The following is a 54,524-nucleotide window of genomic DNA, read 5'->3' on the forward strand; positions in this document are numbered from 1 at the left end:
AACGAGAACGACACCATCATCGACTCCAACGGCCAGCCGATGCGGCTGGAGCTCGGCCTGCCCGGCGACGCCAACCGCGCGAACGCGGCCGTGGCCGTGGCCACCGCCGCCGCCTACGGCATCCACCCCAAGCAGTCGCTGCCGCGGCTGCGCGAGATCCGCTCGGTGGCCGGGCGCTACACCTCCGTTGTCACCGACGGCGTCGAGGTGCGGCTGCTGCTCGCCAAGAACCCGGCCGGGTGGCTGGAGTCGTTCGCGGTGCTCAGCCAGCCGCACGTGCCGGTGATCCTGTCCGTCAACGCGCAGATCCCCGACGGTAAGGACACCTCCTGGCTCTGGGACGTCGACTACACCGTGCTGCGCGGGCGGCGGGTCTTCGTCATGGGCGAGCGCCGTACCGACCTGGCGCTCCGGCTGGAGACCGACGGGGTCCCGTTCCAGGTCGCCGACACGGTCGCCGACGTCGTCAGCCACGTCAAGGCGGAGCAGTCCGGCATCACGCAGATCGACGTCATCGCCAACTACACGGCCTTCCAGCAGATCCGCGCGGCCTACGGCCGCGTGCAGTAGGAGGGGGGACCCCATGAGCGACTCCAGCAGCGCCCTGCGCCTCGTCTGGATCTATCCCGACCTGCTCAGCACCTACGGCGACAAGGGCAACGTGCTCGTGCTGCGCCGCCGCGCGGAGCTGCGCGGCATCCCGGTGGAGGAGGTGCACGTCCACTCCAGTGACCCGGTCCCGGCCGAGGGCGACATCTACCTGCTGGGCGGTGGTGAGGACCGGCCGCAGATCCTCGCGGCGGACCGGCTGCGCTCCGACGGCGGGTTGAAGCGGGCGGCGGAGCGCGGCGCCTGCGTCTTCGCGGTCTGCGCCGGCTACCAGATCATCGGCGAGAGCTACGGTGACGACGACGATAACCCGCTGCCGGGCGTGGGCATCCTGGACATCCGCAGCGGGCGCGGCCAGGTACGCGGGGTCGGCGAGATCGTGGCCGACGTCGATCCGTCCTTGGGTGTCGGGCGTATCACCGGTTTCGAGAACCACCAGGGCCGGACCGCGATCGGGTCGTCGGCTATGCCGCTGTCCCGTGTGGCCAGGGGCGTCGGTAACGACGACGGCCAGACCGAGGGCGCCGTCCAGGGCCAGATTCTTGGCACTTACCTGCACGGTCCCGCGCTGCCGCGCAACCCGGAGCTCGCCGATCTGCTGCTGCGCTGGCGCGTCGGGGAGATCCCGCCGCTGGAGCCGTCGTGGGGCGAGCGCCTGCACGAGGAGCGGCTCGCGGCCGTCCTGTAAGGACCCCGCCGCTGCGGCGTCGCGCACGTCCCCGCCTCCGCCGGGGGGTCGGCGGAGGCGGACGGGCCCGGGGCAGGCACAGTGCTGGGCAGAGACGGAGCGGGGGCAGAGACAGAGAAGCGCTGAAGGGCGGTGCCCCCTGTCATGGGGGTCACCGCCCTTCAGCGTTGCGGCATCCTCGGCGGGGCGCGCGTGTCCAGGCGTGCTACAGGAGGATCAGCAGGGCGGCCAGCAGGATCAGTGCGATGGGCAGCAGGCCGAACCCGAGCAGCTCCTTGTGCCAGTCGGCGTTGATCATCTCCTGCTCGGTGTGGGTGGAGATGATCACCGGGTCCTCTTCGGTGCCCTCGATCACCATGTCGCCGTCCTCGTTGCGGCGCGCCAGACCGCCGACGAACAGCTCCTGCCCGGGGCGGATGACCCACTCCTTGTAGGTGCAGCCGGGGGTGAGGCCGGCGGGGCCGATGACCGTGGTGCTGGTGCACTTGTCCTTGCCCACGGCGGCCAGCTGTGCGGGAGAGAGGATGTCGGCCGGCGGCTCCTCGCTCGCGACGAACTGGTCGACGGCGACCTCGGCATCGTCGACCTCGGCCCAGTCGGGCGCGCAGAGCACGCTTCCGGTCGCGTCCGTCAGCCGGAACGGCTCATGGGAGTGGAGCCCGAACAGTCGCTCGACCTCAAGGCGGTCTCCCGGTCCCCGCTCTTCCCGGTAGTGGTGGTGGGTGACCTCCACGCGGAACCAGACACACGGTGTCTGCGAGTAGGGGGAGGTCAGCAGGCCTCCCGGCCCCTCGGCGGCGGTCGCGTTGATCTCGGCCCGTGACGGCAGCCGTTCGCATGCCTGCAGACCACCCGCCGTGTAGTCGGGGGTCAACTCAAGCCGCCGACGGTGCCGGTGCGCCCGCATGGCGCGCAGCCACAGGAAGGCACTGAAGCCGACCAGAGCTAGCGCGATCAGCTGGAGTGTTGGCGCTACTTCATCCACGGTGTCGTCCTCGTGAACCGATGCGAGTCAATGATTATTCTGGCAGGTCAAGGGGCATTGCCCGATGCCGAATCCATCTGTATCCCGAGGCGAATCCACGGGGCAATGATTTCGGGTGTTCAGGTTTCGCTAATAGAGGCCCTGGGTAGTCCAGTTCGACGTGCTCTTCGGGTGCGCGGAAGGCCTACGGCTGATGGTGTTCCGTGCACACATCAGACGCGGAACACATCGCCCCGGTTCCCCGTGGTGGCAAAGAGCACACACATATAAGGATAGGGCCGGTCGTGTGACCGGCCCCGTCGTCGTGTCCGATTGTGGCCGCGTGTTTCCGCGCTCGTCATCCGGCCGGTTGTCAGGCCGGGCGGCGCCTGAGGCTGATCTGGGCGTTGGCGCCGGTGTCCGGGTCGACGACGACCTCCTGCCCGGCCGCGATGCCGTCCACGACGAACTCGGCGTCGACGGGAACATTGCGCTTGACCAGACCGAGCGCGATCGGACCGAGGTCGTGGTGCCGGGCGGAGGAGCCGACGGCACCGACGGCGCGGCCGTTGAGTTCGAGCGACGCGCCCCGCTCGGGCAGGCGCTCGGCGGTGCCGTCCAGGTGCAGCATCACCAGGCGCCGCGGCGGGCGCCCCAGGTTGTGTACCCGCGCGACCGTCTCCTGGCCCGGGTAGCAGCCCTTCTCCAGGTGGACGGCGCGGCCGATCCAGTTCATCTCGTGGGGGATGCTGCGGTGGTCGGTGTCCAGGCCGAGGCGGGGGCGGTGCTCGGCGATGCGCCGGGCCTCATAGGCCCACATCCCCACCGGGCGGACCCCGGCGGCGGTGAGCGCCTCGGCGACGGGCACGAGGGCGTCGGCCGGAAGGAAGAGGTCGGTCTCGTCCTCGGCGCGGCGCACGGGAACGTCCCGCAGTTGGTCGGCGACGGCCTCCAGCGCCTTCTCCCGGTCGGGGCCGGCCAGCGTGAGGACGCGGCAGCGGTCACCGAGGTCGTCGACCTCCACGCGGAGCATGAACCGCATGGAGTCCAGGAACTCCGCGAGGTCGGCGGCGGCGCCGGGCTCGGTGTGCGCCCAGACGGCCGTGCCGTCCTCGACGATCGACAGGTGGAACCGGATGTGGCCCTTGGTGTCCATCACCAGGGCCTCGGTGGCGGTGCCCGGCGCGATGCCGTCCAGGAACTGGCTGGTGAGGCTGTGCAGCCAGCTCAGGCGGTCGGGGCCGGTCACGCGGACGACGCCGCGGTTGCCGCGGTCGATCCATCCGGCGGTGTCCTCCAGCGCGCGGCCCTCGTGGGCGGGTTCCCCGTAGTGGGCGGCGACGTCGGCGTCCGGGGGCTCGGCGGCGACGGCCCCGGGGCGCGTCAACAGCGGCGAAGTCATACTTCGAGCCTACGCGGTCCCGGTGCCCCGATCCGCGTCCTGTACGCCCGTCGCGGCGCGGCAGCGGTGGCACTGGCCCATCACCGTCAGGTGGCGGGCGTCGGCCTCGAAGTCGAGGTCGTGGCGGAGCCGCTCGACCAGCGGGTCGGCCAGATCGAGCGCGGTGTCGGTGACCTCGCCGCAGCCCCGGCACACCACGTGCAGGTGGTCGGCCTCCTCCGCGAGGTGGTAGGAGGGCGCGCCCGCACCGAGGTGGGTGTGCGTGATCAGTCCGACCTTTTCCAGCAGGTCGAGGGTCCGGTAGACGGTCGAGAGGTTGAGCCCGCTGGCGGTCTTCTGCACCCGGGTGCAGATGGCGTCGGGGGTGGCGTGCTCCAGCTCCCGGACGGCTTCGAGGACCAGCTGCCGCTGCGGCGTCACGCGGTAGCCGCGAGTGCGCAGCTCTTCACGCCAAGTGAGGTGCGACATGGTTTCGAGTCTAAGCGGTCGCGGGGTGATACCCGCCACGCCCGGGTCGGGCGTCAAGGTCGTGAAAAAACATTTGCCGCACGGGCGGCAGCGGACATAACGTCAGACCCACGCAGGAAAGGAGGTGGTCCTAACAGTGAATGCTTTGAGGACTTGCGAGGTGTCCGCCCGCTAGGGCGACACGAGTCATCGGATCGCTCTGGCGAATCCACAGTGGACACCCGGATCCCCGGGCAGCCGGATCTTGTCCTGCCGGCCCCGCCGCCCAGCGGAGGGAAGCGCCCGGGGATCTGTCATGCCCGCATGATCCGCGGCCGCCGGGGCGACACGGCCCCGACCCCCGGTCAGCTCCGCGGGGCCGCCTGCTTGAGCTGGGCGGACATGTAGGAGCGCAGCTCTTGGCCGTGCGCGGCCATGTCCCAGGCGTATCCCAGGGTCTCGCGGTTGTCGCCGAACAGCCCGTAGAGCCGGTGCCCGGCGGTGACGTGCTTGCCCGTTTCGGTGCGCAGCACCACGTCAGTCGACATCTCCACGCGGTGGGCGAAGATGTTGCCCAGGTAGAGCTCGGTGAAGCCCTCGGGGTGCGAGATCAGCACCTCCAGGTGGATGGTCGGAGCTTCGCCGGTGGGCTCCGTCCCCTCCTCCGCCTCCGACGGGCGAATCCGCCAGAAGCCGGACTCGGAGGTCACGAAGTCGCCGAGGGAGCCGTCTTGGTTGATCCGCCAGACGCGGCTGCGGTAGTTCAGGTAGGGCTCTCCGTCGTGCGTGAACTCGATCTCCTGGCCGAACTGGAACTCGTCCATGTCCGTGTAGCCGGCGACGCCGACACCTTCCCAGCGACCGATCAGGAACGACAGCTTCTCAAGATCGGGGTGCACCTCAGGCTGCATAATGTCCGAGGGTAGCCGCGGTGCGGGAGTGGCCTGTGCACTTTTCTCGTGCTGGTCTCGCCCGCCCCGGCACGCTCGTCCGAATACCGGTGGCTGTTTTGTCCGTTGCTGGTGAGCATGTGGCGTGCCCCCGCCGGCCGACGCCGAGGCGCTTCGGCGGGACCGTACCGTGCCAGTGACGCCGGCCCCCGGGAACTCGGTGTCACGCGACGTGTGCGACGTGCCAGGACATGCCGCGTCTTCCCTCGAACCGCGTGTTATCAATCTGTAATTTACGGTTCTGTCGTCCGCGTCGGGTATCAACGTTGAGCGCTCCCGACCTGGGAAATCGGCCGCGATCAGGGGCCGTGGCGGGGTTCCGCCGCTACATCCGTTCCCGCGGAACCTGGTAAAGAAGATGCCAATGCCACGACGATGTGTGGACGGCGAGTCACAGAAAAGAGGCGGCCCGTGTTGCTGGCGATCGGGGTAGTGCTGCTGCTCGGCGCTGCGATCCTGGCACCCCTGGCCATCCGGGCGGTGCGCAGATGGTCTCTGCACCGGGGCATCGCCGAGGTGCGCCCCCGGGCGCTGGCCACGTGTGCCGGGCGGCAGGTCAGCGTTTCCGGAACCGCCGTACCCGGCCCTAAGGGTGTCATCGAGTCGGGGCTGGCCAGCGCTGAGTGCGTCTGGCACGGCCACGAGGTGCTGCGGCACTACTGGGCTCTCACCCGCAGCCCCGAAACCGCCGATCACGACCGGGAGCGCGCCTCGGACTCCATCGCCGACTACGGTTCCTCCGACCTGTTCGGCATCGTCGGCCCCGGCGGCTCCACCGGCGGGTCCCCGGTCCTGATCGATCCCGAGGACGCCGCGCTGTCCGGCGCCCACATGTGCCTGCAACGCGTCGTCGGCCGTCCGCAGCCCGGTGTTCCCGCCCAGGCCGACGACCTCTTGCCCCGGGTCAAGGGGAAGATCTCCGGTCTCTTCCGCGGCGAGACCATCGAGTTCGAGTACCGCGAGTGGGTGCTGCGCCCCGGCGACCCGATCGTCGTCCACGGGCGCCTGGAGATGCGCGACGGGCGCCCGGTGATTACCGCGCCACTCGACGGCCGGCTCCGCATCGAGCAGGGCGGCGACCGCCCGGAGGCCCCGTCCGCGCACCGTGCCACGGACGCGCTGCTGCTCAGCGGCAGTGCGGTAGTGACCGCCTGCACCGGTGTGCTGCTGGTATTCGCCGGAGCCTGAGGCGCCACGGACGGCCGTCGCGAGGGGTACGCTCCACCGGCGGTCTCCCACGGCTACGCTGGCCCCATGAGTCGCTCATTGGTGATCAAGGCCACGTCCGGTGAGGATGCCCCGGAACGGTGCAATCAGGCGTTCACGGTCGCCGCCGCGGCGGTGGCCAGTGGTGTCGAGGTGTCGCTGTGGCTCACCGGTGAGGCCAGCTGGCTCGCCGTCCCCGGCCGGGCCGAGTCCTTCTCTCTGCCGCACGCGGCGCCGCTCAGCGACCTGCTCCAGGGCGTCCTGGCCGCCGGACAGGTCACCGTCTGCACCCAGTGCGCCGCCCGCCGGGGCCTCACCGAGGACGACCTGATCGACGGCGTGCGCATCGCGGGCGCCCCGACCTTCGTCGAGGAGGCCACCGCCGACGGCGTGCAGGCACTGGTGTACTAGTACTCGACGGCCGGCGACAGGCGGGACCCGGGCCCGCGGCCCGCTGGGCGGTCTCGTCGGCGTCCGCGGTTTCCCGCGATGATCACGCGGATCGTCGGGGCACATCCGTGGGCCACATCCGCGGGGCGAACTGCTGGGCGAATCGGGCGCAATCACCGGCGTGCGCCGTGATCACCGCCGGGTGAGGGTCACCGGAAAAGCGAAAGGCCCGCGTCCCCAACGGGAGCGCGGGCCGTGGACAGCGGGGGCTTCGCTACTTCTTGCCCTGGTTCTTCACGGCCTCGATCGCGGCCTTGGCGGCCTCGGGGTCGAGGTACTCGCCGCCGGTCTTGCGCGGTGTGAAGTCGTCGTTGAGCTCGTAGACGAGGGGGATACCGGTCGGGATGTTGAGCCCGGCGATGGTCTCGTCGTCGATCCCGTCCAGGTGCTTGACCAGCGCGCGCAGCGAGTTGCCGTGCGCCGCGACCAGGACGGTGCGCCCGGCGGCCAGGTCCGGCACGATCTGGTCGTACCAGTAGGGGAGCATCCGGTCGACGACGTCGGCCAGGCACTCCGTGCGCGGCATCAGCTCGCTCGGGAGCTGGGCGTAGCGCCGGTCGCCCACCTGGGAGTAGGGGTCGTTGTCGGCGATCGGCGGCGGAGGGGTGTCGTAGGAGCGGCGCCACACCATGAACTGCTCGTCGCCGTACTCCTCGCGCGTCTGGGCCTTGTCCTTGCCCTGGAGCGCGCCGTAGTGGCGCTCGTTGAGCCGCCACGAGCGCCGCACCGGGAGCCAGTGCAGGTCGGCGGCCTCCAGGGCGAGGTTGGCCGTGCGGATCGCGCGCTTGAGCACTGACGTGTGCACGATGTCGGGGCGAAGGTCGGCCTCGTGCAGCAGCTTGCCGCCCCTGCGCGCCTCCTCCTCGCCCGTAGCGGAAAGGTCGACGTCCACCCAGCCGGTGAACAGTCCTTCGGCGTTCCAGACACTTTCGCCGTGTCGAAGTAGAACCAGTGTCCCCATGGTGGCCAGCCTAGCGAGTCGGTGCCCCCGCCCCGACCTCGCCTTCCGCTTGGAGCCTCTCCTCCGTTGATCTCGGCGGTATCGACCGAATTATGGTGATGGTGGCATTCGGTCGATACCGCCGAGATCAGCGGAAGTGGGGGGGTTACCCGGGGCCCGGGCTCTCGATCAGGTGCCGGAAGGCCTCCAGGTTGCGCAGGCTGTACCCGCTGCTCTCGCGCCAGGCCCACTCCTTGCGGATGGAGGACGCGAACCCGCGCTCCAGCGCCGCGTTGAAGTTCTCGTCGGAGTAGGTGAGCACGCAGCCCAGCAGCCGGTCCACCTCGTGCGGGGTGACGGCGGCCAGCGGCATCCGGCCGGTGATGTAGACGTCCCCGTTGTCATCGGCGGAGAAGGCCATGCCGTACATGTCCTCGTTCAACTGCAGCAACCAGCGGTAGAACCCGCCCTCGTTCTCGTCCGGCCGACGGCAGAAGAACGTCTTGACCAGGAGGCTGTGCTCCCCGACGTTCAGCCAGACCAGCGTCTTGAGCTTGCGCACGCCCGGCAGGGTGATCAGGAACGCTTCGGGGCGCGGACGCTCGAATTCGAGCTCCGCCTCTTTGACCGCGGTCTCGATCGCGGTGGTGGCGTCGGCCTGGTGCTGCGTCGGCATCGGTGTTCCTCGTGTGCGAGTCGGGGCGGGGCGCTGGTGGGCGGGCTACTGGCAGGCCGCGACGGGGAGCGGCTCGGTGATCAGGCTTCCACGGTAGACGTCCAGTAGCCCGTCCACCGTCGCCGACCAGCTCAGGGTGGCCGCGTGGCCCACACCCGCGGCGCCAAGGGCGTCGCGCCACGACCGCTCGGTGATCATGCGGTGCAGCGCCCGCGCGTAGTCGTCCGGGTCGTGCCCGTCGATGAGCACACCGGAGACCCCGTCGCGCACCGCGGTGGGGAGCCCGCCCACCCGCGCGGCGACAACGGGGGTCCCGCACGCCTCGGACTCCACGGCGACCAGGCCGAAGGACTCCGAGTGGGAGGGGACTACGGTGGCGGTCGCCGCGCGGTAATAGTCGGCCAGCTCGGCGCGTGAGCGCGGCGGTTCCATCCGCACCACGTCGGCGATCCCCAGCGACTGGGCGAGTTCGGCCAGCCGCTGCGGCTCGGTGACATCGGCGCCGGACTGGCCGCCGACGACGGCCACCACGAGTCGGTCGCGCAGCGCGGGGTCGCGCCTGAGGAGCGCCGCCGCCGCGCGCAGCAGCACGTCGGGTGCCTTTAGGCGCTGGACGCGGCCGACGAAAAGCAGCAGCTCGGCGTCGGGCGGAAGTCCGATTCGGCGCAGCGCGTCCGTACGGGAGCCGGGAGCGAACATGTCCAGGTCGACGCCGGGCGGCACGGTGCTGACCCGGCTCGGGTCGGCGTCGTAGTGGACCATGAGCTGGGCGGCCTCGTCGGCGGTGTTGGCGACGAGGTGGTCGGACTGTCGGACCAGCTGGTCCTCGCCGCGTATCCGCGCGTCCGGCTCGGCGGTGTCGCCCTGCGCCAGCGCCATGTTCTTGACGCGGGCGAGTGTGTGCATCGACTGCACCATCGGCACTCCCCACCGGTGTGCGGCGGCGAGCCCGGCGCGGCCGGACAGCCAGTAGTGCCCGTGAACCAGGTCGTAGTGGCCCGGTGCGTTGCGGGCCTCGGTTTGCAGCACGCCGAAGATGAACGGACACAGATAGTGGGAGAGCGCCTGCTTGTCCAGCGCGCCGAAGGGCCCGGCGGGGATGTGCCGGACGGTGACCCCGGGCACCATCTCGACCGTGGGCGGCTGGTCGGGGCGGGTGGCGCGGGTGAAGACGTCGACGGCGATGCCGCGGTCGGCGAGGCGCTTGGCGACCTCGACCACGTAGACGTTCATTCCGCCCGCGTCGCCGGTCCCCGGCTGTTCGAGGGGGGAGGTGTGCAGGCTGATGGTCGCGACCCTGCGGGGAAGCCCCGGGTACTCGGGCTCCTCGGGTTCCGTCCCGGGTTCGGGCACACCACGAACGTCCGCGACCAATGTTTCCGTCCCCTCTTTCGGCTGCCGCGCGCTTCTCCTGCACACCCACAACACGGGAGACGGCGCGTCGTGTTCCCCGGTCGGGCCGCCACCGCGTGTGCGAAGCGCTACCTATGATGAACGCCGCGCGGTGCGGGGAGTGCGGCCGGGGTGGGGTAAAGGGTGGGGTGAGCCGGGGCGAAAACGGTCGCCGGCGCGGGTATGCCGGATGCGGGCGGCGACGGACCGTCGGCCGGGGTAGGCGGAGAGACGAACCCCACACCCGCGGCCCACCCTGGACTCGGCCACCGCCGCGAGCGGACGCGGGCGCGGTGACGGGTCAGTCGGCGCTGGACGTCGGGGCGACTCCGCGGTCGGGGGCGGCCCACTGCTCCACGAGGAAGTCCACGGCATCCGGGAAGGTCTTCTCCCAGGTATCGAAGTCGTGCTGGCCCACGGGGAAGGAGGTCCGCACGGTCATGTCGCGCTCGCGCAGCAGCTGTGCGAACCGCCGGGCCTCGCCGTGGATGCTGCCCTCCTGCAGCGGTGTGCGGTCGTCGGTGCCCTCGACGAGCATGAAGCGGATGTCGCGGACGCCCGGCTCGTCCAAGAGCTGGTCGGGGGCGTGGGCGTCGGGATTGTCGCCGAAGGTGCCGCTGGGGTCGTCGACCTTGTAGTACCCGGCCCAGCTGACGGCCTGGGAGTAGAGGTCGGGGTGGCGCAGCGGGAGCGCCGCCGCTCCGTAGCCGCCCATGGAGAACCCGCCGATGGCGCGCATGGCGCGGGGGCGCCGGTGGTCGCCCTCGACCGCCGCGATCGCCTTCTCGGTCACGAAGGTCTCGATCTTGAAGCTTCCGTCGACCGCGTCGCCCCACTCGGTGTCGGCGCCGCCGATCTCCTGCCCGAAGGGCGCGGCGATGACGAACTCCACGCCGCTGCGGCACATCTCCTCGTCCAGCAGCGGACCGACGTCGGCCTCCATGATCGTGCGGTGGGTGCTGGTGGAGCCGTGGAGAAGGTAGAGGACGGGCAGGTCGGCGCTGTCGGGGCCGGGCGGGCGGCGGACCCAGACGGGGCGACCCGGGGCTGGGGCGCCCGGGTCGGGGACGTGCAGGATCTCGTCGCTGCCGGGTTTCTCGCAGACGGCCACCTCACCGGGGCGTGAGCGCAGCGGCTCGGCGAGGTGGCGGGGCGTACTGCTCGGGTTCGCTCGGGGGGAAGGCGAGGCGTCCTGGGCGGCCGCCCCGGCGTGCTGTTCGGTGCCCTTGAACGCGGCGAGCGCGGCTGCGAGCGCTACGACCAGCGAGGCCGCCACCAGGAGCAGAGCCCTGCGGGAAACAGTCGTGAACACACCGAGATCCTAGGGGTGGGGACGGAGCCGATGCCGGTCCGCCTCGGGTGGGGGTGAGGGCGCGGAATCGCCGCCGTGTGCGCACGCCACGACATCGAAGGGTAGGCATAGAATTACCAAATGTAGTTGATGGCGGGTTTGCATGTGCCGGGATGGCGGGTTTTCTCCGTGTGTCACCGCCGATCCGTCGCATCCGACGCGCCGATTGCCTGCTCGAACGCCGCGTACGCGTCGGCGTCGAAGAGAACGAAACGCACCTCGCGCACGGACGTCGAGGTCTCCCGGACCGTCCGGACGGCGATACGCGCGGCGTCGTCCATCGGCCAGTGGTAGACGCCGGTCGAGACGGCGGGGAAGGCCACGCTGCGCGCCTTGAGCTCGTCGGCGACCCGCAGCGACTCCCGGAAGCAGGAGGAGAGCAGGTCGGAGCGGTCCTCGGTCGCGCTGTGCACGGGGCCGACCGTGTGGATGACCCACCGCGCGGGCAGCCGGCCCGCCGTGGTCGCCGCGGCCTGTCCGGTGGGCAGCCCTTTCCCGTAGGTCGAGGCCCGCAGCTGGCGGCACTCGGCGAGGATGTCCGGCCCGCCCTTCCGGTGGATCGCGCCGTCCACACCGCCGCCGCCGAGGAGGGACGAGTTCGCGGCGTTAACGATCGCGTCCACCCGCTGCTCGGTGATGTCGCCCTGAACCAGGTGGATATCCACCGTCGGCCTCCTTCGCCGTGCCTATTGCTGAGTTCCTGGCGTCGTCCGTGTCCGTATGTAGTCCATGTCCGTGTCCGCGCCGCGTTAACCAGGTGCCGGAGTGGCGCGCGAGGCCGCCGATGTGCGCGGGGACCGCCGCTGGGCAAGAGCTGGGCGAGAAAATACCGGCGGCATGTGGGCAGAGGTCAGGACAGGACGATGTAACCCCGGGGTGCGACGTGGTGTAGTACTACCGTCGGTAGACTTGAGGTATGAATCGGCTCGGAGATCTAGAACGTGCGGTGATGGATGTACTGTGGGCACAGGACGAGCCGTTGACAGTGCGTGAAGTGGGTCGGGCCCTCGCCGATCGCGACCTTGCCCACACCACCGTGATGACGGTACTCGACCGCCTCGCCAAGAAGGGGGTCGTCTCCCGGGACCGGCAGGGACGCGCGTGGTGCTACCGCCCGGCCGCCAGCCGGGAGAGCTACGTGTCCGAGCTCATGTACGACGCGCTTGGCGAGACCGGTGACCGCGATGCCGCCCTGGCGGCCTTCGTACGGTCCATGAGTGGTACGGAAGCCGAGGCGCTTCGCCGTGCCCTCGCCGAAGCGGATCTCGACGAGCCAAGGACGTAGCCGAATGGTCAGTGCCGCTCTGCTCACCGTGATCGCGGTCGGCTGTCTTATCGCGGCGGCACGCCTCCGGCAGGCCTCGTGGCCGGTCCGCGGCCCCTACGTCGCCGTTATCGCGTGGCAGGCGCTGGGCCTGGCCTGGGGCATCTCCACAATCGGCGCGCTGCTCGCGTTCGGTCTCGCGCCCTATGATCGCGGCGTCTTCGGGGGGCTGCTCTCCCTGCTCCAGGACGCCGCCTCGCACGACCTCTACCTGTCCGAGATCGCCGGGACCTCGTTCGGTTCCGCGCAGATCGCGGCCGTGGTCCTCGCGTTCGGCCTGACCCTCCTCCTCTTCTGCGGCCTGATGGCCTCGTTCGTGCAGGTGGTGCGTACCCGTCGGCGCCACCACCATCTGCTGGGCCTCGTCGCGCACGACGACCCCGACGTGCCCGGCGCCCGCATCCTCGACCATCCCGTAGCCGCCGCCTACTGCCTGCCCGGCGTCCTGCGCTCCCAGGTGGTCATCAGCGCGGGAGCGCTGCGCATGCTGGAGCGCGACGAACTCGCGGCGGTCATCGCCCACGAGCACGCCCACCTGCGCCAGCGCCACGACCTCGTGCTGCTCCCGTTCTCCTCGCTCAAGCGCGCGTTCCCGCACGTGAAGCTGGTGGAGACCTACTACAGTGCGGTCGCCCTGCTCATCGAGATGTGCGCCGACGACCAGGCGGGCCGCGAGCGCTCGCCCAAGGAGCTGGCGATGGCGCTGGTGCGCTTCGGCACCTCCGGCTCCGCGGCGGTCCCGGCGGGGGCGCTCGCTGCCGCTGTTGACCAGCCCGAAGTGGTCACGCGCGTCTCGCGCCTGCTGAACCCCGTCGGCGAGCTGTCGCTCCGCGCAACCATCGCGGTCCTGGGATCCGCGTCGATCCTGATGGTCACTACCCTGGGTCTGTGGCATCTGCCCATGTAGGGCTGGACACAGGCGGGGAACTTCCGCTGACACATCGGTCGCCGCTCGACCGCGGGCACGATCCGGCGGCGTTCGGCGTTGTGTGTGAGGAAAAGGCGGGTCCCGGTGCGGCCGGGGAAGCCCATCCTCACGTCAACTCGTCACGTCAACTCGTCACGTCAATGGTTCGGAGCGGCTCGTGCTCGGCAGTTCGATCGTGTTCGTCTGGCAGATCATCTATATCGCGATCTTCGTCACGACCCTGTACGCGTTCATCGAGGCACTGCGCGTTCCCGCGCAGGCCTATCCAGCGATGGACAAGCAGACCAAGGGCCTGTGGGTGGGACTTCTCGGTGTCGGACTGTTCGTCTCCCTGAGCGCCGCCCTGACCTCCTACGGGTTCTTCACGTTTTTGGCGCTCGTCGCCTCACTGATCTTCCTGCTCGACGTCCGCCCCGCGGTGCGCGGTATCGGCCGCAACGACGGGCCCTACGGGCCGTGGTAGCCGCTCGACCTCCGGCGCTCGCGCTACCTTCCTGACCGCCGCCAGCGCGGCCGCGGTGTAGGCGGGATCGCGGGTGTAGAAGGAGTGGCCGAGCACCGGCGGAGGGAGGGCCTCGCCCTCGTCGGGGTCGAAGTGGCGCGGGTCCGGGAGCGGTTCGGCGAACCCGACGAACTCCGTCGCGCCGTCCCCCGCGTCGCGCTCCACCTTGATCGGGCCGCCGATCGCGTCGGTGGCGCGCCACAGATTCCGCCAGTGTTCCACGCGGCCGTTCAGGTCGCCCAGCGCGCGTGGGCCGAAGTAGGCCGGGAAGTAGCGCGCGTACAGCCGGTACAGCGGTGATCCGTGGGTGAGCAGGACGACCAGCGGACGACACCGGCTGGGCAGCTGCCACGCTGCCGCCGCCGCCAGCACCGATCCCTGCGAGTGTCCGGAAAGCACCACGCCGATTCCCCGGCCGGTCTTCCCCGCGACCCGCGCCACTAGCTGCGGCACCGCGCGCTCCGCGTAGGACGGCGGTGCGAGAGGGTGGGCTGCGCGCGGCCAAAACGTACCGATGTCCCACAGCACACCGACCACCTGCCGCGTCGGCCGGTTCCGATACGCGCTGCTCCCGATCCCCACCAGCACGAAGAGGAACAGCCCGCCCAACCACGAGCCCACCGTCACCATGGTCGCGACCGCTCCCTGGATCCAGCCGGTCGCTCCCGAAACGGCCGTGAACGGGCCCTCCAGCGCCTCCGGGTCCACCGACAGCCGCCCCGTGAGCACCGAATACAGGGCCAGAACGATCAGCGCGATCACGGGCAGCAGGAACGCCGCGAAGACGGCGGGCAGTGTCTCGGTGATGCCGCCGTACGCCCGCGCCCTGGCCAGCTCGCGGGTCCGGCGCTCCCGCGGATCGCGCTGGTACAGGGCGGTCACGACCCCGATCTCGCGCCGGGTCCGCCCGCGCATCCAGATCCCCAGCGCCGCGGCCGCGACCAGCGCGATGATCACCTCCATGGTGAAGGCCAGCTGCAGCCAGGCGAAGGCGCTGGGAGCCCGCAGTTCGATGCAGTCGGTCGCCTGCGCCCCGGGGTAGTTGCACCCGCCCAGCATCCCGGCGGCCTGGTAGACCGCGGCCGCCGTGAGCACACCGCCGAGCAGGGTCCCGAGCGCGGCGGTGGCAGGACCGGCCATCCCGCGCAGGGCGATACCGCCGTGGGCCGACCCGCCCCAGTACAGCACGATGGCGCAGACCAGCAGCAGCACCCCCAGCGCGCACTGGGCCGCGAAGAGCACGTTCAGCCCGATGTCGAAGCCGGGCAACCGGCCGCTGGCCTCCCACCCCTGCCGCGGCAGCAGCACGTACAGCAGCGTGACCGCGAGCAGGACGAGGGCCAGGTCGCGCAGCACCCGGCAGAGAGTGTCGGCGTAGCCGTTCCACCGGGGGTCGGTCCCGGGGATGAGGACGCTCAGCGCGCTTCCGGTGAAGGTGAGGGCGACCAGGAGGGACAGCACCGTGCCCGCTACCGGGGAGTCGGCCGCCCGGTCGTAACCCAGGGCGGGTGCCAGCAGCAACGTGGTCACCGCGGCGATGGCCGCGGCGATGTGCGCCGAGCGGAGCCGCCCCATGGTCCGGCTGTTCTGCCAGAACTCCGGGTCGCTGAGCGGCGCCTTGGCGTGGGGGAGGGGACGGTGGGGAGGTTCCACGACCTCGTAGACGCTTTCGGTCCGCCGCGACAGCTGCCACAACACCGCGATCACCAGGAGTGGCAGGAGCGCGCCGATGGCCAGCGCCCATCCCGGCGTCGCCATCGGCGATCCGGGCGAGGAGAGGAAGTCGAGCACGGGGCGCAGCTGCGCGCACTTCTCGGAGTATCCGGAGCACTGCCACCCGACGAGGTCCATGCCCACCCCGGCCGCCGTCAGGGTGAGCAGCATGGTGAGGCTCAGCGCGAGCAGGCGCACCGCCGTCCCGTAGCCGGCGTCGGCGATCCGGCGCACCCGCCCGGGGCGGTCGCCGGGCCGCCCGGGGCGCATCCAGTAGGCGATGTTGACCAGCATGAACGGGAACAGGAGCAGCCACAGCGCCCGGGAAGCCCGGCCGGAGGTCAGGTTGCCCCAGGCGAAGATCTCGCGGGGGACATCGTCCTCCAGCTCGGTGTCGGGCTTGCGCCGCCACCGGAAGAACCCGGCCAGGCTGTCGCCGGAGACCCGCATTGCCGGTTCGACATCCAGGAGTTCTTCGGCTTCGCCGCCACTGACACCGTGGATTCGCAACTCCACCGCTCGCTCATCCGGCATATCCCGATTTTCACACGCAGAGCGGTAATTTCGTATGGCCTTAACCGGTTACTGCAGCAGGTTTTCATTCTCGGCGGCCCAGGTGTTGCAGGTGCCGGGGCTCTGCCCGTCCAGCCCCCGGCTGAGCCAGTAGCTGCTGTTGTCCGGCGTGCCGTGGGTGCGCTCGTCCTCCGGGCCGTTCGCCCGGTCGGCGGTGGCCCTGGCGTCGTCGAGCGCCACCGACCGGTCGGCGGCGGTGAGCGGGTAGGTGACCTCGACGGATCCGAGGAAGGCCCCGGCGAAGCAGTTGGCCTGCAGTTCGCTCTTGCGGGTCCAGCTGTTCTGGTCCTCGCGGCCGGTCTCCTGGCCGCGCCGCTCGTGGTAGTACTCCAGCAGACCCGACTCCCCCTGCACGTGGTGGCCGTACTCGTGGGCGATCAGGGAGGCGTAGACGACGCTGTCGTCGGCCTCGTTCCATTTCCGTACGACGTCCTCCACGCCGATGTAGATACCGGTGTCGGCGCGGCAGTAGAAGGCTCCGGCGGCCGAGGGGTAGTCGCGGCAGGGGCTGCGGCCCGGTTCCCGCCAGAAGACCCGCCGCGGCGGGTGGAACGGGATCCCGGCCCGGTCGAACTGGCGTTGCCAGGTGTCGTCGAGGCAGTCGGCCATGGCGTTGAGGAAGCCCTCGACGGAGTCGGGGTCGTGGATGTCGAGGGCGGGGGCGGGGCAGGGCAGCGGGGACAGCCGCCCGGTGTCGTAGAGCGGGTTGGCCACCAGGGCCGACTCGCCTGAGGGGCGCCGCGCGTCGGCCTCCTCGCCGCCGCTGTTGCCCGAATCCGGAGTCCCGCGCAGGTCGCCGGGGTCCGCGGGGGACGGTGGCGCGCTTGCGGCCCCGCTGTGTGCGGTCGGGTCGGGCCCCGGGCCGCCGGTGGTCGCGTTCCAGGCCAGGGCGGTCAGCGCGAGGATGAAGACGGTGAGAGCGGCGTAGAGCGCCAGGCGGCGCTGAGGCAGCAGCCATTCGCCGAGGCGCCCCAGAGCGCCTCGGCCGTGCGCGGAGGGCTCACCGAGAGCCGGTTCCACGCTCGTCCGCCGATCCAACCGGCCGCTGGGGCGCGCGCCGCTCCGCCGTCATTCGACCAGGTCCTCCCGGGCGATCCAGGTGTTGCATGCGGCCGGGTCCCCCCGGTCCATTCCGTGGGCGGTCCACATCCCCCCGTTCGCGGGGGAGCCGTGTGTTCGGTCGTCGGTGGTGGCGTCACCCCGACGCTCGGCGTCTTTGAGGATATTCGCCTGCGCGCGGTCGGTGATCGGGAACGTGTCGCCGATCGCACCCAGAAACGTCCCGCCCAGGCAGTTGGCCTGCAGTTCGCTGCGCCGGGTCAGCAGGTGGCGGTCCTGGGCTCTGTCCTTCCCGCCGCGCGCGCTGTGGAAGTAGCCGAGGATCCCCGCCTCGCCCTGCACGTGGTGCGCGTACTCGTGGCTGAGGAGGAAAGTATAGGCCTCGGGGTGCCGACTGTCGCCGGAGTTGCGCACGATGTCCTCGACGCCGAGGTAGAGCCCCTTGTTGGCCTGGCAGTAGAACGCGGCCGTGCCCTCGGCCGGGAAGTTGCCGCAGGGGCTCTGCCCCGAGGCGTACCAGTAGACCCGGGTGGGGCGCTCGAACGCCATGTCCGTCTCGGTGAACTCCTCGCTCCACGCCGCGTCGAGGCAGTCGGTGATCTCGTGGAGGAACGACGCCATGGACTCCGGGTCATCCGGTTCGAGCTCCGGAGCCGGGCAGGTGACCTCGGTGAGCTGTCCGCCCTTGTACAGCGGGTTATCGGTGAGGACGTCCGGTCCGCTGGCGGCCGCGCCGCTCGCGGCCGCGGCTCCCCCTCCGGCCGTGGGGCGCCCGGGGTCGGTGAACATCGCCGAGACACTCACGAAACCGGCCAGGCCGATGGCCGACAGGCCGGTCAGCAGGACCATCGTCACCGCGGGGTTCAGGCGCCGCCGTGTCCTGCGCGCGTAGTCCGGGAGCTCGTAGCGCCGCGCGTCGCGCGCCCGCACATCGGCCAGGCGCGTGTGGGCCCGGGACTGGGCCATGGCCGGTTCACCCCCCGTCGGCGGTTGGATTGGGCCGCCGGCGGTGCGCGCCGCGGCACCCGCCGGTCAGTTGGGGTCGGGCGGCCCCTTTGTGCCACGCCCGACCTGATCGATTATGACGTGTATGGCGGGCTTGTGCCCTCTCGTGCCCTCCCCGTCCCCGATCCGTGACCAGTCGGTAGCACGTCGACCAGGGTGAGGGGATAGGCTCTCACGCCATGTGGTGGGTTCGGATCATGCGCCCGGTGCTGGTGGCCGCGGCAGTGGTGGCAGTGGCGCCGCTCACCACCCTCCCCGCCGCCGCGTCCGAATCGCCCTCCGACACCCCTCCGACGCCGCAGGGGGCCGCGGCCTCAACCGCCCCGCCGAACCACGCCGTCGTCCCCTCCGAGCGCGGCGACCGCATCGTCAACGACATCTCCCTGCGCCTCGACGACAACGGCGTGCTGCACGCCAAGGAGACCATCTCCTTCGGCACCGCCGTGCCCGAGGAGTTCACCCGCACCTTCGTCACCCGCGAACCCTACGACGCCGACAACGACCGGCTCTTCGAGATCGACGGCGTCGCCGCCGAGGCCGCCGACGGGACCGCGGTCGACACCGCCACCGACGAGCACCGCGCCACCACCGACATCCGCCTGGACTCCGCCGGGGCCCAGACCATCGTCCTGCGCTACCGGGTGCGCGGCGCAATCGACGAGGTCGGTGACGGCGTGGAACTGGGGTGGACGGCTGTCGGCGGCTACAGCGCCCCCGTCGCCGAGACCAACGTGGTGGTCGACGCCCCGCTGCCGCCCGTCGCCCTGTCCTGCGCGGCCGGGGAACAGCGGAGCTCCATCTACTGCACCTCCTCCGACATGGGCGGCCACCAGGCGCTGGTCGCCCGTTTTCTCCAGGCCGACCTCGCCCCCGGGCAGCGCTTGGCCATCGCGGTCGGCTACCCCGCGGGAACCGCCCCAGGCGCCCCCATCCTGGAGCGGAGCTGGTCGCTGAGCTCCGCCTTCGCCATCACCCCCATGACCACGAGCATCTTCGGCGTGCTCCTGGTGGTCCTCGTGGGCGGCCTGGTCGCGCTGATCCGGATCCGCGGCCGCGACGAACGCGCCCTGCGCACCCACGCCGCGGCGGGCGACCACGCCCCGCTGGAGCCCGGCGCGGGGGACCCCGGCGGGATCCGCTTCCACCCGCCCGACGACGTCCACCCCGGGCAGATCGGCACCCTCGTCGACGACCAGGTGAACGTGGTCGACCTCACCGCCACCGTCGTCGACCTCGCCGTGCGCGGCCACCTCACCATCCGCGAACTGCCCCACGCGCAGTTCTCGCCCGTGGACTGGCGGCTGGAGCAGAACCCCTCCCCGTCCGGCGACACGCTGCTGCCCTACGAGCGCAAGCTGCTCGACGCCCTGTTCGACCAGTGGCACCAGATCAAACTCTCCGAGCTGGGGCGCAGCGGCTTCGCCGACCGGCTGGCCGACGTCCGCGAGGAGCTCTACCGCGACATGGTGCGGCTGAAGTGGTTCGCTAACCGGCCCAACGTGGAGCGCAACCGCTGGGCCACGGGCGGCATCGCGCTGACGGTCGCCGGCGTGGCCCTCACCGTGCTGCTGGCCGTCTTCACCAGCGCCGCGTTCACCGGGCTAGCCGTGATCATCGCGGGTGCCGCCGTCACCGTCGGCGCGCAGTACATGCCCGCCAAGACCGCGCTGGGCAGCACGGTCTACGCCCACACCCTGGGTTTCCGCGCCTACCTGCTGGGGGCCGACGCCGCCGACGTGCCCGAGGGCCAGCGGGTCCGGCTGTTCTCCCGCTACCTGCCCTACGCGATGATCTTCGACAACGTCGAGCGGTGGGCGGGCATCCTGGCATCCGCGGGCTCCGACGAGATGCAGGGCGACGCGCTGCCCTGGTATGTGGGGCCCGACGACTGGACCCTGGCGGACTTCGCCGACTCCATCAAGACGTTCACCCTGACCCTGGCGGGGGTCATCTCCAACGCCCGCCAGTTCCGCACCCTCGTATAGCGAGCAGAGAGAGCCACAGAAAGGCGGGAGCAGCAGTGCGTGCGGTTGTGCAACGCGTCGCCAACGCCGCGGTGACGGTCGAGGGCGCCGTCGTCGGCGAGATCACCCGGCCCGGCCTGCTGGCGCTTGTCGGCGTCACCCACACCGATACCGAGGCCGAGGCCCGCAAGCTCGCCGCGAAGCTGTGGAAGCTGCGGATCCTCGACGACGAGAAGTCCTGCTCCGACATCGGCGCCCCGCTGCTGGTGGTCAGCCAGTTCACGCTCTACGGCGACGCGCGCAAGGGGCGCCGCCCCACGTGGCAGGCGGCGGCGCCCGGCCCGGTGGCCGAGCCCCTGGTCGACGCCGCGGTCAAGGAGCTCCGCGATCTGGGGGCCGAGGCCGCGACGGGGGTGTTCGGCGCCAAGATGTCGGTGTCCCTCACCAACGAGGGCCCCTTCACCGTCATCGTCGAGGTCTGAGCACCCCATCCTCCGTTGATCTCGGCGGTATCGACCGAATCCCAACTGGAATTCGGTCGATACCGCCGAGATCAACGGAAGGGGCGGGTCAGCTCTCTGCGGCGGCGGGTTCGAACTTGTAGCCCAGGCCGCGGACGGTGACGATGAACTTCGGGTTGCCGGGGTCGTTCTCGATCTTCGCGCGCAGTCGCTTGACGTGCACGTCGAGGGTCTTGGTGTCGCCCACGTAGTCGGCGCCCCACACCCGGTCGATCAGCTGCATGCGGGTCAGCACCCGCCCCGCGTTGCGGAGCAGTACCTCCAGCAGCTCGAACTCCTTCAGTGGAAGCTGGATATTGTCGCCGCGCACCGTCACCACGTGCCGCTCCACGTCCATGCGGACCGGACCGACCTCCAGGGCGGTGGGCAGGGTCGTCTCGTCCTCACCCCGGCGGCGCAGCACCGCCCGGATGCGGGCCACGAGCTCACGCGAGGAGAACGGCTTGGTCACGTAGTCGTCGGCGCCCAGCTCAAGGCCTACGACCTTGTCGATCTCGCTGTCCTTGGCCGTGAGCATGATGACCGGCACGTTGGACTTCTGCCGCAGCGTTCGGCACACCTCGGTGCCGGGCAGGCCGGGCAGCATCAGGTCGAGGAGTACCAGGTCGGCCCCGGTCCGATCGAACGTGTCCAGCGCGACCGTCCCCGTCGCCGCCACCGCGACCTCGAAGCCCTCCTTGCGCAGCATGTACGACAGGGCATCGCTGTAGGATTCCTCGTCCTCAACGACAAGTACACGCGTCACTGTGCTGCCTCCCGATAGGTGGGTTCCCCCGAGCCCGTCCGCTCGCGGGTCTGCGGCCGGGGAAGACGCAGTGTGAACGTCGACCCCGAGCCCTCCTTGCTCCACACGGTCACTTCACCGCGGTGGTGGGTCATGATGTGTTTGACGATGGCCAGCCCCAAACCGGTCCCGCCGGTGGCGCGGCTGCGAGCAGCGTCCACGCGGTAGAACCGCTCGAAGATGCGCTCCAGGTCCTGGGGCGGGATGCCGATTCCCTGGTCGGCGACGCTGATCTCCACCGCCTTCTCGGTGACATCAGCGGAGACCGATACGCGTGTGCGCTCTGGACTATAGGCGACGGCGTTGGCCACGAGGTTGCGCATGGCCGTGACGAGCAGGCCCTCGTCGCCCATGACGGTGATGTCGTCGGTGCCGCTGGAGACGAGCTCGATCTCTTTGGCGTCGGCGGCCATGCGTACCGCGTCGAGCGCCTCCTCGACCACGGTGGCGACCTCCACCTTGCCGGGCTCGGTCATCGGTTCGGCGCCCTGGATCCGGGAGAGGGTGATCAGGTCCTGGATGACGCTGGTCAGTCGGGCGGCCTCCTGCTGCATGCGGCCGGTGAAGCGGCGCACGGCCTCGGGGTCGTCGCTGGCGTCGGCGACGGTCTCGGCGAGCAGGGACAGCGCGCCCACCGGGGTTTTCAGCTCATGGCTGATATTCGCCACGAAGTCGCGGCGGACCGCCTCGACACGGCGGCGTTCGGTCTGGTCCTCGGCGAGGACCAGGACCAGACCCGTGCCTCCGAGTGGGGCGACGCGGACGGCGAAGGAGGTAGCGTCGGGGCCGAACTTGCGAACCGCCACCTCGATCTCGGTCTCGCGGATGACCCCGTCGCGGCGTACGCGGCGGGCCAGCGCCAACAGGTCGCCGATGACGAGCTCCTCGCCGCGCACGATGCCGAAGGCGCGCGCGGCCGAGCTCGCCCGAAGCACACGGTCGGCGGGGTCGAGGACCACGGCGGACGAGGGCAGCGCGGCGAGCACCTCGGCGATGCCCGGTGGCAGTTCCGAGGTGAGCGGCGGCTCAGGGGCGCGGCTGCGGCCAGACTCGCTGATACGGAAGGCGAGCCCGGCGGCGAGGCCGATCACGAGCCCAACGATCCCCGCGATCGCGGCCAGCAGTTCTCCTTGCACATTTTCGATCGTAAGCGGGCGGATGCGGGCTTTACCCGAATGACCATGTGTTACAACCTAGATTCTGCGATTATTCACCGATCCTTCCGCAATGATTCAGCTACTACCTGGGACGATGTGAACCATGCGCGACACCTACCATGAGGAGCTCGACGCTCTTGGCAGCCGGCTCGTCGAGATGACACGGCTGGCCCGCCACGCCGTCGCGCGCGCGACGACGGCTCTGCTCGACGCCGACCTCACCGCCGCCCAGGAAGTCATCTCCGGAGACGACGAGCTCAACCGCCTCGACGACGAGATCGAGAAGAGCGCGTTCGATCTGATGGCCCGGCAGCAGCCCGTGGCCCAGGACCTCCGGACGATCATCACCTCGCTGCACATGGCGGGGGACCTGGAGCGGATGGGTGACCACGCGGTGCACATCGCGAAGATCGCGCGGCGCCGCCACCCCGACTCCGCCATCCCGGCCGAGCTGCGCTCGATCGTGCTGGAGATGGGGCACCAGGCCGAGCTGCTCGTCATCAAGGCCGGAGAGGTCGTGGGCAACCGCGACGTCGACACGGCGCTGGAGCTCGACGCCGACGACGACCGGATGGACCGGCTGCGCCGCAAGCTGCTGGAGCGGATTTTGCGTCCGGGCTGGCAGCACGGGGTCGAGGCGACGATGGACGTCACCCTGGCCGGACGGTTCTACGAGCGGTTCGGCGACCACGCCGTGCATGTGGCGGACAACCTCGTCTACATGGTCACCGGCGAGAAGCCGAAGGACTACGACCCGGAGGTCTAAGAGGAGAGGTCGAGGAGGAGAGTGGCGCGGATCGGGGACGGCCGGAGCCGCGGCCGCCCCGCCGTCAGTGGCGAAAATCACGTTTTTGGGGCGGCGCTCCTTGTCCCATCGGCGATCCAGGGCCGTGGTGGGGGTTCTCCGCGACTTTTTCCGACTCCGCCAGCGGCTGCGACCAGTTACTCTGGGTAGGTACTGCGGTCGGCGATGACCGGCGAGAACGTGTGGCCGGAACGGTTTCCCTGGGTGCCGGAAGCACCTCCGGCACACTTTGTCAAGACCTGAAAAGCGCCGCTGACCTGCGCGTACACAAACGGAATAGGTACGTTAAGTCACAGATTCATGGTACCCTTGTGGTAGCGGAAGGGGTACTTGTCACATGACTTTCAAGGTCGGCGACACCGTTGTCTACCCCCATCATGGGGCTGCTCGTATTGAGGCGATCGAGACTCGCACCATTAAGGGTGAGGATAGGACCTACCTGGTTCTGAGGGTCGACAAGGGTGATCTTACGGTACGCGTGCCTGCCGAGAACGCCCAGGATGTCGGTGTTCGTGACGTGGTAGGCCAAGAAGGCCTGGACCGGGTCTTCGAGGTGTTGCGCGCGCCGCACACCGAAGAGCCCACCAACTGGTCGCGGCGCTACAAGGCGAACCTGGAGAAGCTCGCCTCCGGGGACGTCAACAAGGTGGCCGAGGTCGTCCGCGACCTCTGGCGGCGCGATAGGGAACGCGGTCTCTCCGCCGGAGAGAAGCGAATGCTTGCGAAGGCCAGGCAGATACTGGTCAGCGAACTCGCTCTCGCGGAAAAGACCAACGAGGACAAGGCCGAAGCCCTCCTCGATGAAGTCCTCACCAATTAATAAAGGCCACGAAGAACCACTGCATTCATGCTGAAAATGCCTAGGGTGGGCGTCGGAACCGACGTCCACCCCTTTATGTCAGGACGCGTTCTTTTCCTCGCAGGTCTGGAATGGCCGGGCGAAGACGGTATGAGCGGTCATTCCGATGGGGATGTCGCAGCGCACGCCGCTTGTGACGCTCTGTTTTCAGCGACCGGCCTCGGTGACCTCGGCGCCCAGTTCGGGACATCCGACCCTCGCTGGAAGGGGGCCTCCGGAACCGCGCTGCTGGCGGAGTCGGCGGCGCGGGTCCGTGCCGCGGGCTTCGAGATCGGCAACGTCGCGGTGCAGGTCATCGGTAACCGGCCGAAGTTCGCGCCGCGCCGCCAGGAGGCGGAGAAGGTCCTCTCGGAGGCGGTGGGAGCTCCGGTCACGGTGTCGGCGACGACCACCGACGGCCTCGGCCTCACCGGCCGGGGCGAGGGGATCGCGGCCGTGGCCACGGCCCTGTGCGTGCCGCGGAACGAAGAGACCCGGCGCGAGTGACGAGAACGCCGGCGGTTGTGAGCGGGGGTCGGACCCTGGTCGCAGGTCCCACCCCCGCCGTCGTCGGCGCGGCCATCGAACCACCCCGCACGCCCTACGCGGCCCCGTACCCGCCCGGGGCGCGTCCTGACGGACGCGGCCGGCCGGACGCGGGTCACCCGGGGTGACCCGCGGTTGAACCCGGTCAGTCCTGCGGGGGCGTGGGTTCGCTGCGGACCGTGCGGGACGGTGGGTCCGACGGGAAGGGGAACGCGGCCATCGGCTGGCGACGCGGCCTGAGCACCATCGGCCGCTTCTCGATGGGGCCACCCTCCTCGGCCGCCGGGGCAGGAGCGTCCCGCGTCTCCTCGCGCACCGCATCCCGGGGCGCCTCCCCCCGCGCGCCCCCCTCATCGCCGTGGTCCGCACGGTCCGGCGCCTGGACCGCCGACACCGCGCTGGTGGTCCCCGCCGCGTGGGCGGGCGCGATCTCGGCCTCGTCGCTCGTGGGGTCGCCCGGGATGATGTCGTGGGGGAAGCTGTCGTCGGCCTCCGCTGCCGGGGCGGTACCCGCCAGGCCAGCCGAGCTCGCGTCGGCTGAGCCCCGCGCGAGGTCCACCGGATGGCCGCCGCTGGCCGCGACCTCCACCGCCTCCTTGATCGGATTTCCCGCGCCGGGAGTGCGCCTCGGCAGCTCGCCCGTGTCCCGACCGTCGTGCCGGTCCGCGGAGGCCTGGTCTTCGCCGGACGCGCCGCCGGTGCCCTTGCTCCGTTCGGCGCGCAGGTCCTCCCGGCGCCTTTCGGCCTCCCTGGCCTCCTCGGCCCTGCGGATCTCCTCGATCGCCTGCGCCTTGTCCGCCCACTCGTCGTCCTCGGCAGCGGGCGTGGGGGGAACCAGCGGCTCGGCGACCAGCTCGGGCTCCGCGCCCAGTTCGGCCCCAGCGGCCGAACCGCTCGCGGTAGCCGGCCCAGCCTCAGCAACCGGTTTCGCCGGTTCGCCGGGCTCGGCGGGCTTTGCGGTTTCGGCCTGCGGCGGCTCATCGGCGGTTTCCGCCGGGGCATCGACCGGCCGCAGGACGTGGACACCGGCGACCGGCGTGACGGTCACGTCGTCCTCCATTCCGGCGTCGGAGGCGGAGTCCGTGACGACGTCGGGGCTCTTGTCGGCGCCCGGGCTGCTCGCGCTCGCCCCCGTGGCGCCATCGTCGCTCTTCCTTCGCCTGGCCTCGGCGCGGGGCCACAGCAGAGCGGGCTCACGCCGCCGCTCCCCCGTCCGGGGGGTCGCCCTGGGTCTGTCGTCCTCGCTCTCTTCCCCCTCGCCGTCGTCGGCGTTGGCCTCCTCCGGGCGCTCGCGCGTCACGGCCTGCTTCGGGAACGGGTTGGTGATCTTGACATCGGGCGGTTCGGCCTCCGCCTTCGCCGCTTCCGCCGGGGGCTGTCCCGCCGGCTCGGGCGGTGGCTCGGGCACGTTGCGCCGGGGCGTCGGGGCCGGGCGGTCGGCGGTCTCGCCGCGCAGGTGCGTGTAGACCCACATGAACACGCGGAACGCGACGAGGAGGGCGAGCCAGGGTGTCGCGGCGACCGCGACGACGACCACACCCGTGGGCACCCTGGCCTCGGTGGCGTTCAGTGCGCTGGCTCCGGCCGCCAGCAGGATCAGGGCGAGGATGAGCGCGTCCGCCCACAGGCGGCGCGGCCGGGGAGCCGCGCGCAGCAGGTAGCTGGCCCCGAAGGCCATCAGGAGCAGGAGGGTGAAGCCCCCCGGGTACAGGTGGGCGTACCGCGGCTCGATGCCCCCCTGAAGCGCGAACTGGTAGATGCCGTTGTACGAGAGGAGCACGGCGCACGCGGCGATCAGCAGTACCCCGACCCCCGTCAGGGCGATGGCGGGGAGCGGGGAGCCGGTGTCGGCCTGCTCGCGGGCGGGGCGCGTACCGGTGGTTTCGGAGGAGGGTTTAACGGCCATCGTGCGCAGAAGGGTAGTCCAGCAATCCCGGCCGACACGAGGTTCTGCCCGAAAGTGGCCGGATCCAGATCGGCGGGCCGTGCCGTCGGTAAAAGAAAACGGTCCAGTTCGTCGTGGATTATGCGGGGTCGGGTGACGGAAGGGTGACCGGGCGTGGGGAATGCCTCGGTTTCTTCGGACACGAAGACGGGAAATAAATCACGCCCAATTCCCGGTGATCGCTGAGTGGCCCCCGGCGCGTTCGCGGGGGGCGGACACAGCGGGGCGACCGGAGCCGGACACGTCAGGTGGACCGTAGTCACCACGATGCGACGAGGCGGCCCCGCCCGGCCCTGAAACAGCTACCCTTGGCACTGTGAGTTTGCGCTTCTATGACACCCGAGCCCGCGAGGTCCGCGATTTCACCCCCCTGCACGAGGGGTGTGTCTCGCTGTACCTGTGTGGCGCGACGGTGCAGGCGCCTCCGCACATCGGGCACGTGCGCTCCGGTGTGAACTTTGACATACTCCGGCGCTGGCTCCTCTACAAGGGCTACCGCGTCACGCTGTGCCGCAACGTCACCGACATCGACGACAAGATCATCAACGTCGCGCAGGCGGAGGGCGTGCCGTGGTGGGAGGTCAGCGAGCGCAACCAGCGGGCGTTCGACTGGTCCTACGACATCCTCGGCTGCCTGCCGCCCACCGTAGAGCCGCGCGCGACCGGGCACGTGCCGCAGATGATCGAGCTGATGCGTCGGCTGATCGACACCGGCCACGCGTACGCCGCCGACGACGGCTCCGGCGACGTCTACTTCGACGTGCGGTCGTTCCCCGAATACGGGGCACTGTCCAACCAGCGGCTCGACCAGATGCGCGGCGCCGCCGACACCGACACCGACACCGACCGCGACAAGCGCGACCCCCGCGACTTCGCACTGTGGAAGGGCGCGCGGCCAGGGGAACCGAGCTGGGCCACGCCGTGGGGCCGCGGGCGGCCGGGCTGGCACCTGGAGTGCTCGGCCATGGCCACCGAGTACCTCGGCGCGACGTTCGACATTCACGGCGGCGGACTGGACCTGGTCTTCCCGCACCACGAGAACGAGATCGCGCAGTCGCAGGCCGCCGGGGACGGGTTCGCCCGCTACTGGCTGCACAACGGCCTGCTGACCATGGGTGGCGAGAAGATGAGCAAGTCGCTCGGGAACTCGCTGCTGATCCCGGAGATGGTGCGCAAGGTGCGGCCGGTCGAACTGCGCTACTACCTCGGCCAGGCGCACTACCGCTCGGTCATCGACTACTCCGATGAGGCGCTGCGCGAGGCGGCCGCCGCCTACCAGCGGATCGAGGGGTTTCTGGCGCGGGCGACCGAGGTCGTCGGCCACATCGAACCGGCGCGGCGCGTCCCGGCGGAGTTCGAGGAGGTGCTCGACGACGACCTGGGCGTCTCCCAGGCGCTCGCCATCGTCCACGGGCACGTGCGCGAGGGCAACACGGCGCTGTCCGAGGGACGCAAGGAGCGCGTCGCCGAGCTCGGTGCCGAACTGCGCACGATGCTCGGGGTGCTGGGGCTGGACCCGCTCTCCGAACAGTGGGCGGGTGCTGAGGAGACGGGGCTGCGCGAGGTCGTCGACGCCCTGGTGACGGTGGCCCTGGAGCAGCGCCAGGCGGCGCGGAAGCGCAAGGACTACGCGGCGGCCGACGAGATCCGCGACCGGCTGAACGCGGCGGGGATCTCGGTCGAGGACACCCCGCACGGCCCGCGCTGGGAGCTGCGGCGCGGTTGACCAGGATCGGCTGGCCGAGCCAGTCGAGCCCATACGGCACCATGGCAGTAAGAAGCCATTCCGTACACCATCAGACCAACTGACGGGACCGTCCCAGGTTCCGGCATGCACGCGTGCGAAGAGACGCGAGGGGGAGGCGGCGTTCATGCCGGCGAAGAAGAGCAAGAAGGGCCCGACCAAGGGCAGCGGCGGCAAGAACCGTCGCTCGCTTGAGGGCAAGAAGACCACCCTGCCCGCTGAGCAGCGGCACTGGTACGGCGCCAAGAAGCAGCGCGCGGCCAAGAAGCCGGGCGCGCCGTCGGCGGCCCGGGGCCAGGCCGGTGCCGGCACCGAGACCCACGGTCGCACGTACCGCGACAGCGCGGGCGGCGGCGACCTCCTGGTCGGCCGCAACCCCGTCGTCGAGGCGCTGCGGGCCGGGGTGCCGGCCACCAAGCTGGTCATGCTCAACAGCCTGGACTCCGACGACCGCGTCACCGAGGCGGCGCGGCTGGCCGGTGACGCGGGTGTGGAGATCCTGGAGGTGACCCGCGCCGAGCTGGAACGCCGCTGCGAGAGCAACGGGCAGCCGGGCGCTGCGCACCAGGGCATCGCGCTCCAGGTGCGGCCGTACAAGTACTGGCACCACAGCGACCTCCTGAACGCCGCGCTGGACGCGGAGGAGCCCGCTTTGGTCGTCGCGCTGGACAGCGTGACCGACCCCCACAACCTCGGCGCGATCGCCCGCTCGGCCGCCGCCTTCGGCGCCCACGGCCTCCTCATCCCGGAGCGCCGGGCGGCCGGTGTGACCATGACGGCCTGGAAGACCTCCGCGGGCACTCTCGCCCGGCTCCCGGTCGCGCAGGCGACCAACCTCACGCGTGCGCTGGAGGAGTACAAGAAGGCGGGCCTGTTCGTGGTCGGCCTCGACGCGGGGGGCGACACCCGCCTCGACCACCTCGACCTGGCCACCGGCCCGATCGTGGTCGTCGTCGGTTCGGAGGGCAAGGGCCTCTCGCGCCTCGTCCGCGAGACGTGCGACGCCGTGGCCAGCATCCCCATCAGCGGCGCCGAATCGCTCAACGCGTCGGTGGCGGCAGGCGTCTCCCTCTACGAGGTCGCTCGCCGCCGGACGTCCGGGGAGTAGCCAGAAACCGGTACTATTCGACTGGGTGTCCGAGGCACCGGCCGACGTAGCTCAATTGGCAGAGCAATCGCCTTGTAAGCGATAGGTTAGGGGTTCAAGTCCCCTCGTCGGCTCTTCTCTCCGACGTATATGCAGGTGAGAGCTTCGAAGTAGCCGCCTGCCCGGACATATCCGGGCGGGCGGCTACAGATTTAGTACACATTCACTCAGGCGGCGGCCCTCTGCTTCGGGCCGCCGGACCCCACCCCCTCCGCGGGGCCGGGCGACCGTTCTCGGGGCGGGTCAGCGCCGTTCGGATTCGATCCGGTCCAAGTGGGCTTGGACTTGCGCGATGTAGGGGTAGGCGCGTTTGGTGTTGGCGGCGTGATCGGTCAGGATGAACCGCCACCCGTGGTCGGTGCGGTGCCAGGTGAGCGTGCAGCCGAGGCCCTCGGCCTTGTGGCGGACCTCGGTAAAGACGTCGCCGAGGTGGCCTGGCGGGAGCTGGGGGAAGATCATCGCGACCTCATCGTGTCGGGGTGGTCGGCGGCATAGGTGCGCTCGGTGGTGAGCACGACGAGGTTCTCGGCGGTAGCCCCGCACACTGATTGGCGCTCTCGCTGGATGGTGGCGGCGGCGACCAGCTCCGCGAGATGAGCCGGGTCGCCGCCATCACCGCTGGTCTGGGAGATCACCTCGCGGACGTGATAGCAGTAGGCCCCAGCTGGTTCGTGGACCAGGGCCACGGTGAAGGTATTGCGCCGTCGCTTGAGCGCGGCGCAGGGGGTCATCTTCTCGCGGTAGGTGCACCGGTGGCGCCTGGCGCCGCAGATTGCCTCGGCTTGGTAGGTGATGTGGTCCCAGCTCTCGTCAGCGATGGTGACCGGCGCACCGTGGAAGCGGGCCCAGTCCTCCAGCTCGCTGCGGTTGGCGACCGACCAGGTCTTCACGGTGTTCATCGGACCACCTCGGAGCAGAAGCGCCGGAACGCCGCGTTCTGCGCGGCGCGGCGGTGTTCCAGGGCGAAGAGGTAGGGACGGACGCGTTGAGAGCGCCGTCGCTCACGTAAGGTGTGCATCGTCAACAGAGCTCCTGAATCTGTTGGCCATAGCCCCGGGAGTCCTGGTTGGCGCCGACTCGCCGGGGTCTTTTCTGTTGGGGCCCCGTCCCATGGGTGCGTTGGGGGGACTCATCCGACGGGAACCTCGCGTAGATCCATGGTCGCCGATCACACCTATATTTGCAATCGTCATTTTCAAATAGATGCGACGATCTCAGTTGTCGATCATGTATCTAGTTGGGTGGTGCGTGAAATGTCTGATTCGCCATGGCGGAACATAGGATCGGCCCCATACCCAGGGGATGCCGGGAGGAAGGCGAGTGACGTGATCAGCAGCCCCACGCTCAGACGCCGACGGCTCTCGCGGCGCCTGCGCGAGCTGCGCGACCGTAAGGGCTGGACCGCCAAGCAGGTTGCTAACGAGGCGAAGAAGCGCTCAGGTCGTCCCCGCGGGTGGTCGGACAGCAAGGTCATTCGCCTGGAGCGCGGTGAGTGGAAGCGCCTTCGTGTCGATGACGTCCGCGTTCTCCTGGACATCTACGACGTGACCGACCCCGAAGAGATCGCGGCTTGCGAGCACCTGGCCAAGGAGGCCAACCAGAAAGGCTGGTGGGCCACCTTTGACGATGTGCTCGGCTCCGGGCAGTTCGTCGGTCTGGAAGCCGAGGCGTCGCGGATCCGCACGTACCAGCCTGCTGCCGTACCAGGGCTGCTGCAAACCGAAGACTACGTTCGCGCGGTCATCCGAAGTGATGCCGTCGATGGCGAAACAGAAGTCGAGAGGCGCGTGGCGGCCCGGATGCTCCGCCAACAGTTGCTGACCCGAAGCACGCCTCCCGCTTATCACGCCGTCATCGACGAGGGTGCTCTCCTTAGGGTCACCTCTCAGCTTCGAGGTCAGCTCCAGCATCTGCTTGATATGGGCATGCGGGATAATCTGGACATACAGGTGCTTCCGATTGATCGAGGGCCACACGCGGCGATGACCGGACAGTTCGTCGTTATGGACTTTCCGCCCCCTGACCCGCCGATCGTGTATCTGGAGACGCTGTCCGAGGAGATCTACTTGGAGAAGGACGCAGACATTCAGCGTTACCAGCAGATCTACGACTTCGTGCGAACGGAAGCGCTTCCTGTGGACGAATCACGAAAGCTTATCCAGAACCTGCTCATCTCCCGCAACCAGGACGCCACCAATGCGTGAACCCCACATGGTCTTCCGCAAGTCGAGCTACAGCGGCGCGAGAACTCAAGACTGCGTCGAGGTGGCCGACTTGCCTCAAGGGGCTGCTGTCCGTGATGCACAGAACCGTGAACTCGGCCATCTGACCTTCGGTATTGCCGAGTGGCGCGCCTTTCTCACCGATGTGACGGCTGGTCGCCTCTGACTTCCGGGCGTAGGCGGGGCTCCCGTCATCGGCAGGGGCCGCGCCCACCTTCTGCCAGTTTTCTGAGGCTCCGGCTCGGCCTGGCCTAGGTCCTACCTGTACGACCAGCCAGACCAACGCCTTACCCTCACCAGAATCATCGGACCGTCCGGCGGATGGTCGCGGTACTGCGGGTACCGATCGATCAGGCGGTCCCGCGCTGTCATCCAGGTGGCCCCGGAATGCTCGATACGGGCGGAACCGTCGGCGCGCGCCCACCATAGCTCCCGCCAGTCGTCGCTGTACTCATCCACAATCAGCGAAACACGAGGATTGGCCTCGATGTTGGCCAGGCGTCGCATCTTCCGGCCGGATTTCGGCTTGTGGTCGATGGCGATCGCGATCGTGTCGTCGACGACCGCGAACGTCACCGGCACGATGTGCGGCTGGCCATCCTGATCGGCGGTGGCGAGCCTCGCCACTCTGCCCGACGCGAAACGGTCGCGGGCATGCTCGCCGGTCCAACGTGTCATACCTCAGAGAACTACCCGACGTAAGGCACGGCACCCCCGTCTCCGGAGGCACGGCGGCCTTCGGCTCCATGAACCCCACTCGTGGGCACGCGGGGTCCCCCGTTACGCGGCCGTCGCCTGATGGGCCGAGGCACCACACCAGCGCGTTGCGGGTTGGCTGTTATCTCCGCCCTAAGCCGCTCGCCCCCTCGTTCGAGGGGACGTAGTGGACGCGTCGCTGCTCATAGGGGGTAGCCGCACAGGGTGCACTTGCTCGTCCCCGGATCGTTCCACGCGGTGCACCTCGGGCAGAAGTCGAGGCGGGGGTTGTTATCCCCCACCTCGATCTTGGTGTCCCGGATGATCTGGTTGAGGTGCCACGGGTCGGCGAACCCGACCTCACGCGGAAGGCACCCGGTGACATGGATACTCGCGACGCCGTCCTTGATGATCACTGCCTGGACCTGCGGGGGATGCGTGTTGTACATGGTGGCCACTCCTAACGCCGTCAGCGGCCCGTGTGTGAGCGGTGTCATCAGAATGACACGGAGTCATGGCGTACGTAGCCACTTCGCGTGGACTCACTTGATAACAGTTCATAACTCGTGCAGATACATAACGTTACAGACGCGAACACGTCAGCCTTTCCTGAGTCGAGCAATCGAACCGTCGGTGCTGCCATCGCATGTCGCGCACGAATCTGACCGGAGCGGGCCGCTGTGGCCCGCTGTCACACCTCACGCCGTCTCTGTCGTCACGAGGGGATAGGAAGGATCCCGACGATCCGCCCCGGGCCCCGACGCCACAGGACGGCTCGGTTCGGTGATGCAGAAGAAGAGGACACCGCACATGGAGTTCCACCAGCCCGGACGCCCCGAGGACCTGCCGTCGCCGCACGTGCTCTGGTCGCATGGCGCGGCACTGGCCGCGTTGGGCGTGGGGATCCGCGACGACTGGGCTACCTACGCCGTGGAGGACGGCGTGCTTCACTACGACGACGGTGGCGGTAATGAGTGGCGATTGGTTTGGGTCGAGGGAGGAAGAGCCGTCCTCATCGGGTGCGATCACGAGTGCAGTGATACCTACGACTGGTACCCGAACCCGATCGATTTTTTCGCCGACAGCCCGGACTGGATGCCTCGGGAGTGGTTGGCAGACTACGAGGACCGCGAACCGATCGGCTTCGTCTACTGGTGGGATGGAGAATCGTGGAACAGGGTGGACTACCCGGAGGACGTCGACGATGACGGGCTCGGTGTGATCGTTTCGCAGATCTCGTCGCCCGAGGGCGCCGTCGACGAGATTCGCGAGTCTCTCGAATACGCCCACTGGAAGGAGCACACCAGCAGGGTGATCGACGAGCGGAAGGCAGAGTCCAGCGGTCGCGAGCTGCTTCGTCGTGCCATGGAGAGGACGGTCGACGCCGAAGCGCTGTCGTCGGTGCTCGGCCTGGTTGCGGGAGATCGGCCGGGCGTACCGGCCGCGTTGGAGGTCGCTTGGCGTGCGGGACTGACGCCGGGGACCGAACGACCCCGACTCCCCGCCGGTCACGGCCATACCGCGGACGCTGGCTGCTCGATGGCCAGCGCGCGGTAGGACGTGGCACCGATGTTGGGCGAGGTGCGACTCGGGGCCCTCGACCGCCGGGTCGAGGGCCCCGAGCGCCTCGTCGCTCCACCTCATCGGGGCGGGGAGTAGGCGAGGCCGGCGCTGGACTGAGCCGGTGGGAGGTGACGGAATCGAAGCCACAGCCTGCTTGTGGCGGATCATGTGGTGACCGGACCTCTATCCCGCTTCTCACCCCCGTGGGACAGCGGAGACGCCCCGTCCCATGGGAGGACATCCACAGCCCAGTGCCTGGCCCAGAGCGGCGCTGCTTCGCGGGCAGGTCGCTGTGCCGACCTCAGATTTCCTGGCGTAGGACGCGGCCGTACTCGTCGACCGAGAGGGTGATGGTCTTGTTCTTCTGCGTGGAAATAATCCAAACGATGAGCCAAACCCATGCCCAAATGGTGCACGTCACCAGTGTGAGTACCAAGTGAAGCATATGATTAACCGGCTTTCCAAATCGGATCACCGCCTGGAAGTCGTCACGCGACTCGACGGCTCCGCCCTTTAAAACCTCGTTCTGGATGGCCTGGCCAAGACGCATCTTCCGCTCGTCGCGGTCCAGGCGCTGGCTATTGCTGTCGTGCACGAACTCTCCCCGGTGTATTGGGTGTGTTAGATCATCGCGGAAACAGTATTCCGTCGTTAGGACGGATAGATTCTAGCCACCTTCGCGCCGTGGTCCTGCGGTGATCGAATTAACAATGTGGGTTGAGTCCTACCGGGGACGACCGGTTCCGCAGTGTCCATGAGGGGTCGCTTCTGGCCCACCGCTGCGAAGACGCGACCTTCGCCGAGCTGGCGGCTCGCCGTTGGCATGACCATTACACGGCGTTACGTGTGCGAGCTCACTGACCTGCTCGCCGAGCTCTCGCCCTCGGCGGGACGCGCTGCGGTGGGCCCAGCGGGCCGAATGCGGCTAAGCGGGATGACAAAACCTCAGCGCGTGGACTTGATTAGCTGGGAGTGCTTGGTTGCGAGAAAGCCGAGGACGAACGACGTTACCGCGATCGCCAGTGTCAATGCGGCGGCGATCTCGATGAAATTCGCGAGGGTCGCATCACCGCTTCCCTTCGTGGCGCCGTAGCCGCGAACAAAAGTGCCGAAGCCCAAAAACAGCGCGCCGGCACTCGCCAGGACTCCCAGGATGAACATGAGGATCCGAGCGTTGGTCACCGACCTGGGCGGTCTGGGATTGGCCGGTGGCTGCCCGTCGGGAGCGCCGTAGGGCGCTACTGGATAGCTCGGGTGTTGATCGGTTCCTCGACGGTGCCCAGCGGCAAAAGTGATGTGGACCATCGCCTGCTTCTACTCAACACTCGCTGTGCTGAGCATCACCTCATTTGTCGGGTCCGCTGCAGCAAAGGGGGCCGACGGCAATAATGTCCGGGCTTTTGTCGTTCCGCCGCCGTGTGCAGCGCAGACAGGAAGCTCGTGCCCGGCCCGCGTCGGGGCACTATCACATGGTCCTGGGCCAGTCAGCCGGTTCGCGCGCCTCGCCCGCTAACAGTTCACGACTCGGTGGGATACATAACGCTACAGTCGCGTTCTCGTGAGTCGGCCGTGAGCGGCACCATCGAACCGACGGTGGCTCGGGTCAGGCAGCGGCGCAGACTCCTGCGGTCGCGTCTACCGCCATTGCCCGGCCAGTGTCCGTTATTGAGGGTTTATGCATGACAGGTGGGACGAATAACCAACGCGGGCCCTCCGTCGCTCGGCCACGTGACAAAGGCACGAGGCCGCGGATGTCTCCGCAGCCTCGTGCGAGGGGTGGCCAGCCCGGATCACGGGGGCAGGGGACGCGGGCCGGCCAACCCGGTTTGTTGGTGGTCAGTCGGCAGGGGTGAAGAGCTCCAGCTGCATTCCCCAGGGGGCGCGGAAGTAGATCCACCGGACACCCTTAAGCGGGTGAGTTGCGTCGGTGACCTCCTGGATCTCACCTTGGACGGTCACACCAGGGATGGTACGGATGCGTTCGAGTACGGGCTCGATGGCGTCAGGGACCTGAAGGGCGAAGTGGTGCCCGCCCCAGTCGCTGTTGGCCGGAATATTTCGGCGCTGATGGGGGACCTCGTACTCGAAGAACTCGACCTGCATTGTCCCCAACGCCATGGATGCGATCTTCATCCTGGCCTTGGAGTCCACGCCCAGCTGGCGTTCCATCCAGCCGTCCTCGTCGGACTGGGATCCTGCCGGCTCGAACCGGTGGAGAAGCCGCGCGTCGAACGCCCGGGTGAAAAACGTGATCGCTTCTTCGAGGTCGGGCACCGTAAACCCTACGTGGTGCGCGGTGAGGGCTGAGGCCTGAGCCTGCTGAGTGGAGCACATGGCGGTTCGCTTTCCGGTCTCTCTGGCACTCATCCGTTCGACAAGTGCCGCGCCGCCTTAACGGCAAGAGCGACACTGGTGAGCGTCGGGTTGCATGCGGTGGCCGTTGGGATCACGTTGTTGCCTCCGAGGTAGAGGTTGTCGATCCCCCATACGCGGGAGTTGCAGTCGACGACGCTGTCCTCCGGGCTGTTGCCCATGCGCGTGGCGCCGGCGATGTGCTGAGACAGCCCCAGCGGCATGAAGCGTGGCTCGGCGCCCGGAAGAAAGCCGCCGATGGACATGGCGGCTCGGAGCATGTCGGACATCATCGCGTGGTGCTGGGCACGGTCAGACGCCGAGAGAGTGAAGTCGAATGTGGGCTGGGGGAGCCCGAACTTGTCGCGGTGCTGATCGGAAAAGGTGACGCGGTTATCGGCCCTGGGCTCAACCATGCCGTGCCAACGCAGATCGACCACGAGTCGGCGGTCCACATTGGGTATCCGGTCGCCGTACTGGAACGCGTCCCGGTGGATCATGCAGTGCCATGGCCGGGAAGCCGAGAGGGGGATCCACACGTTAGGTTCAAGGTCATCCTCGGGGATAGGTTGCTTGACCAGTTCCGGCAGCAACACCACCTGGCAGAAGGCCAAGGGGTGGTCGGTCAGGTAGCGACCGAGGGCGCTGGGACGGATGCAGGAGGCCCACATGAGCTGTGCGGTGGCCACCCCGCCCCCGGCGACGACGAAGCTGTCAGCCTCGATCCGCAGTGATTCGCCCGTGAGTAAATCCTGCGCCTCTGCGTACGAAACGCGACTCCCGGCCGAGTCGGTCGCCAGACGCGTGCACAGGTGTTGGGACAAGACCCTGAAACGGTCGCTGCGGCCCGGTGCTGCGAGGGGGCCGAGGATGGTATCGACGCCGGTCCATTCCACCAGGCCGGTTGAGGCGGCTCGGCGCTGCGCCGCGAGCGGTAGTGACTGGACGTCGTATGGCGCTTCAAGTTCCTTGTACTCCTCGCGAAGCGCGTCGAGTACGAGCTGGTGGGCGATCGAATCGTCGAATTCCGTCGTACTGACCCGCAGTATCCTCTCAGCCTCTGTGTAGAGGCGGTCCCATTCGGAAGGGGTGAGCAGCGGGGAGCGCTCCACGACAGGGTGCTGACGGGGGGACGTCCCGGTCCAGTGAGTCGCCATTCCGCCCACCGCGTGGGTGATGCCTGCTTCAGGAAGGTTGCGGGACGGATCCTGCTCAGGGTTGGTGCCGTTCACGGACGGCGCGGAGTTCTCTGCTGAGGCGGCGTCGCCTGTCGTGTCACCCCCTGGCGTCGACGCCACCGAAACGGGGTTCAACTGGCCGCGGACAATATGAGAGAAGAGAGTCTTATTGCGCTGATAGAGCGCTGCGTTTTTCAGATTCTCACCGTATTTTGGTGAATGCTGGGCGCCCGCCTCCAGTATGACGCCATTTTTCCCAGATTCTTCGAGTAGTCGGGCAAAAGTTGCGCCGGCCGGGCCCGATCCAATGATGCAGACATCGGCTTTTTCGCATAAACTGCGTATCATTACATTCCTTTTTCATTCATCGGTATGGATTAAGCTGTCAAAACTTCCTGGAAAAGGCTTTGGAGTCTCATCCCGGGGCCGATGCCCAGCTGCTCAGTAAAGATTTCGCGCGCAGCATTGAAGGCCGAGACGGCCTCGGCGCTTCGACCGTCCCGCATGAGCGCGGTCATCAGCAGGCACCAGGCGTTCTCCCGCAGGGGGTATGAAGCCAACAGCCGCCGCAGCAGCATGACGGCCTGTGCGGATGCTCCTTGCTCGATTCGGATCTCCCACAGGCGTTCGAGGACATCCAGGTGCCACTCTCGTAACAGGCGACGCCGGTCATCGTAATCAGTGCCTAGTGGCACGTCTTCAAGGAGGTCACCATTCCATAGTTCGACGGCGCGAGTGAGATGCCACTCTTCGAGTGTGGTTTCCCCCTTTGAACGTGCGATTTGAGCACTCTGGCATGCTTCCTTATACAGTCTTAAGTCGATCTTCACTTCCGAGGAATCGATTTGGTACGAGCTTCTCTTCGTCGTGATTATTTTTTCTGACCCGCACTGAACGTCGCAGAGAATCCGGCGCAGCCGAGCCATGTGGATGTGCACGGCCGTGCGTGCGTTGCGTGGGGGTTTCTCTTCGGACCACAGTGCGGTCATAACAGCGTCCAAGGATACGGAGTGGGGCGCCTCGACCAATAGGAGGCCCATCAAGGAACGTTGCTTTCCAGCTCGAATGGAAACGGGACGATCGTCGATGGTGAAGGAAAAAGATCCGAGTAGTTTAGCCTCGTATTTCGTATGCATGCTGAATCCCCCCGTGCAGCAAGTGATAGGAACCTCGGGCGGCCGGACATAAGGTGCCGGCCGCCACTGAGTTCAACGACAGGCCCAGGCCATCCCCTGACGCACCAAGCGCGTTGCGGCTGGGTTTTTCAGATCCTTGAGGTAGTGCCCGACGGAGCAGTAGAAGACGCGCCCAGTCCCCCATCGGCGAGTCCATGCGACGGGCATGCGGTGCCCTTCGATCCACGGAAGGTGCTTACCCGAGAAGACCGTCTCGGCGAGCACATGATTGGTCGGATCAACGTGCATGTAGTACTGCTCCGACGCCACGGAGAAGCTATCGACGCCCTGGGTGACCTGGTGCGAGGGATCGGTGATGGTCACGTCATATGGAACTTCGACACCTTCGCCGCCCGGATGGGACACACAGGACCCACCCACCAGATGGTTGTAGCGGAGGCTGGCTCTGAAAGAAGCCGCCATGCCGTGCCAGCCGGCTACGCCCGTACCGTGCTCTACCGCGTGCAGGAGGCTGTCTTCCTGCCGAGTGGTGAGATTCTCTGTCGTGTGTGCTTGAGTCCATCCGATAACGATGAGGTCATAGCACGTGAGGTCGTCTTCGAGTAGGTAGGGATCGTTGATGGGGTCAACTTGGATTCCTAGGTCATCGAGCTGAGCGTGGGCCCATTCGGCGACCTCGTAGGGGCGGTGCCCCGGCCAGCCTCCGTACAGAAACAACGCGCGCGGCATCTTCTACCTTTCTTGAGGAATTAGCTGTGACGAAGAGGGACCTTATGTCAGTCCACTCATTACTTCTGCAAGGCTCCTTCGCTTCGGCCGGTGTGTTCCAGAGAAGATCCTGCGGTTGTTTTGACCACAGCTTTGTTGCCGTGTCGGTCTAGCAGCCCCGAGTAAATAGCAACGAACAGCCCGATCACGACGAACACCGCCGCCAGAGGACCGAGCATCGCGTACCCGAGCCCACCGGCGATGGCCCAGCCACCAATGGCCGCGCCGCTGGAGTTGGCGATGTTGAATGCCGTGATGTTCATTGAGCTGGCGAGGGACGGTGCGTCGGAGGCCTTGGACACGACGCGCATCTGCAAGGGGGCTGTGAGGCCGAAGGAGGCAGCACCGAACAATGGCATCGTGATGGCCAGGGCGATCTTGCTGTGGCTGATGAAGACCATGGCCACGAGGATCACGATGAGCACGGCCATCAGCGTGTAGATGGTGGGCATGAGGCGCTTGTCAGCGGCCTTTCCGGAGAGCAGGTTTCCGACGAAGACACCGATTCCGAACAGCATGAGCAGCCAGCTGACCGCACCCTCGCTGTAGTGAGTGACCGTCGTCGCCAGTGGGGTGATGTAGGTGTAGACAATGAACAGGCTGCTGTTGGCCAGAACGGCGAGGAGCAGCGCGAGTAGCACCTGACGTCGACGCAGCACACCGAGTTCCGCGCGAAGGCTCGTGGGCTCAGAGCCGGCCCTCGACGGGATCATGGCCAAGCAGCCGATGAGGGCGAGTACTCCGATCCCGGCCACCGCCCAGAAAGTGACGCGCCAGCCGTAGGACTGGCCGATGAAGGTGCCGAACGGGACACCAATGACGTTGGCGACGGTGTGGCCGGCCATCACGAGGGCAATGGCGCTGGCTTTCTTGTTCGCGGGGACGAGGTCGGCCGCGACGACCGCGGCGATGCCGAAGAACGCACCGTGGGAGAAGGCGGTGATGATCCGAGCCGCAATCAGGACGTCGTAGCCGGGCGACACCGCGGAGACGATGTTTCCTACGAGGAAGATCAGCGTCAGGATTGACAGGGTGGTCTTCCGGGGGAGTCGTCCCAGCAGCGCGGTCAACAGCGGCGCACCGACCGCGACCCCGACTGCGTAGGCGGTGACCAGCAGTCCCGCGCTCGGGATAGAGACGCCCAGATCGGTGGCGACGTCGGGCAGCAATCCCATGATGACGAATTCTGCGATGCCCATGCCGAAGGCGATCAGGGCCAAGGCGAGCAGTGCCAAAGGCATGACGAGGAGTCACTTTCTGTCGCATGGCGGATGGTTGGGTGGCTGCGCAGCCGCTGGATGAACGTAGCAAAATTCAGCATCGACAAACAACCCGATAAGATGACCTGCTAGGATTCAGTGATATGGAAAATAAGGAGAAGGGGGGCGGCCGTGTTCAGTCGGTCGCCCGTGCGTTCGCCCTGCTGGAGGCGGTAGGGCGGACTCCGGAGGGGATCCGGCTGAGCGATGCCGCAGCTGAGGTGGGTCTTAGCCCCAGTACCGCGCACAACCTGATGGCCACGCTGGAATCGCTGGGGTATGTAGCCCAACCCGCCAGTGGCGGTGCCTATGTGCTGACCGCGCGGCTGGGTGAGGTCGCCCGCAGCGGCACCGCTGGAGACGAGGGATTGCGTGACCGATATCGGCCGGTCATAGAGAAACTTGCTGCCGAGTCCCGAGAGACCTGCTATCTCGCCGTTCCAGGTGTCTATGACTACCTGTACCTGGACGGAATCGACTCTCCGCACCCGTTCAAGCTGACGGCACCGGTGGGCGGACGCGACCTGATGCTGGGTTCTGCCATCGGCCATGTCTTGCTCGCGTTCCGCCCAGAGGCGGCGGGCCGCGTCGCAGCGCGCGACCCCGAGGGGTGGGACCGCTGGCGCTCCAAGGTTGAGCTCGCCCGTAAACAGGGCTACGCCCTCGATCTGGAGGAGGCGGTGTCCGGTCTGTGCTGCCTCGCCGTCCCGGTGCGTGAAGGCGAGAGTGTTCCTGCGGCTATAGGCATCGCCGGCCCCACCTCACGGCTTTCTGAGGAGCGTATGCACGAACTCGCTGGTCTCGTACGCGACGCACTAATCATTCGATAACGGACGAAAGCATGGAGAAGGGGTGGCGAAAGTCGTCCCCGCAATAGTTGTCACGGTCAAATTCCTACGGCTCCGGGCCCTTCCTGCCGGCGTCGTAGGACTCCTACAAATGCGGAGGAGCGCCCGTGAGCAACTCACACGAACCCACCGAGCCTTCGGTTCCCTCCAGGCTGGGCGTAGGGCCGATGTCGAAGAACGCCGTCGACGCAGCGATTCGCGTGGCCTATCGACGTCGGCGTCGCCTGATGCTGATCCCCAGCCGCCGCCAGGTAGAGGCCGCGGAGCAGGGTGGCGGGTACGTAGAGGGGTGGACCACCGAGTCGTTCTCCGAATATGTGCGCTCGCACGACCCCGACAACCTGATCCTGCTCTGCCGCGACCACGGTGGCCCCTACCAGAATCCGGGGGAGAAGCAGCAGCGGTACGCGCTCGGCGAGGCCATGAAGTCAGCGGCTCAGTCCTACGAGGTAGACATCCGCCAGGGCTTCGATCTCCTGCACGTCGATACTTCCGTCGACCTTGAGGGCATTGCGGCGGTCGAGGTGGCGATCGACCGAGCTGTCGACCTGTATGGCCGGGTGGTGGAGCTCGCGCACTCTCTTGGCAGAAACACGCTGTTCGAAATCGGCTTCGAGGACCAGGGCGGCGACACCAACGATCCCGCCGAGTTCGCGGAGCAGGTGGGGACAGTGCTGGAACGGTTGAAGGCTGCCAGGCTTCCCAAGCCCACCTTCATCGTGGCGCAGACCGCGACCAAGGTTATGGAGACCCGCAACGTCGGCGGGCTGACACTCGCTCCTTTCGCCGTCGCCACGACAGTCCACGAACTGGCTCGGGTCACACGTCGGCACGGTGTCGCCCTTAAGGCCCACAATTGCGACTACCTCGACAGGGACCAGCTGGGCTACCTGAACGCGGCGGGTGTCGACGCACTGAACGTGGCCCCTGAATTCGGTGTCGCCGAGACGCGTGCCTTCCTCCGCATGCTGGAGGAACTGAACCTCCCCGTGCAGCGCGAGCGCTTCCTTGAGGCCGCGTACGACAGCGGCTCATGGAAGAAGTGGATGCACCCGCAGACTACAGCCACTGACACCGATCGGGCCGTGATCGCCGGGCACTACATCTTCGCTACTGAGACCTTCCAAGCTCTCAAGGAGACCGCTCGGCATGCCGCACGCCAGCGCGGCATCGACCTCGACGCACGGCTGCGTATCGCTGTCGAGCACGCCATCGACCACTACGCCGAGGCACTTCCCGAGCGACTTCCCGCAACGGAGGCCGAGCCATCCATGGCCCTCTAAGCACCTGCCAACGACGAGCGAGGAGGAAACCATGGAGATTCCGCACGAGGCCGACTCAAGCCCCGAAGACGTAAGTGCGATCGAGGCCGAACTGCTGTCCCAGCTTGCCGGAGAACTGAACGGAACTCTGGGCGAAGAACTCACGGAGGGAGGTTCCCCCGCGTGCTTGGCCCGTGTCGACAGAGCGGATGGCACGCCTCAGGTGCTCAAGCTCCTCGTCGATATCCCCGGAGCGGTCGACGGACACGACCTGGGCTCTTTCCGGACGAAGATCCGGCAGATTGAGAAGATCCGCGCCGACGTTCCCGCGCTGCACGACGTCTATACCGATCTGTCCCACGAGTTTCACGGTGACAACTGGGCCGCCTATTCGATGCCCTACTACCCCAGCCGCGACATCGCGGCGCCACTGCGGGAGGGTGAGGACACCAATAAGCGCTACACGCCCCAGCTGCGGAACGTATTGGCGGACCTCATCGGGCACGGCTACCTGCGCAGCAGCGAGGCAACCGAACCGGGACACATCGCCGAAGTCCATGCCGATCGGCTGATCCGCCGCTTCTGGCTACTGCAGAAGTACCTTCCCAGTGAACTCACCGACGCCGGCGTGATCGTGATCAACGGGCGAGCCTGCCGGAATCCGCTGCAGCTTGCCCAGACGATCGTCGACAAGCCGTCCCTGACGGAGGGGATCGATCCCCAATGGCTCTACTACCCGGTGCACGGTGACCTCAACACCCGCAACATACTGGTTACGGATGATGAGCGACTCAGCATGGGCGAGGGCGGATACCGCATCATCGACCCCCGTGGCACGGTCGGACACTGGGACCCTGCCTACGACCTGTCCAAGATTCTCTTCAGCTTCACCGTTTGGGACGCAGGCCTGCGCAAAGGTTTCGTCCTGGGCCAGAGCAGCGGAGAGTGGCAGGTCGCTATCGACGGGGGTACTTATCCCTCCTATCGCACCGCGTACTGGGAGCTGCTGGGGCTTCTTCGTGACCTGCCGACCTTCCAGCAGCTAACGGAGAACGATTCGGGATGGGAGAGCCGCTATCTTCTCGGCCACGCCTTCCACCTGCTGGGGGAAGCAGCCTGCCGCCTGTCCGACATCAAGAAGCGAACTGGCGAAGACTCCGAGGAACAGCTGGACCCCGTTGATCTCGCGACCGGTCACTACCTGTACGGAGTCCTCTTCCTTGAGGATGCCGTACGGCAGCTGGAGTCTCATGGTCGAGTCGACCACGACTCCGCACTGTCCCTGATGGACTGACCGCCGACAACGCAGCGCCGGGCCTGACCGTCACGTACGGACGTTCAGGCCCGGCTGCTGAGGAAGGCTGTGGACACGATGCGCCTGTACCTGGTGCGGCACGGCGAGAACCCGGCCAACGTTTACCACATACTTTCGTGCCGCAAGGCGGATTTCCGTCTCACCTTTCGTGGCAGACGACAAGCCCATGCCCTTGGCGAGCAGCTGCGGCCACACCTGCCGGGAGACACCGCATGGTGGTCGTCGCTGCTCCGCCGCGCGCGCCACACTGCCGAACTCCTCGCTCCGCCCGCCACGACCGTGCGTCCCCTAGAAAACCTGCGAGAACTCGATGCCGGGTTTTTGGACGGATCGGGCCGCACCGACCATCGCCGAGCCTATGAAGCCGTTATCACCGCCTGGAGGGCGGGCGACGACACCGCCCGTTTTCCCGGCGGAGAAAGCCTCGCTGAAGCCACCGCCCGTCTGGCGGACGCACTTCGAGTAGTCGCCGGATTCGACCCCGGCGGGAGCGCCGTCGTCGTCGGTCATGGCGGCCTGTTCACCGAAGGACTCCGTGCCTTGCTCAGTGTGGACGATAGAGAACGGTTCAAGGATTGCCATCAGCCCCGATGGCTCAACTGTGAAGCCGCCGAGTTGACGGCCGGTGTCGCACCAGATGGTCACCTGGAATTGAGTTGGGGTGCTTGGCACAGCCCCTGGCTTGCTCGACGACACAACGGACTGGGACACACCATCCCCGACCCGAAGGGTGAAAGCCTTGCCCGATAGCGCCTCCCGGGACCTGATGAGCACGGCCGAGGGCGTGCTATTCGACCTGGACGGGGTCCTGGTGGACTCCTCCGCCGTCATCGATCGGGTCTGGTACGACTGGGCCGCACGACACGGACTCCTCTGGCGCGAGGTCCGACCACTCCTTCCTGGCCGACCCGCGGCCGAAACGGTCCGAATGCTTGCCCCCCATCTGGACGCGGCGGAAGAGGGAGCCAGGCTTGAACGCCTCCAGTCCTCTGACTTGGAAGGTGTCAGGCCCGCTGATGGAGCGGTCGAGCTGACCGAAGCGCTTACCCATGCGGGGACCCCCTGGGCGATCGTCACCTCTGGTAGCCGTCCCACTGCCACATCTCGCCTCAGAGCGGTGGGGATTCCCATCCCCAAGGTGTTGATCACGGCCGATGACGTGAGACGGGGCAAGCCCGACCCCGAGGGTTACCGAACCGCCGCAGAACGTCTCGGGCTGCGGCCCGAGGCGTGTGTGGTCATGGAGGACGCGGAAGTGGGTGTGCGGGCCGGGCACGCGGTCGGCGCCCGCATCATCGGAATTGACGGCCCAGGTCTGGGCGCCGCAGTTTCCCTGGTAACCCGCTTGCTCACTTCCCCCCGCGACCTTCTGCCCCTTGCCCGTGTCTGACTCTCGCTCGGTCCTTGTCCCTTCCGGCGCCTCTGTCACCAGCGGGCATGAGAAAGGCCCGGATAGGCCGCCCCGGCGTATCGGCCGATGCCTGCTCGGCGATGTAGGAGAGGACCCTCGAATGTGAAGTTCTACCACCCCGGCCGACCCGGAGGATTTACCGTCGCCACGGCTGCTCTGGGCCCATGGCGGCGTGCTCGCCGCTCTCGGCGCGGGGATTCGGGACGCTTGGGCCATCTACACGACCGAGTGGGTTCTCCACTACGACGACGGTGGCGGCAACGAGCGGTGGATGGCCTGGGTCGAGGGAGGCCGGGCCGTCCTCGTCGGATGCGATCACGAGTGCAGTTACACCTACGACTGGCACCCCCCGCCCGATCGACTTCCTTGCGGGCGGCCCGGACTGGCTTCCATAGAAATGGCCCAACGACCACGATGAGGTGAGGTAGGGGGCCGTTGGCGAGGAGCCGGGTGGGCGGAGTGGGCGCCCTTCGGCTCAGATCCAGCCGTTCTCGGATGCGATGCGGATGGCGTCGGTGCAATTGCGCGCGCTGAGTTTGGTGGTACACGCTCGCAGGTAGTTCCGAACGGTGCCCACCGCGAGCGCAAGGTCGGCCGCGATCGACTCGGGAGGCTCGCCGGCCGCGGCGAGCCGGAGGATCTCGGCCTCCCGAGAGGTCAGCGGGCTGGCGTGCTGGTTCAGGGCATTGGTGACGGTGTTCGGACAGAACACCTTGCGACCGGAGTGGATACTGCGCAGGGCGTCGGTGAGCTGGTCGATGGAGGCCCACTTGGAGATAAACCCGTACGCGTCGACCTCTATGGCTGTCCGAAGGTTCGCTGGGGTCGCATGGCTGGTGATGGCGGCTACCCGGGCAGCTTGTCGCGGATCTGCTGGGCCGCTTCGAAGCCGCTCATACCCGGCAGTCTGACGTCGAGGATCGCGATGTCGGCTCCGGCCTCGGCCGTACAATCCACCACTGCGTCGCCGCGGTCGCATTTGCCGACGACACTGAGGTCGGGGGCAAGGGAGAGTGTTTTCGTCAGCGCTTCGCGCAGAATCACCATATGCTCGGCGAGAACTATCTTAATCATGCGGGATGTATATCATTCGTTTGATTCTGGGATTCTCTTGCCGAGAGCTTGCGGTGCTGAGGAAATCGGCTAGAAGGCGACGTTCTCCCATCTCCGGTTGGTCGGTATGGTGAGTGTGGTAGTGGCCAAAGGCGGTCATCTGCGGGTATCTATTCACGTGGTTGAGGGGATCCAGACATTCCCGGCGAACAGTTCCGCGAGCTTGTCCATCACGGCGTGATGCTGCTTCCGGGCTGTGGAGATGAACGACCGCAGGCGGCAGAAGTAGCGGGCCCCGTCCAGGGTCCGCCACCCGCCTGAACCTCCCCGGGGGTGATGGAGACTCAAATCCTTGGATAGATTGAGTCAGCCATGTCGAAGCGTTACCCCGTTGAACTGCGCGAACGCGCTGTGCGCCTGGTCCAGCAGACCAGGGGCGACCACAAGTCCACCTACGCCGCGATCAAAGCGGTCGCCGCGAAACTGGGGGTCGGTGCCGAAAGCCTGCGCGTGTGGGTGCGCCACGCCGATGTCGACGCCGGGGACCGGCCCGGCACCACCACCGCCGAAGCCCAGCGCATCAAGGAGCTGGAGCGGGAGAACCGCGAGCTCAAACGGGCCAACCAGATCCTCAAAGCCGCGGCGTCTTTCTTCGCGGCCGAGATCGACCGGCCACACACACGCTCGTAGCCTTCATCGACGGGCACCGGGACCGCTTCGGCGGAGTCGATCCGATCTGCCGCGTGCTCACCGAGCACGGGTGCAAGATCGCCCCTTCCACCTACTACACCTACAAGAAACGCCCGCCCTCGGCCCGTGCCCTCCGCGACGAGCAGCTGCGCGAGCTCATCGCCCAGCTGTACAAGGACAACTTCTCCGTCTACGGGGCGGTGAAGGTCTGGCACGAGCTCAACCGCCAGGGCCACGCGGTGGCCCGGTGCACCGTGGAGCGGCTCATGCGCCAGATGGGCCTCAAAGGCGTCCGGCGCGGGACGAAGGTGCGCACCACCGAGCCGGACCCCGCTTCAGAGCGGGCCGGGGACCTGCTGGAGCGCGACTTCGTCGCCCTAGCGCCCAACCGCACCTGGGTGGCTGACTTCACCCACGTGGTGACCTGGTCGGGCACCGTCTATGTGGCGTTCGTCGTCGACACCTACTCGCGGGCGATCGTGGGCTGGTCGGCGGCCACGGCCAAGCGCGCGTCCCTGGTGCTCTCGGCGCTGGAGATGGCGCTGTGGCGCCGCGACCGGGCCGGCACCCCGGTGCGCTCGGGCGAGCTGGTGCACCACTCAGACGCCGGGTCGCAGTACACGTCGTTCCTGCTCACCGCGCATCTGGCCGCCGAGGGCATCGCCGCCTCGATCGGGTCGGTGGGGGATGCCTACGACAACGCGCTCATGGAGTCAGCGGTGGGGTTGTACAAGACCGAGCTGATCAAGCCCCGGCGCCCGTGGAAGACGCTGGGCGAGGTGGAGCTGGCGACCGCCGAGTGGGTGGACTGGTACAACAACACCCGGCTCCACGGTGAGATCGGCTACGTTCCGCCGGTGGAGTACGAGGCCGCCTACTACACCCAGAACACCCTAGAACCGCAGGTCACACCCATGAACGGGAGTCTCTAAACAACCCGGGGAGATTCACTCAACCCGGTGCCGGGGTTCGTCTACGTGTTCCTCTGGGTCGGGCTGGTCCCCGCCTCGCTGCTCTTCGGCCCGGTGTGGCGTCTACTCAACCCGCTGCGCACCGTCCACCTGCTTCTGGCCCGCCTCGCCCACACACCTCCCGACCGCGGGCTGTGGCGCTACCCCGACTGGCTCGGGTCCTGGCCGGCGGCGGCCGGACTGCTCGCCTTCACCTGGTTGGAGCTGGTGTGGCCGCACAGCACGGATCTGGCGAGCCTGCGACTATGGTTCGCGGCCTATGCGGCGGTGCAGCTTCTCGGCGCGCTGGCGTTCGGAAACCGGTGGTTCGACCGCGCCGACGCCTTCGAGCTGTACTCCACCCTGATCGGGCGGCTCGCCCCGCTGGGGCGTCGCGGCGACGGGCTGCTGGTCCTGCGCGGCCCCTTCAGTGGGCTCGACGCCCTGAAGCCGCTCGCGGGCATCACGGCGACAGTCTCGGTGATGCTCGGATCCACCGCCTTCGACAGCCTGGCCAGCGCGCCGTGGTGGGTCGGGTACACCCAGACCGTTCCCCTGCCTGGGCTGCTCACCGGAACACTGGGACTGGTGGGAATGGTGCTGCTGGCCGCGGCGCTGCTTTCGGGAGGCGCGCTCTTGGCGGGCGTGATCGGGGGGCGGAGCGGGGTCGGACTGTCGTCGGCGTTCGCCCCCTCGGTCATCCCGGTGGCCACGGGCTACCTCGTCGCCCACTACTTCTCTCTGCTCCTTTTCGAGGGCCAGCGCACCCTCATCCTTGCCTCCGATCCGCTGGGTACCGGCGCGAACCTCTTCGGCACCGCCGAGCGCGGGGTGGACTTCGGCGTGGTCTCCCCGGAGACCATCGTGCTGGTCCAGGTCGGCGCGGTGGTGGCCGGTCACGTCGTGGGCGTGGTCGCGGCGCACGACCGCGCGATCCGGTTGTTCCCGGCGCGCCGGGCCGTACTCACCCAGCTCCCGCTGCTGGTGCTTATGGTCGCCTACACCGTTGGCGGGCTCGCCCTGCTGTTCGCCACGTGAGCACCTCGGTGGTGGTGTTTCTGGGGGCGACTGGCGCCGGTCACCCGTGCGGCGCCTAAAGTATTTAGGTCGCAGGGATTCGCGCGGTGACGTGGGACGACGGAGGACGAGGGCTTATGAGGCGCACCAGTCAGCTGTTGATCGTGGCGGCCGCGGCCGTCGCCGCGCTCAGTGTCAACGCCGTCGTGGCCGCCGTTCTGCTGTCCGATACCCGCGGTACCGAGCCCGTTCGTCCACCGGCCGCCACGGGCGCACCTACCGGAGTCACCCGGTACGCACCGGAGGATCGTCCCGACGCGCCGCCACTGGCGGGGCCGCGGCTGGACGGCGGGCGGATGGATCTCGACGCGCTCCACGGCCAGGTGAGCGTCGTCAACGTGTGGGGGTCGTGGTGCTCGCCGTGCCGTGAGGAGGCGCCGGACCTGCAGCGCGTCTGGGAGGGCGCCGAGCGTGACGGGGTGCGGTTCGTGGGGGTGAACACCCGCGACACCGAGGCGGGTGCGGCGGCGTTCGTCGAGGAGTTCGGCCTCACCTACCCGAGCATCGTCGACCCCGACGGCGAGGCCCTGCGCGCCTGGCGCGAGATCATTCCGGTTCAGGCGATCCCGAGCACCGTCGTGGTCGACCGTGAGGGGCGTGTGGCCGCCCGCGTGATCGGCCCCGTTGACGCCGCCACCCTACGCGGCCTCGTCGACGACATCATGAACGAGGGGAAGCCAGCACAGTGAACCGCCCTCCTCGTGGCAGACCCCGGCCCACCTGGCGCCACGTTCGCCCCCGTCGTCCCGGTCGCACCGGTGCGGCCTCCGCGGTCGACGTGGAGCTCGTGTTCGTCACCACCGACCCCGACCGCGACACTCCCACGGCGATCAGGGACTACCTCGACCGCTTCGACCCGTCGTTCATCGGCCTGACCGGTGACATGGACACCATCGAGCAGGCGGCCGATGACCTGATCGTGGAGATCGAGCCGAAGGAAGAGCAGGCCGACGGCGGCTATACCACCGACCACGGATCACATGCCATCGGCTTCGACTCCGACGTTCAGGGCTGGCTCCTGTGGACGCCCGGCACGCCCGTGGGCGACCTCCGGGGGGACTACACCCGCTTCCTCGCCGAGTTCCCCGCGGGTTAGATGTGGTGTCCCGGCGCGTCGGTAACAGCCGACGCGCCGGGACACCACATCTAGGAGCGGTCGGCAGGGGGCCACTCGCCTCGGTTGCGCATCAGCACGTCGAGACGGCGCTTGAATTCCTCGTGATCGATCTCTCCTTGGGCGTAGCGCTCCTTGAGCGTCTCAACCGGCCCGTCGACGATCGGCGGAGGAGACCGCCGTTGCTGAACAGCCGGCATGGCGAGGGCGGTGCTCCGCAAGAGCAGGACGGCGACAGCGATGACGACCGCGACGGCCAGCAACGGCGCCACCGTGGTCGCGACAGCTCCGGCCCACCCGGTCCCCGCTCCCATGATCTCGTGGCATCCCATCATGCCGGCCCCCTTTTTCCTCCGCGAGGTGCGTGCCGTACCGTCGGACCGGGATCCGATCGCGCATATGAGCGACCGGCCACCTCTATTTACCTAAGAACTTTAGGTTATTGGCCGCTGCCAGCGAAGCTCAAGGTCCCGGACGTTCGATCGCCGCGCTGACGTGCCGCCGTGCCGCCCGGCGCGGAGATCGCCAGGCCGCGCATTGCACAGCGCGTTGGTCACGTCGCGGGGAAGCGCTGGAGCCATTGGCGTGATGGTGTGCCGTGACCGTCGGGCTCGGTTGGCGGGTTGGGGCCGAATTCGAGGGAGCAGTCGGCGGCCAGCTGGATGATGGTGCGGCGTACTTCGAGATTGGCCTGCCAGTGGCCGGGGAAGACGGCGGTGCCGTATCGGGCGCCGAGGAGGTTGCCGCAGATGGCCCCTGTGGAGTCGCTGTCCCCGGAGTGGTTGACGGCCAGGCGCAGGCCGCGGCGGCCGAGCTCAGCGGGGCCTGTGCGGGAGGAGGAGGGGTCGGGTGGATCGTGGACCATGGACAGTTGGGCGGACAGGACGGCATAGACCGCTATGGCCAGGGCCTCTTCTCCTGTCCAGCCGCTGCCCAGGCGTTCCAGTTGTTCTGGGCTGGGGGAGCCCTGCCGGGCGAGTGCCGTTGCGGTGTCGAGAGCCTGGGACGTTTCTTCGTGTCCCTTCCACCGAATGAGTTCAGCGCGTGCCCGCTCCAGGGCCGGTGTCGGTTCCGCGCCGCGCAGCAGGGACCACACCGTGGCGGCGAGTACGCCCGCCGTCAGGTAGCCGCTGGGGTGTCCGTGGGTGAGGGCCGCCGCGCGGCATCCTAGGTCGAAGGCGGTTTCGGCGGTGCGGGCCCCGAAGCCGCAGGGGGCGGTGCGCATGACGCCGCCGCAGCCTTTGGAGTCGTTGATCGGTTCCTCGACGGTGCCCAGCGGCCATCCGGGCTTTTGCCGTTCCGCGGCCGCGTGCAGCGCGGACAGGCAGCTCGTGCCCGGCCCGCGTCGGGACATCATCACATGGTCCTGGGCCAGCCAGCCGTGTCCCCACACCTCATCCTGTTCGGGGATGGTTTCGCCTTGCCCCCGCAACCACGTCAGGTAGGCCGACTGCAGCATCCCGATCGCCGCGCCGCCGATCCCCTTGGCGCGCTCCCGCACTGACGCCTGGATCAGGGCCTGTGCGGTGAACGCCGTCATCTGCGTGTCATCGGTGATCGCCCCGATGCCGACCCGCTCCGCGCTGTACTCGGTGAGCCCGTCGGGCCCGTACTTCTCCCTGATCTGCGCGATCGGTATCCCCTCGATCGGTGCGCCCAGCGCGTCACCGATGGCGCCGCCCAGCAGGCAGCCCATCAGCCGATCCGGATCAGGGTGCTGTCGAAGGGCTGGCGTTGTCGGCATCGGCGGATCCTCGCGATCTGTGGGTCTCCAGATGAGAGGAGCCCGATCCGGAGAACACGGCAGCGTCCCCGGACACGGCTTTTTTCCTACATCCTTGACATACCACTCACGCCTCTCCCGACACGTTGGCGGGCCCGAAACCCCCGCGCTACGTCTCAGCTCAGGGGGACCCGTGCTCGTCACCGCCGTGCGCCGCCGCTCCCGGCCGCGATCGCATCGGTGGTCAGGCGGCCGTCTCGCATGCGGGAGACCGTGTCGGCCCGGTCCAGGTACTCGGTGTCGTGGGTGACGACGACCGTAGCCACCTCGTACTCGGTGGTGATGTCGGCGAGCAGGTCCATGATCTGCGCTCCCCGGTCGTGGTCGAGGGCGGCGGTGGGCTCGTCGACGAGGAGGACGTGCGGGTCACCGGTCAGCGCGCGGGCGATGTTGACGCGCTGGCGCTCGCCTCCGGACAGCTGTGCCGGGCGCCGGTGCTGTTTGCCGTCCAGGCCGACGATCGTCAGCAGGCGCCCGGCCTCCTCCCTGCGGGATCGAACCGAGCGCCCGCGCATGTGCTCGGTGACCAGCAGCTGCTCGACCGCGGTGAGCGAGGAGACGAGGTTGGGCTGCTGGAAGACGATGCCGATGCGGCTCATCCGCAGTCGGCTGAGCTCGGCAGGCGACAGTGACGTGGCCTCCGCGCCATCGATCCGCACACAGCCGGAATCGGGGCGGATCAGCGTCGACGCGACCGCCAGGAGGCTGGACTTGCCCGACCCCGACGGTCCCACGACCGCGTGCATTTCGCCGCGCCGCGCCTCCAGAGACACCCGGTCCAGGGCGGTGACGGTGGTGTCGCCGTCGGGGTAGGTCAGGACGATGTCGGTCAGTTCGATGCTCATCGGACGCCTCCCAGAGCGGTGAGTGGATCGACGGAGGTGATGCGGCGAACGGACAGGACCGCCCCGAGCATGCCGAGGACGACCATCGCGGCCACGGGCACCACGGTGGTGGCGGCGGTCAGCGAGAACGGGACGACGGTCTCGGCCAGCACCCCCACGCCGAATCCGGCGAGACCGCCGACACCAGCGCCCGCCAGCAGCACCATCAGCGCCTGGGCCAGAGCGTCGCGCAGCAGGTAGGCGGTCGATCCTCCGAGCGCCTTGAGGATGGCGATATCGCCCGACCGCTGGATGGTCCACACCGTCAGGAAGGCGCCCACTACCAGTGCCGAGATGGCGTACAGGAACCCCTGGATCATCAGCAGCGAGCCGTTCTCGGAGGAGAACGCGCCGATGGCCGACAGGCTGGCGGAGCGGGTGGCCGACACGGTTTCGGCGTCGGTGTCGATAGCGGCCGTGTCAGCGGTGGTGCCGTCGGTGCCCACGCCGACCGCGACCACGGTCCCGGCCGCTGCACCGTTGGTCCCGGCCGCTGGGGCGAGGGAGCGCCACGTGTCCAGGGACGTCCACACCACCGGGGTGTGGCTGTAGCTGTCGTCCCGGGCGATCCGGGTAACGGTGAGCTTGGTGCCGCCGAGAGTCAGGACGCCGCCCACGTCCAGCCCCTTCTCGTCAGCGAGCGAGTGCCCGATGACCAGGCTGCTGTCGGCGGTCCCGGCGGGGGCGAGGTGCCCGCCCGGCTCGGCCGCGAAGACGGTCGCGGCCGCGGTGGAGCCGTCCGGCGCCTCCAGGCGGGTCTGGGTGATGCCCAGCGGCTCGGCCCAGGCGACGCCGTCGGCTTTCGCCCAGGTGTCGACCTGATCGGCGGTGACCGAGCTGTCGGCGAAGGACTCCTCTGGTTCGGATTTCCCAGAGGCGCCGAAGGCGATCCGGTCGGCGGGCAGGCGGTCGACGGCCGAAACGGACTCGGCGGCGAGCCCCGCGGTGAGTCCCGACAGCAGGACCACCAGCAGGGTGATGAGGGCGACGACCGAGCCCATCAGCGCGAACCGCCCTTTGGCGAAGCGGATGTCACGGATGGCTACGAACACGGATGTCTCCTTCCAATGCGGATAGGGACTCTGCGGTGCTTCACCCACGATCGCGACTCGGTGCGCGGATTCCATCGCGACGACGGATGGTTCTGAGCCGCGGGACGGTCGATCGCGGCATCAACCGTTCGGTTGATGCCTGTTGGGGCTCCGGGCGCCTAACGTGAAACGGATGGATACCGCTCACCAGGCGCCCTTCTCCTCGTTCAGCACAAGGACCGTGACCGTGCTCGCGGTGCTGAGGGCGTGCCTGCACGCGGCGTTCTTCGTTCTGCTCGCGG

Annotated in this window: 60 protein-coding genes and 1 tRNA gene (2 of these 61 running past the window's edge); 28 read left to right on the forward strand and 33 right to left on the reverse strand. The window is 68.2% G+C overall.

Annotation, left to right across the window (positions count from 1 at the left end; genetic code table 11):
- Positions 1-570, forward strand: the final stretch of a protein-coding gene (locus ABD259_RS02135; RefSeq protein WP_344099572.1) for a MurT ligase domain-containing protein. 687 nt of this gene lie to the left of the window's left edge; only the last 570 of its 1,257 coding nucleotides appear in the window; the start codon falls outside the window, past its left edge; the stop codon is at positions 568-570.
- A gap of 13 nt (positions 571-583) precedes the next feature.
- On the forward strand, positions 584-1,297 hold the full coding sequence (locus tag ABD259_RS02140; protein WP_344159803.1) for a type 1 glutamine amidotransferase: 714 nt from the start codon (positions 584-586) through the stop codon (positions 1,295-1,297).
- Between the two features lie 205 nt (positions 1,298-1,502).
- Here the strand turns inward: ABD259_RS02140 and ABD259_RS02145 are convergent, their stop codons facing one another.
- From ABD259_RS02145 to ABD259_RS02160, 4 genes are all read right to left on the reverse strand, one after another.
- Complete coding sequence (locus ABD259_RS02145; protein ID WP_344099568.1) at positions 1,503-2,282, reverse strand: GIDE domain-containing protein; 780 nt, start codon at positions 2,280-2,282, stop codon at positions 1,503-1,505.
- A 352-nt stretch (positions 2,283-2,634) separates the two neighbouring features.
- Positions 2,635-3,663 carry a CAF17-like 4Fe-4S cluster assembly/insertion protein YgfZ gene (gene ygfZ, locus ABD259_RS02150; RefSeq protein ID WP_344099566.1) on the reverse strand — a complete coding sequence of 343 codons (1,029 nt, stop codon included), beginning with the start codon at positions 3,661-3,663 and terminating at the stop codon, positions 2,635-2,637.
- Between the two features lie 9 nt (positions 3,664-3,672).
- Positions 3,673-4,131, reverse strand: a complete 459-nt coding sequence (locus ABD259_RS02155; protein ID WP_344099564.1) for a Fur family transcriptional regulator — start codon at positions 4,129-4,131, stop codon at positions 3,673-3,675.
- A 344-nt stretch (positions 4,132-4,475) separates the two neighbouring features.
- A complete protein-coding gene (locus ABD259_RS02160; RefSeq protein ID WP_344099562.1) occupies positions 4,476-5,021 on the reverse strand; it encodes a nitrobindin family protein in 546 nt (181 codons plus the stop codon).
- Between the two features lie 450 nt (positions 5,022-5,471).
- On the opposite strand from ABD259_RS02160, the gene ABD259_RS02165 reads away from it, so the two are divergent.
- Entirely contained in the window at positions 5,472-6,248 is a 777-nt protein-coding gene (locus ABD259_RS02165; RefSeq protein ID WP_425573474.1) for a GIDE domain-containing protein, read from the forward strand.
- A gap of 66 nt (positions 6,249-6,314) precedes the next feature.
- Complete coding sequence (locus tag ABD259_RS02170) at positions 6,315-6,677, forward strand: DsrE family protein (protein ID WP_344099558.1); 363 nt, start codon at positions 6,315-6,317, stop codon at positions 6,675-6,677.
- A 253-nt stretch (positions 6,678-6,930) separates the two neighbouring features.
- Here ABD259_RS02170 and ABD259_RS02175 read toward each other — a convergent pair whose 3' ends face one another.
- The 5 genes from ABD259_RS02175 to ABD259_RS02195 form a co-directional block, all read right to left on the reverse strand.
- On the reverse strand, positions 6,931-7,677 hold the full coding sequence (locus ABD259_RS02175) for a phosphoglyceromutase (protein ID WP_344099556.1): 747 nt from the start codon (positions 7,675-7,677) through the stop codon (positions 6,931-6,933).
- A 145-nt stretch (positions 7,678-7,822) separates the two neighbouring features.
- Positions 7,823-8,332 (reverse strand): YbjN domain-containing protein, encoded by a 510-nt coding sequence (locus ABD259_RS02180; protein WP_344099554.1) that lies wholly within the window; start codon positions 8,330-8,332, stop codon positions 7,823-7,825.
- Between the two features lie 45 nt (positions 8,333-8,377).
- Positions 8,378-9,685, reverse strand: coding sequence for a D-inositol-3-phosphate glycosyltransferase (mshA, locus tag ABD259_RS02185; RefSeq protein ID WP_344159806.1), 1,308 nt, complete (start codon positions 9,683-9,685; stop codon positions 8,378-8,380).
- A 340-nt stretch (positions 9,686-10,025) separates the two neighbouring features.
- The gene (locus ABD259_RS02190; RefSeq protein WP_344099551.1) at positions 10,026-11,036 is read right to left on the reverse strand and encodes an alpha/beta hydrolase-fold protein; all 1,011 of its coding nucleotides are present in this window, start codon (positions 11,034-11,036) and stop codon (positions 10,026-10,028) included.
- A gap of 173 nt (positions 11,037-11,209) precedes the next feature.
- A complete protein-coding gene (locus ABD259_RS02195; protein WP_344159809.1) occupies positions 11,210-11,740 on the reverse strand; it encodes an O-acetyl-ADP-ribose deacetylase in 531 nt (176 codons plus the stop codon).
- Positions 11,741-11,991: 251 nt separating this feature from the next.
- Between ABD259_RS02195 and ABD259_RS02200 the strand changes: the two genes are divergently transcribed.
- The 3 genes from ABD259_RS02200 to ABD259_RS02210 all read left to right on the forward strand — a co-directional run bounded on the left by ABD259_RS02200 (position 11,992) and on the right by ABD259_RS02210 (position 13,790).
- Positions 11,992-12,360, forward strand: coding sequence for a BlaI/MecI/CopY family transcriptional regulator (locus tag ABD259_RS02200; protein ID WP_344099547.1), 369 nt, complete (start codon positions 11,992-11,994; stop codon positions 12,358-12,360).
- A gap of 4 nt (positions 12,361-12,364) precedes the next feature.
- Positions 12,365-13,306, forward strand: a complete 942-nt coding sequence (locus ABD259_RS02205) for a M56 family metallopeptidase (RefSeq protein ID WP_344159812.1) — start codon at positions 12,365-12,367, stop codon at positions 13,304-13,306.
- 178 nt (positions 13,307-13,484) lie between these two features.
- Positions 13,485-13,790, forward strand: a complete 306-nt coding sequence (locus ABD259_RS02210; protein WP_344159815.1) for a DUF2516 family protein — start codon at positions 13,485-13,487, stop codon at positions 13,788-13,790.
- Here ABD259_RS02210 and ABD259_RS02215 read toward each other — a convergent pair.
- The 3 genes from ABD259_RS02215 to ABD259_RS02225 are packed head-to-tail and all read right to left on the reverse strand — an operon-like array spanning position 13,713 to position 18,140.
- Entirely contained in the window at positions 13,713-16,076 is a 2,364-nt protein-coding gene (locus ABD259_RS02215) for a hypothetical protein (RefSeq protein WP_344159817.1), read from the reverse strand. The genes ABD259_RS02210 and ABD259_RS02215 overlap by 78 nt on opposite strands.
- Positions 16,077-16,124: 48 nt before the next feature.
- Positions 16,125-17,135, reverse strand: a complete 1,011-nt coding sequence (locus ABD259_RS02220; RefSeq protein WP_344159819.1) for a neutral zinc metallopeptidase — start codon at positions 17,133-17,135, stop codon at positions 16,125-16,127.
- A 48-nt stretch (positions 17,136-17,183) separates the two neighbouring features.
- Positions 17,184-18,140 (reverse strand): neutral zinc metallopeptidase, encoded by a 957-nt coding sequence (locus ABD259_RS02225; protein ID WP_344159821.1) that lies wholly within the window; start codon positions 18,138-18,140, stop codon positions 17,184-17,186.
- A 218-nt stretch (positions 18,141-18,358) separates the two neighbouring features.
- Between ABD259_RS02225 and ABD259_RS02230 the strand changes: the two genes are divergently transcribed.
- Positions 18,359-20,164, forward strand: a complete 1,806-nt coding sequence (locus tag ABD259_RS02230; RefSeq protein ID WP_344159823.1) for a DUF2207 domain-containing protein — start codon at positions 18,359-18,361, stop codon at positions 20,162-20,164.
- A 35-nt stretch (positions 20,165-20,199) separates the two neighbouring features.
- Positions 20,200-20,625: a D-aminoacyl-tRNA deacylase gene (gene dtd, locus ABD259_RS02235; protein WP_344159826.1), complete on the forward strand. Its 426-nt coding sequence runs from the start codon at positions 20,200-20,202 to the stop codon at positions 20,623-20,625.
- A gap of 88 nt (positions 20,626-20,713) precedes the next feature.
- Here dtd and ABD259_RS02240 read toward each other — a convergent pair whose 3' ends face one another.
- Complete coding sequence (locus tag ABD259_RS02240) at positions 20,714-21,409, reverse strand: winged helix-turn-helix domain-containing protein (protein WP_344099531.1); 696 nt, start codon at positions 21,407-21,409, stop codon at positions 20,714-20,716.
- Positions 21,406-22,569, reverse strand: a complete 1,164-nt coding sequence (locus ABD259_RS02245) for a sensor histidine kinase (protein WP_344099695.1) — start codon at positions 22,567-22,569, stop codon at positions 21,406-21,408. Before ABD259_RS02245 ends, ABD259_RS02240 begins: the two co-directional genes overlap by 4 nt.
- Positions 22,570-22,708: 139 nt before the next feature.
- Between ABD259_RS02245 and phoU the strand changes: the two genes are divergently transcribed.
- The 3 genes from phoU to ispF all read left to right on the forward strand — a co-directional run bounded on the left by phoU (position 22,709) and on the right by ispF (position 24,755).
- Complete coding sequence (gene phoU, locus ABD259_RS02250; protein WP_344099529.1) at positions 22,709-23,371, forward strand: phosphate signaling complex protein PhoU; 663 nt, start codon at positions 22,709-22,711, stop codon at positions 23,369-23,371.
- A 376-nt stretch (positions 23,372-23,747) separates the two neighbouring features.
- A complete protein-coding gene (locus tag ABD259_RS02255; protein ID WP_344099527.1) occupies positions 23,748-24,230 on the forward strand; it encodes a CarD family transcriptional regulator in 483 nt (160 codons plus the stop codon).
- 36 nt (positions 24,231-24,266) lie between these two features.
- A complete protein-coding gene (ispF, locus tag ABD259_RS02260) occupies positions 24,267-24,755 on the forward strand; it encodes a 2-C-methyl-D-erythritol 2,4-cyclodiphosphate synthase (protein ID WP_344099693.1) in 489 nt (162 codons plus the stop codon).
- A gap of 184 nt (positions 24,756-24,939) precedes the next feature.
- Here the strand turns inward: ispF and ABD259_RS02265 are convergent, their stop codons facing one another.
- Positions 24,940-26,700 (reverse strand): DUF2637 domain-containing protein, encoded by a 1,761-nt coding sequence (locus tag ABD259_RS02265; protein WP_344159828.1) that lies wholly within the window; start codon positions 26,698-26,700, stop codon positions 24,940-24,942.
- Between the two features lie 355 nt (positions 26,701-27,055).
- Between ABD259_RS02265 and cysS the strand changes: the two genes are divergently transcribed.
- From cysS to ABD259_RS02280, 3 genes are all read left to right on the forward strand, one after another.
- Positions 27,056-28,465: a cysteine--tRNA ligase gene (cysS, locus tag ABD259_RS02270; protein WP_344159830.1), complete on the forward strand. Its 1,410-nt coding sequence runs from the start codon at positions 27,056-27,058 to the stop codon at positions 28,463-28,465.
- Positions 28,466-28,610: 145 nt separating this feature from the next.
- On the forward strand, positions 28,611-29,591 hold the full coding sequence (rlmB, locus tag ABD259_RS02275; RefSeq protein WP_344099521.1) for a 23S rRNA (guanosine(2251)-2'-O)-methyltransferase RlmB: 981 nt from the start codon (positions 28,611-28,613) through the stop codon (positions 29,589-29,591).
- Positions 29,592-29,631: 40 nt separating this feature from the next.
- Positions 29,632-29,704 (forward strand) — tRNA-Thr (locus ABD259_RS02280).
- Between the two features lie 169 nt (positions 29,705-29,873).
- Here ABD259_RS02280 and ABD259_RS02285 read toward each other — a convergent pair.
- The 3 genes from ABD259_RS02285 to ABD259_RS02295 are packed head-to-tail and all read right to left on the reverse strand — an operon-like array spanning position 29,874 to position 30,654.
- Positions 29,874-30,089 carry a hypothetical protein gene (locus ABD259_RS02285; RefSeq protein WP_344099519.1) on the reverse strand — a complete coding sequence of 72 codons (216 nt, stop codon included), beginning with the start codon at positions 30,087-30,089 and terminating at the stop codon, positions 29,874-29,876.
- Entirely contained in the window at positions 30,086-30,529 is a 444-nt protein-coding gene (locus ABD259_RS02290; protein ID WP_344159832.1) for a hypothetical protein, read from the reverse strand. The genes ABD259_RS02285 and ABD259_RS02290 overlap by 4 nt, the downstream gene beginning before the upstream one ends.
- Complete coding sequence (locus ABD259_RS02295) at positions 30,526-30,654, reverse strand: hypothetical protein (RefSeq protein ID WP_344099701.1); 129 nt, start codon at positions 30,652-30,654, stop codon at positions 30,526-30,528. The genes ABD259_RS02290 and ABD259_RS02295 overlap by 4 nt, the downstream gene beginning before the upstream one ends.
- Positions 30,655-30,955: 301 nt before the next feature.
- Here ABD259_RS02295 and ABD259_RS02300 point away from each other — a divergent pair, with 301 nt between their 5' ends.
- Entirely contained in the window at positions 30,956-31,834 is an 879-nt protein-coding gene (locus tag ABD259_RS02300) for a helix-turn-helix domain-containing protein (RefSeq protein WP_344159835.1), read from the forward strand.
- Entirely contained in the window at positions 31,827-32,018 is a 192-nt protein-coding gene (locus ABD259_RS02305; RefSeq protein ID WP_344159838.1) for a DUF397 domain-containing protein, read from the forward strand. The genes ABD259_RS02300 and ABD259_RS02305 overlap by 8 nt, the downstream gene beginning before the upstream one ends.
- Positions 32,019-32,110: 92 nt before the next feature.
- Here ABD259_RS02305 and ABD259_RS02310 read toward each other — a convergent pair whose 3' ends face one another.
- Entirely contained in the window at positions 32,111-32,530 is a 420-nt protein-coding gene (locus ABD259_RS02310) for a TIGR03668 family PPOX class F420-dependent oxidoreductase (protein ID WP_344159841.1), read from the reverse strand.
- Between the two features lie 221 nt (positions 32,531-32,751).
- A complete protein-coding gene (locus ABD259_RS02315) occupies positions 32,752-32,997 on the reverse strand; it encodes a hypothetical protein (protein ID WP_344159844.1) in 246 nt (81 codons plus the stop codon).
- Positions 32,998-33,358: 361 nt separating this feature from the next.
- Here ABD259_RS02315 and ABD259_RS02320 point away from each other — a divergent pair, with 361 nt between their 5' ends.
- Positions 33,359-34,105: a hypothetical protein gene (locus ABD259_RS02320; protein WP_344159847.1), complete on the forward strand. Its 747-nt coding sequence runs from the start codon at positions 33,359-33,361 to the stop codon at positions 34,103-34,105.
- A 307-nt stretch (positions 34,106-34,412) separates the two neighbouring features.
- Here the strand turns inward: ABD259_RS02320 and ABD259_RS02325 are convergent, their stop codons facing one another.
- The 7 genes from ABD259_RS02325 to ABD259_RS02355 form a co-directional block, all read right to left on the reverse strand.
- Positions 34,413-34,706, reverse strand: coding sequence for a hypothetical protein (locus ABD259_RS02325; protein ID WP_344099507.1), 294 nt, complete (start codon positions 34,704-34,706; stop codon positions 34,413-34,415).
- Between the two features lie 350 nt (positions 34,707-35,056).
- Positions 35,057-35,272, reverse strand: a complete 216-nt coding sequence (locus ABD259_RS02330) for a hypothetical protein (protein ID WP_344159850.1) — start codon at positions 35,270-35,272, stop codon at positions 35,057-35,059.
- Positions 35,273-35,947: 675 nt separating this feature from the next.
- The gene (locus ABD259_RS02335; protein ID WP_344159852.1) at positions 35,948-36,478 is read right to left on the reverse strand and encodes a VOC family protein; all 531 of its coding nucleotides are present in this window, start codon (positions 36,476-36,478) and stop codon (positions 35,948-35,950) included.
- Positions 36,475-37,989 (reverse strand): GMC oxidoreductase, encoded by a 1,515-nt coding sequence (locus ABD259_RS02340; RefSeq protein ID WP_344159854.1) that lies wholly within the window; start codon positions 37,987-37,989, stop codon positions 36,475-36,477. The genes ABD259_RS02335 and ABD259_RS02340 overlap by 4 nt, the downstream gene beginning before the upstream one ends.
- 29 nt (positions 37,990-38,018) lie before the next feature.
- Positions 38,019-38,777 carry an AfsR/SARP family transcriptional regulator gene (locus tag ABD259_RS02345; RefSeq protein ID WP_344159857.1) on the reverse strand — a complete coding sequence of 253 codons (759 nt, stop codon included), beginning with the start codon at positions 38,775-38,777 and terminating at the stop codon, positions 38,019-38,021.
- A gap of 72 nt (positions 38,778-38,849) precedes the next feature.
- Positions 38,850-39,506, reverse strand: a complete 657-nt coding sequence (locus ABD259_RS02350; RefSeq protein WP_344159860.1) for a ThuA domain-containing protein — start codon at positions 39,504-39,506, stop codon at positions 38,850-38,852.
- Between the two features lie 59 nt (positions 39,507-39,565).
- Positions 39,566-40,786, reverse strand: a complete 1,221-nt coding sequence (locus tag ABD259_RS02355; protein ID WP_344159863.1) for an MFS transporter — start codon at positions 40,784-40,786, stop codon at positions 39,566-39,568.
- A 122-nt stretch (positions 40,787-40,908) separates the two neighbouring features.
- Here ABD259_RS02355 and ABD259_RS02360 point away from each other — a divergent pair, with 122 nt between their 5' ends.
- From ABD259_RS02360 to ABD259_RS02380, 5 genes are all read left to right on the forward strand, one after another.
- Positions 40,909-41,634 carry an IclR family transcriptional regulator gene (locus tag ABD259_RS02360; RefSeq protein ID WP_344159866.1) on the forward strand — a complete coding sequence of 242 codons (726 nt, stop codon included), beginning with the start codon at positions 40,909-40,911 and terminating at the stop codon, positions 41,632-41,634.
- Between the two features lie 125 nt (positions 41,635-41,759).
- Positions 41,760-42,935: a hypothetical protein gene (locus ABD259_RS02365; protein WP_344159869.1), complete on the forward strand. Its 1,176-nt coding sequence runs from the start codon at positions 41,760-41,762 to the stop codon at positions 42,933-42,935.
- 31 nt (positions 42,936-42,966) lie between these two features.
- Entirely contained in the window at positions 42,967-44,208 is a 1,242-nt protein-coding gene (locus ABD259_RS02370; RefSeq protein WP_344159872.1) for a protein kinase family protein, read from the forward strand.
- A gap of 78 nt (positions 44,209-44,286) precedes the next feature.
- Positions 44,287-44,979, forward strand: a complete 693-nt coding sequence (locus tag ABD259_RS02375) for a histidine phosphatase family protein (RefSeq protein WP_344160177.1) — start codon at positions 44,287-44,289, stop codon at positions 44,977-44,979.
- A complete protein-coding gene (locus ABD259_RS02380) occupies positions 44,969-45,619 on the forward strand; it encodes an HAD-IA family hydrolase (RefSeq protein WP_344159875.1) in 651 nt (216 codons plus the stop codon). Before ABD259_RS02375 ends, ABD259_RS02380 begins: the two co-directional genes overlap by 11 nt.
- A gap of 496 nt (positions 45,620-46,115) precedes the next feature.
- Here ABD259_RS02380 and ABD259_RS02385 read toward each other — a convergent pair whose 3' ends face one another.
- Together ABD259_RS02385 and ABD259_RS02390 are read right to left on the reverse strand one after the other, a co-directional pair.
- Positions 46,116-46,352, reverse strand: coding sequence for a response regulator transcription factor (locus ABD259_RS02385; RefSeq protein WP_344159878.1), 237 nt, complete (start codon positions 46,350-46,352; stop codon positions 46,116-46,118).
- 134 nt (positions 46,353-46,486) lie between these two features.
- Entirely contained in the window at positions 46,487-46,714 is a 228-nt protein-coding gene (locus ABD259_RS02390; protein WP_344159881.1) for a response regulator transcription factor, read from the reverse strand.
- Positions 46,715-47,065: 351 nt separating this feature from the next.
- Between ABD259_RS02390 and ABD259_RS02395 the strand changes: the two genes are divergently transcribed.
- From ABD259_RS02395 to ABD259_RS02410, 4 genes are all read left to right on the forward strand, one after another.
- Positions 47,066-48,315 (forward strand): IS3 family transposase gene (locus ABD259_RS02395; RefSeq protein WP_344108180.1). Its coding sequence is split into 2 segments (ribosomal slippage): positions 47,066-47,339 and positions 47,339-48,315, totalling 1,251 coding nucleotides; the frame shifts between segments, so codons are not numbered across the junction.
- A gap of 27 nt (positions 48,316-48,342) precedes the next feature.
- Entirely contained in the window at positions 48,343-49,371 is a 1,029-nt protein-coding gene (locus tag ABD259_RS02400) for a hypothetical protein (RefSeq protein ID WP_344159884.1), read from the forward strand.
- 116 nt (positions 49,372-49,487) lie between these two features.
- Positions 49,488-50,099 carry a TlpA family protein disulfide reductase gene (locus tag ABD259_RS02405; protein WP_344099468.1) on the forward strand — a complete coding sequence of 204 codons (612 nt, stop codon included), beginning with the start codon at positions 49,488-49,490 and terminating at the stop codon, positions 50,097-50,099.
- A gap of 89 nt (positions 50,100-50,188) precedes the next feature.
- A complete protein-coding gene (locus ABD259_RS02410; RefSeq protein ID WP_344159887.1) occupies positions 50,189-50,506 on the forward strand; it encodes an SCO family protein in 318 nt (105 codons plus the stop codon).
- 50 nt (positions 50,507-50,556) lie between these two features.
- Here ABD259_RS02410 and ABD259_RS02415 read toward each other — a convergent pair whose 3' ends face one another.
- From ABD259_RS02415 to ABD259_RS02430, 4 genes are all read right to left on the reverse strand, one after another.
- Positions 50,557-50,859, reverse strand: a complete 303-nt coding sequence (locus tag ABD259_RS02415) for an SHOCT domain-containing protein (protein WP_344099464.1) — start codon at positions 50,857-50,859, stop codon at positions 50,557-50,559.
- A gap of 218 nt (positions 50,860-51,077) precedes the next feature.
- Positions 51,078-52,268: an ADP-ribosylglycohydrolase family protein gene (locus ABD259_RS02420; RefSeq protein ID WP_344099462.1), complete on the reverse strand. Its 1,191-nt coding sequence runs from the start codon at positions 52,266-52,268 to the stop codon at positions 51,078-51,080.
- A gap of 179 nt (positions 52,269-52,447) precedes the next feature.
- On the reverse strand, positions 52,448-53,152 hold the full coding sequence (locus ABD259_RS02425) for an ABC transporter ATP-binding protein (protein ID WP_344159890.1): 705 nt from the start codon (positions 53,150-53,152) through the stop codon (positions 52,448-52,450).
- Entirely contained in the window at positions 53,149-54,243 is a 1,095-nt protein-coding gene (locus ABD259_RS02430) for an ABC transporter permease (protein ID WP_344099458.1), read from the reverse strand. Before ABD259_RS02430 ends, ABD259_RS02425 begins: the two co-directional genes overlap by 4 nt.
- 172 nt (positions 54,244-54,415) lie before the next feature.
- Between ABD259_RS02430 and ABD259_RS02435 the strand changes: the two genes are divergently transcribed.
- Positions 54,416-54,524, forward strand: the beginning of a protein-coding gene (locus tag ABD259_RS02435) for a sensor histidine kinase (protein ID WP_344099456.1). The gene runs 1,151 nt beyond the window's last position; the window shows 109 of its 1,260 coding nt (coding positions 1-109); its start codon is at positions 54,416-54,418; its stop codon lies beyond the right edge, outside the window.

It is taken from the genome of Nocardiopsis rhodophaea (assembly GCF_039530945.1).
Taxonomy (GTDB): domain Bacteria; phylum Actinomycetota; class Actinomycetes; order Streptosporangiales; family Streptosporangiaceae; genus Nocardiopsis_C; species Nocardiopsis_C rhodophaea.

What these genes read in the sequence shown, in the direction of transcription:
- ABD259_RS02140 (WP_344159803.1), top strand. Translation starts at nt 584, where the DNA reads ATGAGCGACTCCAGCAGCGCCCTGCGCCTCGTCTGGATCTATCCCGAC.
- ygfZ (WP_344099566.1), bottom strand. Translation starts at nt 3,663, where the DNA reads ATGACTTCGCCGCTGTTGACGCGCCCCGGGGCCGTCGCCGCCGAGCCC.
- ABD259_RS02155 (WP_344099564.1), bottom strand. Translation starts at nt 4,131, where the DNA reads ATGTCGCACCTCACTTGGCGTGAAGAGCTGCGCACTCGCGGCTACCGC.
- ABD259_RS02160 (WP_344099562.1), bottom strand. Translation starts at nt 5,021, where the DNA reads ATGCAGCCTGAGGTGCACCCCGATCTTGAGAAGCTGTCGTTCCTGATC.
- ABD259_RS02170 (WP_344099558.1), top strand. Translation starts at nt 6,315, where the DNA reads ATGAGTCGCTCATTGGTGATCAAGGCCACGTCCGGTGAGGATGCCCCG.
- ABD259_RS02175 (WP_344099556.1), bottom strand. Translation starts at nt 7,677, where the DNA reads ATGGGGACACTGGTTCTACTTCGACACGGCGAAAGTGTCTGGAACGCC.
- ABD259_RS02180 (WP_344099554.1), bottom strand. Translation starts at nt 8,332, where the DNA reads ATGCCGACGCAGCACCAGGCCGACGCCACCACCGCGATCGAGACCGCG.
- ABD259_RS02200 (WP_344099547.1), top strand. Translation starts at nt 11,992, where the DNA reads ATGAATCGGCTCGGAGATCTAGAACGTGCGGTGATGGATGTACTGTGG.
- ABD259_RS02205 (WP_344159812.1), top strand. Translation starts at nt 12,365, where the DNA reads ATGGTCAGTGCCGCTCTGCTCACCGTGATCGCGGTCGGCTGTCTTATC.
- ABD259_RS02215 (WP_344159817.1), bottom strand. Translation starts at nt 16,076, where the DNA reads ATGCCGGATGAGCGAGCGGTGGAGTTGCGAATCCACGGTGTCAGTGGC.
- ABD259_RS02225 (WP_344159821.1), bottom strand. Translation starts at nt 18,140, where the DNA reads ATGGCCCAGTCCCGGGCCCACACGCGCCTGGCCGATGTGCGGGCGCGC.
- ABD259_RS02230 (WP_344159823.1), top strand. Translation starts at nt 18,359, where the DNA reads ATGTGGTGGGTTCGGATCATGCGCCCGGTGCTGGTGGCCGCGGCAGTG.
- phoU (WP_344099529.1), top strand. Translation starts at nt 22,709, where the DNA reads ATGCGCGACACCTACCATGAGGAGCTCGACGCTCTTGGCAGCCGGCTC.
- ABD259_RS02255 (WP_344099527.1), top strand. Translation starts at nt 23,748, where the DNA reads ATGACTTTCAAGGTCGGCGACACCGTTGTCTACCCCCATCATGGGGCT.
- ispF (WP_344099693.1), top strand. Translation starts at nt 24,267, where the DNA reads ATGCCTAGGGTGGGCGTCGGAACCGACGTCCACCCCTTTATGTCAGGA.
- ABD259_RS02265 (WP_344159828.1), bottom strand. Translation starts at nt 26,700, where the DNA reads ATGGCCGTTAAACCCTCCTCCGAAACCACCGGTACGCGCCCCGCCCGC.
- rlmB (WP_344099521.1), top strand. Translation starts at nt 28,611, where the DNA reads ATGCCGGCGAAGAAGAGCAAGAAGGGCCCGACCAAGGGCAGCGGCGGC.
- ABD259_RS02285 (WP_344099519.1), bottom strand. Translation starts at nt 30,089, where the DNA reads ATGATCTTCCCCCAGCTCCCGCCAGGCCACCTCGGCGACGTCTTTACC.
- ABD259_RS02290 (WP_344159832.1), bottom strand. Translation starts at nt 30,529, where the DNA reads ATGAACACCGTGAAGACCTGGTCGGTCGCCAACCGCAGCGAGCTGGAG.
- ABD259_RS02305 (WP_344159838.1), top strand. Translation starts at nt 31,827, where the DNA reads ATGCGTGAACCCCACATGGTCTTCCGCAAGTCGAGCTACAGCGGCGCG.
- ABD259_RS02310 (WP_344159841.1), bottom strand. Translation starts at nt 32,530, where the DNA reads ATGACACGTTGGACCGGCGAGCATGCCCGCGACCGTTTCGCGTCGGGC.
- ABD259_RS02315 (WP_344159844.1), bottom strand. Translation starts at nt 32,997, where the DNA reads ATGTACAACACGCATCCCCCGCAGGTCCAGGCAGTGATCATCAAGGAC.
- ABD259_RS02320 (WP_344159847.1), top strand. Translation starts at nt 33,359, where the DNA reads ATGGAGTTCCACCAGCCCGGACGCCCCGAGGACCTGCCGTCGCCGCAC.
- ABD259_RS02330 (WP_344159850.1), bottom strand. Translation starts at nt 35,272, where the DNA reads ATGTTCATCCTGGGAGTCCTGGCGAGTGCCGGCGCGCTGTTTTTGGGC.
- ABD259_RS02335 (WP_344159852.1), bottom strand. Translation starts at nt 36,478, where the DNA reads ATGAGTGCCAGAGAGACCGGAAAGCGAACCGCCATGTGCTCCACTCAG.
- ABD259_RS02340 (WP_344159854.1), bottom strand. Translation starts at nt 37,989, where the DNA reads ATGATACGCAGTTTATGCGAAAAAGCCGATGTCTGCATCATTGGATCG.
- ABD259_RS02345 (WP_344159857.1), bottom strand. Translation starts at nt 38,777, where the DNA reads ATGCATACGAAATACGAGGCTAAACTACTCGGATCTTTTTCCTTCACC.
- ABD259_RS02350 (WP_344159860.1), bottom strand. Translation starts at nt 39,506, where the DNA reads ATGCCGCGCGCGTTGTTTCTGTACGGAGGCTGGCCGGGGCACCGCCCC.
- ABD259_RS02355 (WP_344159863.1), bottom strand. Translation starts at nt 40,786, where the DNA reads ATGCCTTTGGCACTGCTCGCCTTGGCCCTGATCGCCTTCGGCATGGGC.
- ABD259_RS02360 (WP_344159866.1), top strand. Translation starts at nt 40,909, where the DNA reads ATGGAAAATAAGGAGAAGGGGGGCGGCCGTGTTCAGTCGGTCGCCCGT.
- ABD259_RS02370 (WP_344159872.1), top strand. Translation starts at nt 42,967, where the DNA reads ATGGAGATTCCGCACGAGGCCGACTCAAGCCCCGAAGACGTAAGTGCG.
- ABD259_RS02375 (WP_344160177.1), top strand. Translation starts at nt 44,287, where the DNA reads ATGCGCCTGTACCTGGTGCGGCACGGCGAGAACCCGGCCAACGTTTAC.
- ABD259_RS02390 (WP_344159881.1), bottom strand. Translation starts at nt 46,714, where the DNA reads ATGATTAAGATAGTTCTCGCCGAGCATATGGTGATTCTGCGCGAAGCG.
- ABD259_RS02405 (WP_344099468.1), top strand. Translation starts at nt 49,488, where the DNA reads ATGAGGCGCACCAGTCAGCTGTTGATCGTGGCGGCCGCGGCCGTCGCC.
- ABD259_RS02415 (WP_344099464.1), bottom strand. Translation starts at nt 50,859, where the DNA reads ATGATGGGATGCCACGAGATCATGGGAGCGGGGACCGGGTGGGCCGGA.
- ABD259_RS02420 (WP_344099462.1), bottom strand. Translation starts at nt 52,268, where the DNA reads ATGCCGACAACGCCAGCCCTTCGACAGCACCCTGATCCGGATCGGCTG.
- ABD259_RS02425 (WP_344159890.1), bottom strand. Translation starts at nt 53,152, where the DNA reads ATGAGCATCGAACTGACCGACATCGTCCTGACCTACCCCGACGGCGAC.